The organism is Pseudomonas macauensis, assembly GCF_047902425.1.
Taxonomy (GTDB): domain Bacteria; phylum Pseudomonadota; class Gammaproteobacteria; order Pseudomonadales; family Pseudomonadaceae; genus Pseudomonas.
The window spans coordinates 2,527,523-2,583,716 of the sequence record NZ_CP138377.1; the positions used below are offsets into that span (position 1 = coordinate 2,527,523).

Consider the following 56,194-nt stretch of genomic DNA (forward strand, 5'->3'; position numbering starts at 1 on the left):
GCAGGGCCGGAGGCAGCTCGTTGCACAGCTCGCCATCCTCCATCAGCAGTCGCTGGGCTTCGCCGAGCGAACCCGGCAGGGCCTTGATGCCCAGTTTTTCGCGGTCCGTAGCGCTGAGGCCGTGCGGGTCCACATCGGTCACCGCCGACAGCGGCAACTCCTGCTCGATGCCCAGGCGCCCGGCGATCAGTACGGCGGCCATGGCCAGGTGCGGGCTCGCGGTGGCATCCATCGGGCGGAATTCGAGGTTGAACTGGCGCGCTTTCGGCTTGCCGCCGATGTCCACGACCGGGCAGATGCGCAGCGCCGCTTCGCGGTTGCGCAGGCCCAGGCAGGCGTAGGCGGCGCTCCAGTGGTGCGGTTTCAGCCGCAGATAGGAGACGGCCGTCGGCGCGGTGAGGGCGCAGAGTGCGGGCAGGTGGCGCAGCACACCGGCCGCCCAGTGCTCGGCGAGCCTGGACAGGTTGGTGGCGCTGGCCTCGTCATAGAACACCGGGGTGCCATCCAGGCGTTGCAGGCTCAGGTGCAGGTGCACGCCATTGGTCACCGCGCCGGGGGCGAGCAGGGGCGTGAAAGTGCTGCGCCAGCCGAACTGCCGGGCGATCTCGCGGGTCACTTCGCGCACGTTCACGGCGCGGTCCGCCGCCGCGACACCCTGGGTGGGGCGGCAGGTGACTTCATACTGGTTGCGGCCGTACTCGGGCAGGAACATTTCCGGCTCCGCGCCGATCTGCTCCAGCGCCCTCATCAGCCAGCCGCCGAAGTTGCCGGTCTGGCGCTGGGCCTGCAGGGAGAAGGCAGCGGCGTGCTCGTCCGGCAGGCCGAGCAGGTTGAACTCATGCTCGAAGGCCGCAGTGACCTGCAGATCGAGTTGGCGATAGCGCGCGATCTCATTGCGCAGCAGAGTGCGCGGGCACACCGACCAGGGCGAACCGTCGGTCAGCACCAGGTCGCCATGCAGGTAGTCCAGCGTCGCCGCCTGTTGATCGGGGCCGCTTTCCAGGCGCACCCGGCTATCCGGGTCGGGAAGCAGGCGCAGGTCGCCGTGGCTGCCCCAGGGGTTGTCCTCGGCGATGATGTCCTGGGGCGTCAGCGCGCTGTTGGCGGGCACCCAGCCGCAGCCGGTGGCCAGCTGATCGGCGACGTCGGATTCGGGAAGCGAGCGGCCGCGGGTGATGCCGCAGAGGTCGGTGGTAACGAAACTGGTCAGACGCATCGGCGTGCCGGGATTCTTATTGTTGTGGCTCATGGCGTTCTCCTGGCTTCAGGCCAGCGCGGCGATTCGTGCGAGCACGGTGTCGGTGTCGGCGATCCAGCAATAGCCCTTGATCGCATCCAGGCAGGCCTGGTGGCGCTCGGGGGTATGGGTGGCGCAAGCGTCTTCCACCAGGGTGACCAGATAGCCGCGGTCGGCGGCATCGCGCACGGCCATGTCGACGCACTGGTCGGTGACTACGCCGCAGACGATCAGGTGGCGGGTGTTCAGGTTGCGCAGCACGTAGTCGATCGCGGTGGAATTGAAGACGCCCGAGGACGTCTTGGGCAGGACGATTTCGTTTTCTGCAGGCGCCAGGGCGTCGATGACCTGGGCGTCGGGGCTGCCCTTGGGCAGGTGCATGTCGGACAGCTTGTGGTCCAGCGAGCGGTCACGCCCATCGGCGGTGAGGCTTTCGATGATGGTGTGCAGGACTTCGCCGCCCACCTCGCGCATCGCGGCCAGCAGGCGCTGCTGGTTCGGCACCACGGTCGCCTCGACGCGATCGTAGAAGTAGCGGTGTGTCTGCGGATCGACATGAGCGTCGCGGCCGGGGATTACCCAGGCGTTCTGCATATCGACGAACAGAATGGCGGTCTGGCCCGGTGTGTACGGCAGGTCGCGGGGCGATTGGTGGGGCAGGCTGAACACGGTTATTCCTCCAGGATGTGGCTGCCGAAGGCAGCACGCAGGTGATCGATGCCTTCGAGGCGTTCATCGAGGTGGCCGTCCATGCGCGCCACCAGGCTGGCAATCAGTGCTTCGACCTGGGCCATGGCGGGCACCAGGGTGTCGAAGGGCGAGGGCGATTCCACCGGTGCGCTGACGATCAGGTCGGCGAACTCGCGCAGCGGCGAGTCGTACACGTCGGTGAACAGCACCACACGTGCGCCGCGCGCCTTCGCGGCCTTGGCCACGCCCAGTGCCTGGGCCTGGTAGCGGCGGTAGTCGAACACCACCACCAGTACCTGGCGGTCGATGTCGTTGAGTTGATCGGGCAGCGCGGCGCCATCGTCCAGCAGCAGGCAGCCGCTGCGCAGCATGCGCAGGTGCGCCACCAGGTAACCGGCGAGGAAGCGGCTGAAGCGGCCGCCATGGCAGAACACGCGGGTGCGCGTATCGAGCAGCCAGTCGCCGAGCAGGCGGATGTCATCGGCCTGGGTCAGCGCCAGGGTGCGCTGGATGCCTTCGCTGGCGTCGCTGAGGAAGTTCGACCAGGCGTCGTTGTTGCTCATCCCCTCGCGGCGTCCGGCGAGCAGGGTGCGTGGCGAGCGCAGGCGGTCATCCACTTCCGCCATCAGCGCATTCTGGAAATCGCTGTAGCCGGCGAAGCCCAGTTTCTTCACCAGCCGCAGGATCGTCGGGTCGCTCACGCCGGCCTGGCGGGCCAGGCGCGACATCGGCCCCAGGCCCAGGCGCGGGTAGTCGTCGAGCAGGGCGCGCAGCACCTTGCGCTCGGCTTTGGTGAGGTCGACTTCGGGGGAGTTCAGGCGGTCTTTGAGTGTGAGCATGGCGACGTCCCTTGGTGTGCTCTATTTGTATAATGCACTTCATAAATTGGCAATACGTTATTTTTGTAGTGTTCACTACATTATGGTGGAAGCGTTATGCGTCCCGGTGAGGCGGGCTGGCTCGGGGGAGAGTTGAACGTAGGGCGTATAACGCTCCGCGTTATACGCCGATTGGCCTTCGACTCCGATTGGCTCGGAGTCGAGCCTGGCACCGGGATTGCCCCAGGTCCGACGGCGAAGTTGGCGATGGGAGGGGGGATCGGCGTACAACCGCGAACGGTTGTACGCCCTACGTTTCCGCCGACGGCGTCAGGCGTGCGCCAGGGCGTAATCCAGCGCCGCGCAGACGGCGGCGATCTGCGCCTCATTGCACTGTTGGGGGCTGGTGCGCGGGCTGTCCGGGTAGACCTCGGTGGTGGTGGTGTAACGCGCACCGGTGACGCCGGCGCACAGTCCGTACTCCGCCAGCGGGTATTCGATCACGCCACGCGCGACCACCGGCGAGCCGATGATCTCGCCCTTGTCGTCCGGCGGCGCGATGTGGGTCACCCGCTCGACCGCGGCGATGATCGCCTGCTGAAACGCCGGTTGCGGGTTCTCGCGGTCATCGACCAGGTAGAAACCATCCGGAACCAACTCCGGTTCGTACACCTTGCCATCGCGTGCGGCCAGTGCCGGGCTGAACTCGCTGGCATCGCTGTCGGTGGTCTCATGCAGGTCGATGTGCAGCAGGAACTGGCCGCGCAGCGGGGCCACCAGTTCGATCAATGCGGTCGACTCATGCGCAGGACCATCGGCGCGGAAGTTTCTGTTCGGGTCGATGGCGTCGTGGTTCCAGCGGTTGATGCGCTCGTAGCCCCAGGGGCTCACGCAGGGCGCCACCAGCAGGTTGACCTTGCCGGCGTACTCGGCGGCGCGTTCTTCCAGGAACCCCAGCGCGCCCATCACGCCGCTGGTTTCGTAGCCGTGCACTCCACCGGTCACCAGGGCCGCGGGCAGCGCGGCGTTCCAGTCACGGTTGCGCAGGGCGTACAGGGTGTAGCGCTCGCCGGCATAGTCGAGCCGGCCATAGGCCACCTTCTCGAAGCGCTCGGAGAGTGCCTCGATGCGCGGCAGCACGTCTTCGTCATAACGGCGCTGGCGCGACTGGCGTGCGCGCCACTGGGTGCGCTCGGTTTCGCCCCAGGGTTGGCCAGGGGTTCCCACGGGATAGAAGGCGGCGGTCGTCATCGGACTCTCACAGGCTGGGAAAACAGGAGCGTCACTCTAGCATCGGCGTCGCCGGAACGATTCCATGGCATTTGTCGGAGTCGCATGGTCGCCGGAAACGTAGGGCGTATAACGCTCCGCGTTATACGCCGATTGACCCTGGTTGCCGGTCTGCTCGGAGTTGGGCCTGGCTGGTGATTGCCCCAGGTTCGATCACGAAGTTGACGATGGGATGGGGGTGGCGGCGTACAACCGCGAACGGTTGTACGCCCTACGTGCAGGGGTGGCTCCTGCAGGGATACAAGCGCACTCCGGTGATCCCCCGGATGACCTTTATTTAATCGACGCCGTGTACTAGCTTTCATGGGCTTTGTCGTTTCATTAGTGAGACAGCCGGACCGAGTCGACCCACTGGAAGGCGGTTGATTTCGAGTTTTGCGCAATGCACAAAACGGACCGGCTGACTGCATTGATCGGCTTTTCCCAATGCCGCCGATGAACGACAGATGACGGTGCGGCGACAGTACCGTAGCAGTGCCGCGTTGCAGCCTGAGGACAACACCCTGGCGCGTTGCCACCTCAGACACCGCAGAGTGAGGTGCAAGATGCGCGTCGTTCTGTACGGAGAGGATTCGCAGCGCCTTGGCCAGTCGTTACGCGAGCACGGCTTGCCGGAGCATGTCGATTTGTCTGGCAGCGGCGAAGGCCTGCAGGTGGTGGTGGTGTTCTCGCACGCCGATCGTGTGCGCACGGCGGCGAACCAGTGGCTGCGAGGCGTTTCGTTGCCGGATGCATTCATCGTTGGCTGCACCCGGGCTACCCGCAACTTCTGCTGCCCGGAGCCCTGGTGGCCCGCAGCGGTGTGCGACCTGGTCACGGCGTCCGACCACGAGGTGCTGCTGGGTGAGGTCGCGATGCGCCTGGCCCGCCTCGCGGAAATGGAGGAGGTGCTGACCTCCAGCTGGCTCAGGAGACGAGCGGTCGGTGACTCACCCGTCTGGCGCAGCACCCTGCGCGCACTGACGGAAGTGGGGCGCTTCGGACACGGCACCTGCCTGCTGCTCGGCGAAAGCGGATGCGGCAAGGAGCTACTGGCGCGGCTCATCCACGATCTGGATCGGGAGCGCCGACGCGGGCCCTTCATCGTGGTGGACTGCACCATCCTCAGCCCCGAGTTGGCGGGCAGCGAATTGTTCGGCCATGCCAAGGGCGCGTTCACCAACGCCGTCGCGGCGCGCGAAGGCGCGGTCGGTCTGGCTGACCACGGTACGCTGTTTCTCGATGAGGTCGGCGAACTCGAACTGCCGTTGCAGGCGCGACTTCTTCGCGTGATCCAGGAGCACGCCTACAAGCGGGTCGGGGAGGACAACTGGCGGCAGTCGGATTTCCGCCTCGTCTGTGCGACCAACCGCGATCTCGAGGCGGAAGTGGGCGCGGGGCGCTTTCGCAGCGACCTGTACTTCCGCATCACCCAATGGACGATACGTGCGCCCAGCCTTGCCGAGCGACGCGAAGACATTCCGTTGCTCGTCACGCACTTTCTCGCCGAGCAGGGCGATGCCGTGCCCGAGGTCATGCCGGAAGTGATGCGCAAACTGGTGAATGCCGAGTATCGCGGCAACGTGCGCGAGCTGCGCAACGTCGTGCGGCGCATGGCGGAGCGCCAGCGCGGCTTCTGCGTGCTGAGCACCGGCTGCCTCGATGGCCTCATGGTCGAAGCTGAGCGAGCGAATCAGGACCCCTGCTGGGAGAAGACCTTCGAGCGTGCCGTGGAGCGTGCGCTCGATGCCGGCCTGGGCCTGAAGCAGATCGGGCAGATCGCCGAGGCGCTGGCGGTCCAGGTCGCCGAGCGGCGTGCCGGGTCGACCGGTCGGGCCGCCGAACTGTTGCAGATCACGCCGCGCGCCTTGCAGCTGCGCCGGCAGATGCGCGGTCCGGAGACGACGGGTCAGTAAGGGCTTCGGCGCAAGGCCGCCGGGGCGACCGGTACGCGTGCCCGATTGATCAAGCGGATGGCGTTACCGCCGGCGATGTCCGCGAACCCGGCGGGCGTAGGCCGTAGCGCGCGGATTTTCGCCAGCTCGAGCCCGGGATGCAGCCACGGCCCATCGGAGCCGAACAGCAGCTTGCCGGGGCCGGCCCGGGCGAATGCCTCTTCGAGCAGATCGAAGCGCCGCACACCGGCGGTGTCCGCGAAAAGATTGGGGTGGCGGGCGATCAGGTCGATCACCTGTCGTTGCGCAGCCCAGTCGTCGGCGAAACTGCCCAGATGGGCGAACACGAAGGCGACATCCGGATGTGTCTGGGCCAGCAGGCTCAGCGCGCCCGTTTCACCGCCGGGGTCGTAGAGCACGGGCAGGCGCCAGTGCCTGGCGGCGTCGCAGACCTGGCGATGTAGGCGCGCATCGTGGCGATGGACTTTGATGCCGCGCAGGCCGAGCCGTACCACGGCCTCTTCGATCATGCGCTGCACGCGATCACGGTCGCGGTCCGCGTGCACCATGGCGAAACCGATCCAGCGACGTGGATTGGCACGCACGATGGCGGCGATCTCACGGTTGCCTCGCGCATAGTCGGACTGGAACACCGGCAGCAGCACCGAACGGGTGATGCCCGCCGCCTGCGCGCGTCGCACATAGGCATCGAGCGGCGCGCAGGTGTCCCAGGGCCCGGTCATGCCGTCGCCCTCGCCAGCATGGACATGGAAGTCGAGGATCATGATTCCCACTCGAATTGATCGCCGCTGGGCAGGATCAATTGGTTGTCGCTGATGTGACGAGAGGTCAGGCCGGCGGGCAGGAGATGGGTGATCGCCAGCTTGCCGGGGCCGACAACCAGCGGATTGTTCTGCAGCAGTTCGTTGGTCACGCGCCCCCTGAGCGCCCGCGCGAGCGTATGTTCGACGGCCGAGAGGTCCTTCGTGGGAACGTTGGTCACCCAGGCGGCGAGCCCTGAATCGCGATGCCGCTGCGAGCACCACAGGTGCTGTGCCAGGCGCCGTTTCAGGTTCACCGCCTGCCCGACGTAGACCGGCGTATCGCCGCGCCGCAGGATGTAGATGCCGGACCCGCTTGCTTCCTTCACCGCCGCGGCGAGGGTCCTATAGCGCACCCAGCTGAGGTCGATGGTTGCGGACCGGGTGGCCGTCTCGAACTCCAGCTCCGGCATGCCCCCTGTCCGTGGGTAAGCGGCCTGGGGCAGGGACTCGACGGAAAGGCCCAACAACGTCAGCACACCCTCCCTCTGCTGCGCGAGCAGACAGGCCTTGCAGCACGCACCGGTACTCTGGAAGCGCGCCGTGCCGATGTGCGGTTGGGTATTCACGCGCCGCGCGCGGGCGATGATCTGGCGCAGGTCCTGGAGCAGCACGTGGGGCGGCGTACCGGCAGGGTAGCGGCGCGCGTCGGCGAGCAGCCGCATGAAGCGCCGCATGCGCCAGGGCGCGAGCTCCAGTGTTTCACCCTCCAAGGTTCTGAACATGGCTGGTTTCCTCCTTCGGTACGGGGCGGGCCGGATGTCCCCGGCGTTGCGGCAGTCCGGGGGCCAACGCATCCATGGCCGCGGTCAGCGCGTCGATGTCCGCCGTGCGATGGTTGGCCCGCACCACCAACGCCAGCGCATAGTGAGGCCCGTACTGGCGCAGCAGGGCGGTGCGAAAGCCGCGTGCGCGCAAGGCCGCGTGCAGGCCCAGGGTTCGTTCGGCGCAGTCGAGGCGGATCTGCTGCAACGGATGAAAGCGCCGCAGTATCTGCAGGTCGGGCAAGCGGTGATGCATGAGCCAGCGCAGGCCGTCGTCGAGTCTTGCAATCCGGCGCGACAACGCTGCGCGCAGACGCTCGCCGTCACGCTGGTTGATCGCCAGTGCACTCATCGCGGCGAGCAGTGCGCTCTGGCTTGCGGTGCTGCAGTGCGATTGCGTCGGTCCAGCGCGGGCGATTTCACTCACCAGGGCGGCGGGGCCACAGAGCGTGGCGAGTGGCGCGCCAAATGCCTTCGCCCACGAGGCGAGCAACAACACCGGTGCCGCCGGCACGATGTCCGCGTAGCACAGCAGGCCGCCGCCACCGCGTCCCCACGGATGCGATGCGCTAGGGCGCGCGCCCAGCAGGCCGAGCGTCTGGCTTTGATCGATGGCCAGCAATCCACGATGACGCTGGACGATTGCCAGGTAACGACCGATCGGCGTCGGCGAGCCTTCGATGCCGGTGGCGTCGACTATGACCGCCGGCGGCCGTGCGCGTGGTAATTGCCGCATCTGCCGCGCGAGATCGGCGGGGTCGCCGTGGCGGAACCAGGCGACCGGAACGCCGAGCCCCCTGATGCGCTCCAGCCCCCAACGCATCACCGGATAGAGCGCTTCGTCGGCGATGATCGCGTGGCTGCGCCCCAGCCGGTCGAACAGGTCGATCGACAGGTGCAGCGTCGACGGCGCCACCATGCCCGCCTCGCAGCCCTGGAGCGCCGCCGCCTGTGCCGCCACCTCGCCCGAGAGCGGCGACACCGCGAGCGAGGCTGGCGTGCCCGTCGTGAGTGCGTCGTAGCCGCCGGTCTCCGAGGACGGATGCTGCATCCCCAGGTAGAGCGTGGAGGCGAAGTCGATCATGGCGCCATGCCCTGGCGCTCGACCTTCATCCCCTGCCGCGCGTGGAGGCGGCGCAACAGGTGAATGCCGGGCACCTGCACGTCGACCGGTTCGGCGCTCACGTCTATGCCGGTGACGGCGCGATAGGAGTGGATATACGTCTGGATCTCGGGGCGGAAGAACATGGCCCAGTTCGCCGCGTTGTTCGGGTCGTTGATCGCGTTCCAGTTGCCCCAGCGTATGGACGAGACGATCTGCTCGCCGGTCGTTGCCAGTTGCCAGAACTGGTAGGTGTTCGAGTCGCCCCAGCCTTGCAGCTTGCGCATGCTTTCCACCGAATGCATCCACGGCTCGGGGTAGGCGATCATCGCGCGGCGCGGCAGGAACTCGCGCATTTCCGGCCGGGCGAGAATCCACTGCTGCATCATCATCTCGATGCGCGAGGTGCTCGGCAGGTCGCGGAACTGGTTGTGGGCGCCTTCCGAAAGGATCAGGTGGACTTCGCGCAGTGCGTTGAGGAGCGGGAAACCGTCCGGCACCACGGTGGTGTCGTCGGTCTGGCGGAAGAACGGCACGCACTGGTTCAGCAGGGTATGGAAGGCCGCGAGGAACTTGCTGCGCACGTCCGCTGCCTGGGTGCTCGGTACGGCGCGGCCGAACAGGCGGAAGCCATATTCATGCTGGTACTCGGCGGCGCGGCGCTCGATCGGCAGGCGGTGTTGTTCGTCCTGGACCCAGCCCCAGATGACGTTGTTGAGCGGGCGCACGGCATCGAGCTCGAACTGGGCCAACGGATCGCGGGGACCGCTGGACACATTCTGGAAACGGCGGGAAATCGCATTCATCGTCTGCACGAGCTGCATTTCCTCCATCCAATAGCTCCAGATCAGCTCGATGAGCGGAGGCCTGGTCAGTTTCGCCGAGTAGTCCTGGTTCAGGTGGGCCAGCCACAGGCAGGTTTCCCCGCAAAACAGGTTTTCCCTCCTGTCCGGGGAGTTCCAGGCTTCGTCCAGGGCGGCCTGGACGGGCGGCTCCGCGTCCGTACCCCGCAGGCCCTCGACCACGCGGGTGAGATAGGGAATGGTCGGTGGCGATGACGTGCCGAAGTACTGGCTGGCCATGGTCTCGACGAGCGCGTCCTGGCTGATGTCGATGCCGAGCCGCTCCGATGCGAGCCTGATGGCGGTCGCATCCTTGCGGATCAGTTCGGCGACCGAATGGATGTTGCGCTTGTCCGGGACCACGCCGCCCCAGGTAACCACGAATGCCTCGGTGGCGACCTTGAGCGCGCGGTAGGCATCGGTGTCGGTGAAGGGCAGGAAGCGGCGGCGGCTCAGATGCTGAGCGCTTTCGAGCATTTCACGGCCTGCTCCGCTGTCGGAGCCGAACAGCAGCTCCAGTTGGGCCGTGTAGTTTTCCCAACTGAGGTTGTCGGCGTTCATCTTGATCATCAGCCACAGCGCCACGTCACCGGTCAGCGGGCGAGTCGTCCTTTGCAGCGTGATCGGGTTCCTGACCTTGTAGCTGCCTGACGGCAGCGGGGCTGAGTTCGGTTCGTAGAGGGTGTTGTCGGATGGGGGAGGGTTGTCGTCACCGTCCCCGTCGCCCGTGCCAGGGCTCGCGGTCTCGGCAGACGAGGGTTCGGGGATCCTGCCGACGAGGGTGACGCTGCTCGCGCCGGCCAATTGCAGGAGGATGGTGGTTTTGACTTCGCGCGTGGACTGACTGAAGTCGACGAGATCCTCCAGGATCTGGTCGAGATTCTTTGCCAGTGTGGGCCACCGGATCTCCTTCTTGTTCCTGCCGAGGCTCAGGGTGATCTCGAGCTCCGAGCCCGCGTCTTCCGGGCTGAATTCGCCGCCGAAGACGTTCGGGTTCGCCGTCACCGTGATTCCGGGAGCTTCATACGCCTCTATGTTGGGAAAAATCGCGAAGGACTTCCCGTGGTCGGTCATCGGGATGCTGGTCAGCTTGAAGCTGACGTTGAATTTGTTGCTCATCGTTCGTCTCCTTACGGGTCAGACATTGGATGCAAACGGAATCGACCCCGCCTTGCGCTGGTTCAGCACCACGCTCAACTGGGCACTGCCGGCGCTCCATGGCAGGTAGCCGGCCAGCGCCCAGCGTTGCAGCAGTTCGGCGATGACCTTCAGTTCCTGGCTGGCCGGCAACAGTCCGCTGAAGCGCGCCTGGCCCAGTACCGCGAAGGCGAGCGTCGGGGTGTCGGCGAGAAGCTGCTGCGGCCGTGCCTTCACTCGCTCCCACAGGGCAAGCAGTTGTCGTGGATGCCGTCCCGGCAGGCTGAGCGCCCGGCCTACGCTGCGCCCGCCCAGGCTCGCTGGGCGCAGTGCGAGCAATGCGGCAACGAACTGCGGAATGGCCTGGTCGAGCATCTCGAACGCGCCGCGCTGGCTGGCGCTCATCTGCGTGCGCGGGTAGAGCCGTTCCCACATCTGCTCCAGGTCCGCCCACTGCGGGTCCGGGTAGAGCGCCCGGCCCATGGCGACGGACAACTTGACGCGAATCCAGGGTGCCGGATGCGGGTCGTCCAGGTTGATGCGCAGGACGAAGGCGCGCGGCAGGCTCACCACGCTGATCAGCCCGCAGGTCGCGCTGATGCCCACCCTCGAAACGGCCCAGAGATCCGCGACGATCTCGCTGATCCAGCGATCCCATGCGCGCCACCAGGGTGGCCCCTGGGAGACGTTGGCTGCCGTCGCCCGGCGATAGCTGTTGGCAAGATCGAGCAGCGCCGACGCCTGGTGCCCGACTTCATGGAACAGCGACGCGGCGATGCCGGTGCCGACCATGCGTTCGCGCGGAATGCGGATCACGGCCACCGGGTTGGCCCCGCCTCCCGGCAAACGCGTGCGTGCGCGCCTGATTGCGCCGCCGTGTCCGCGTTCCACGTAGCAGATCACCGGCGGCGCCTGCAGGTTCACGCCCGGCTGCTTGAGGCCATCCTGGGCGGCGACGTCCAGTCCCGACAGCCAGATTCCCGTGCCGTGCTGACTGCGCTGCGTGAGCACTTCGGCGAAGATCTCGAAGTGCGTGAGCGACGCGTGGAAGTACAGCTTCAGGAGCGCGTAGTGGCGCTGCGCGAGTGCGATGTTCTGCGGCGTCGAGCGCAGACTGCGCAACCGCTGCAGGAAGCTCGCGATACGCACGCGCAACTGCTGGCGCGCCGCCTGCATGTGGCGCTCGATCGCCGACATGGCTTCGTCACTCACATTGGCCGCCGGAACCATCGGCATCTGCAGGGCATAGGGCAACTGCGCATCGAGACGTGCGCGTATGCCGAGCACTTCCTGTTCGATCAGCCGCAAGGCCATGGTGCACGCGTTCATCGCGCTCACCTCCCGAGGGGTCTCAATAACCAGGTCGAGGCGCGACGAGATACAGGATGATCGTGCGGCCGCTGCGTGAACGGCGCCAGACGCCGCTGCTCGGTACGTTCGCAGCCTGGCTCTGCGCACTCCCGCAATTTGGGCAGCTCGCCGAGGCGTCCGTCATCCCCTGGGCATTGGGTCTGGGCACTCCATAGGCGGGCACCGGCGTACCCACGGACGCGCCGGCCGGGCCGAAGATCGGCGTGGCGCTCTGGCGTGCCGCGGCAATGCCGGTGCGTGCGATCTGTCGCATGACGGGCAGGAGGCCCGGTGCGACCTGGTTGGCCCCGCGCAGGAAGGCGATGCGTGCGGCCCGCGATGGCGGGACGTTCGGCGGCATGCTCACCAGGTGATTGGCCGCGTGCTGGCCGATACGTACGAGACGGCGCGCCACCTCGAATTCGCGGTCCTCGTTGCTGAGCCCTTCCAGTTCGAGCCCGACCGCGCTGCCGGCCATGCTGGCCAGCTTGCCGCCGATCACGCCGCCCGCGCCGGGCACGATGAGGTTGCCCAGGGCACCGCCGACCACCGGCAGCGCCGACTTCACCGCCGAGCGCAGGATGCCGCCGAGCGCCTTGCCCGCCGAGGATTTTGCGAAGTTGGTCGCGACCCGGCCCACGGACTTGATGAGGCCGCCGAGGAACTGTTCCATCTGCTGCTCGTTGTTGACCGAGAGCAGCTCGGCGGCGAGTTCGAGCTCCTGCATCTCGCCCGAGACCTCGGTCTCGAATTCGTTTTCAAACTCGTTCTCGAACTCGGTTTCGGCGTATCCGAGTTGCGACTCGAACTCGAATTCGCCTGCCAATTCCTGGCCGAACTCGCCAGCCAGCTCCTGTTCGAACTCGTTGTAGCCAGGCCCCCAACCGCCCGGTCTGGATGTGCCGATGTCGTGCATGTCCTTCTCCTTGAATCAGGTTGGCGAGATTGGTCCCGCGAAGGAGAAAGTGCAGAGAGCGTGCCAGGCGTGCGCCACGGCGCGCAGGCCGGCGGGGCAGGGGGTTCGCGCATTGGCGATGGGGCGGAGGGCGAAGCGCGCTTCGCATTGGGCGGCAACGGGACGGGAGACGCGAAGCACCCTTCGCGTTCGCCGGCCGATGTCCGCCACTGGCCGGTTTCTGCCCCTGATGAGAGGCCGATACCGACCCATAGCGGACGGAGGGGGGAAGGTGACGAGAAGCCGACTCTTGGATTGGGCTGCTAAAGACCTATTGTGAGGATCGAACGTATTTGCGGATCGGGACGATTCAATGGTTTCCGACTATTGTCAGGGGCACAGGGCGCGCCAGCACGATAGACGAACACCGGGCGCTCAAGGACGATTGTTTTACATTCAAGGAAATCCCATGTCGCGCCTGATCGCCGCAGTGCTGCTAATCCTGCTCCCCTCATTAGGCTGGCCTACCGAGTATTGCTCTGGGCAATACAAGAGTGCTGGTGAAATGGTTCAGGCTACCCTGCGCAAGTACGACTCTCTCTACTCCGGCGGTGACCACTGGCATGCGATTGATGGCATTGGGGCAACCCTGGATCTGTACCGCCTCTGGCGCAATCTGCCGGACTGGCGCATGCGTGAGATTTATAGCGCTGGGCTGACGTATGACAACTACTCGCAGGACACCCCTAAAGCCGTGGAGCAGCTGCAATGGGTTGCCGAACAAGTCGATGATGTGTATCCGCTCCAGGAGAAGCTTGATGCAACTATAGGTCTGGACCTTGCCGGCAGAATCACCACTCCTGCTGATGCTTGGCTGGATGACGCCGCCAATTATTCACCTCAGTGGTTCTGGTTGCAGCTGGTGATGACCGCTTCGGACGCACCATGGGCAGTAGCTCCTCACCTGGCTCAGGCAAATGACGTACGGCTGCCAGAATATGCGCGCCTGAGAGGCTCGGCCTGGAAGCGTTACGAAGAAAATGGGGGCATCGAGTGGGCAGTGGCGGCTCAAACACTGACACCGACTGGAGAAGCTGACGTACGAGCGGATCAGCTATTCCAGCGTTGGCAGGCGAAAGTAGAAAGCTGCAGCGCTTCTCAGGCTGAATACGCCGCCTGGGCCATTACGGCACCACTTCGCTGGGCATCAAGAGACATGAGTGCAGAGCAGATTACCGGCGTTGGCCAGATGTTCAGACAATTGCCGATAGCCTCGCAGCGAATGGTTATTCGCAACATGTCCTGGGCAGCCTTGCTCGAGAGCTTGCAGCCCTATCCTGCAAGCGATGCCTCCTCCCGATTGCGAGCCATTGCGAAGCTCGCTGACGCATCACCCACTGATATTGCGCCTTGGGTCAATGTCGCCCGCACCTACCTGGCATCGACAATCGAAGAGCTGATGGATATCCATCAGAATCACAGGGTGGAGGCCAAGTCGTCACGCGCCTTCAACCTGTTGTCAGCTGCAGACATGGTGCGTTTGTCCGAGACCCCAGGTCTCAGTCCGGACATGCGTAAGGCTCTAGTGACGACGGCTTTCGCCCGAAATGTGGCCCTGGGCAAGATCGAGCAAGCACAAAGCCTGATCCCCTTATTACGCCAACTCGCCCCAGAACATGCGTCAGACATCGACAAACGACTTCGGCAAAACCTGCCACAGCAGATCCGCCTGGACTTGATAGTGCTGGATAATCCGCAGCTGTCCACTTGGCTAGTGATGGCTGATGATAATTACGGTGATGAAGGTATTTGGTTGCGCAACTCTCGGCCACGACGGGATCTTCCCCGCGAGCTCGCACGCACCGTGGCCATTGAGCAGGATCTGGAGGCTTGGTTGTTGCTTCCACAAAAATGGGACAGGTTCTCCGGCATGCACGGATACACGCTGAACGCCCTGGATCGAATCCATGCCTCTGCGGCTCGAACTACCCCTGCTGTAGGCCCAGCACCAACCTTGTTCAAGGCCTCGCCAGACTCAGCGGATCGTTACATCGAACAATGGACCGCCTGGAGTGAGTTGCCTCGGCTCGTCGAAGGCAATGGTCTGAGCCATGCGATTAGCCGCGATATCGTCGAATGGGTCGAGAGCGAGTCGAATAATTGGTTCAAACGACTTTTTATCGATCATGATCTGATGGCGCAGGCTCTAAGCCAAGTAGTCTGGCTCAACCGCAGAGCAGATGGTGGCCTGCTGGGGCAGGTACCCAGTGGGCAAGCTGCTTTTACTCTTCTGCATCGGCGATTCCCTAAGTCAGAAGCAGCAAGGCAGACGCCCTACTGGTTTCGCTGGACAAGAGGCGCGCTTCAGGAACCATGAACCGTCGCGCACAGCGGCTAGCATGCGGGCCGCCCGAACCGCACTAGGGCTTAGGTTGGTCATAACGGTCGCCAAGAAGCCCCATGATCACAGCCAGCCATCGTGTGCAAGGCATAGAACCGATCCCCGCCAACTGTGATGCTACAGGCCGCCATTTATTAGGAACTCGGACTAAACGTGTTTTAGCGCTTGGTAGCAACGGTGCTGCCTCGTCGGGACCAATAAAAGCAAGTCCCAATAAGGTCCGCTTCTGGCCGGTAGCCGCCCCAGAGCCCGCTATCGATCCGAAACTGTCGATTTGGACAGGCACTCCTCGCTTACCGTGGAGTGCCTGTCCCGGTGCATGCAAGGCACACCGGTAGGTTCCGCTAGATCCCCGGCATTGGCACGAATCCGGGCAACTGCTGGATCCTGTCGATCCAGCGCACGATGTGGGGGTAGGGCGCCAGGTCGATACCACCCTCGGGCGCCAGCGCAACATAGGGGAACACCGCGCAATCGGCGATGGTCGGGCGGGACAGCGCCAGCCAGTCGTGCTTCGCTAGGTGTGCGTCCAGCAGCGGCAGGATGCGGCCGGCTCGGACGAGGGTGTCGGCCTTGTCGATGCTGTAGCCGAACTTGTCCACGAGCCGTGCGGCGCAGGGGCCGTTCTGGATCTCATTGGCGGCTGTCGAAAGCCATTGCATGATTTCCGCTTGCAGGTGGGGCTCCACCGGCCACCAGGCTGCACCACCATAGGTGCCGGCCAGGTACACCAGGATTGCCTGTGAGTCGCGTAGCACCCGCTGCCCATCCACCAGTATGGGCAGCTCGCCCCAGGGGTTGAGGTCGATCAGCGGCGCTCGCTTGTGCTCGCCGCCGAGAAAGTCCACGGGGACGATCTCCAGTTCCAGGTTTGCCAAGTGGGCGAACAGGCGGACCTTGTAGCAGTTGCCGGACAGTTCCAGGTCATAGAGTTTCATGGCGTTTCCTTGTTATTGGCCAATAGCTGGTTGAATTCCAGGACATTGCCGTCGGGGTCGCGGATGAACAGCGCAATGCGACGAGGCCCGATCCGGTGCGGCCCTTCGGTGATGGTGATGCCTTGTTGCAACAGCCAGCCCTGCAGTGCCTCCAGGTCTTCCACGATGAAGGCCGGGTGAGTGATGCCGGGCAGCTTGATGGGCGCATCCAGCAGCACGTTGTGGGCATTGAGCTGGCGGGCACCATTGAAGATCAGGTTGATGCGTACGCCGCTTGGGGCAAGCATCTCGTTCGCTTCGAAGTCGCTGAACCGCATGCTTTCGACGAATCCCAGCGCCTCGTAGAACGCAAGGGCTCGGCTGCGGTCGCTGACGCGGATGCCGATGTGATCATAGGCTAGGATGGGCGACGGGTTGGGCATGCTGGTTGACGCATCGGCATTCATGGCGGGAAACCACACAGTCTCTGGATGCGCCCAGTGTGTCCATTGGCCGCTGTTTTACCAATGCCTGTAAGCTGACAACACTATTGCAGTTGCTGCACAGACGAGGCCTGAAGTTGGACCGATTGAAAGCGATGGCAACCCTGGTGCGGATTGTCGACAGCGGTAGCCTCAGTGCTGCGGCGAATGCCTCCGGACAGTCCACGGCGTCGGTGGTCCGGACCCTCGCGGCGCTGGAAAAACACCTTGGCACGCGGTTGCTCAATCGCAATACCCGTCGCCTGGCCTTGACCGACGAAGGCGCTGAGTTCCTCGCCTGGAGCCGACGGATATTGGCTGAGTTCGATGAGGTCGAACATGGCTTCGATGCCCGGCGTAAAAGCCCGGGTGGCCTGCTGCGCATCACTGCACCGGTGGAGTTTGGGCGCCGGTACGTCGCGCCACTGGTCAACGAGTTCCTGGCTTTGCATCCGACTATCCAGGTGGAGTTGATCCTGCTCGATCGCCTGGTCGACTTGCTGGAGGAGGGCATAGAGCTGGCGATTCGCATCGGGCAGTTGCCGGACTCTTCCCTGGTGATGACGCTGTTGGGGTATACCCGCCTGGTACATTGCGCAAGCCCGGCATACCTGCACGCCAACGGCACCCCACGGCAGCCGTCGGACCTGCTGGATCATGCCTGCGTTGCCTTTGCACCCCAGGGCAAGCAGTGGCAATTCCTGGAGCAGGGCAATGTCGTGCCCCGGGCTGTTACGGCGCGCATGACCACCAACCAGATTCAGGTCGCCAGCTTGGCCTGCCAGCAAGGTGTCGGCATCAGCCGGTTGCTGCATTACCAGGTCGCCGACGAATTGGCCGATGGCCGTCTGGTGCGGTTGCTGCCGGCGTTCGAACTACCTGATATTCCTGTCCAGATGGTTTATCCGCATGCTCGGTTGTTGTCGGCGAGGGTGCGGCAGTTTATTGATTGGGCCTCTCCACGGTTGGGGGCGGTGATTCCTAATCCGGCATGACTGGGGGGGATATCGCATCGGCGCCGACTGCCAGCAAACTGCCGGAAACATGGTACAGCAGCCGTTCGGTGGTACTTCCCAGGATGCGGTCGAGCCCCAGACGGCGTTGCATTCCCAGCACCATCACATCAATCTGATGGTCGTTCATGAAACTCGTGATTTCCTGAGCAGCTGGGCCCAGGACAAAATGGCGGCGCTCCGCAGGAATACCCCATTTGTCGGCCACATGGTTGAACGTTTGATAGAGCGAGATTCGTACTTGCTCGGCATAACTGGTATCCCAACTACTGCTCAGCATCGCCGAGTCGTAATCGATGGCCGTTGGCAGGTCGCAGGAATGCAGAAGATGCAATTCGGCGCCGCAAAGGTTGGCCATATTCCGTGCGGCCTGGAGGATCCCCTCGTTGAGCCCGCTCGTGAGCAGTTCCGGCCTGGCTACATCCAGTGCGGCTGCAATCTTGAGCGGCAATGGGTGTGGCGCCTCGGCAACCAGGTGCAAGGGGACCTGGCAGGCGCGCAACAGGCGGTAGTCCAGCGGTGTGACGAATACCCGTCGCAGAGCTGGCTCGTGGTGCACATTCTTGATCACCAGGTCTGCTTTGAGCATCGCCACGCGTTCCAGAATTTCCTTGCAAGGCTCCGCGCTCCAGACGGCCTCACAGGTCACGGCCAATCCGCTGCTGCGCAGCTCTTCGGTTTCGCGTTCCAGTTCTGCACGGCACTGCGTCAGCAGTTCATCGCGCTGGTGATCGATCAGGAACGGCAGGCCCAGCCGCGGCTCGAAGAACATCCCGATATGCAGTGATGCGTTGCCTCTTCGCACAATCGCCAAGGCACGCCGATAAGCAGGTGAATGCTGCCAGTGAGGGGCGGCGACCAGGAACACTTTCTGGTACTGGCTCATTGTCTTGCTCCGCTGCCGGTTACTCTTCAGTTGCAGCCTGAAGCGAGGGAGGCGGCTCGACCTTGATGCTCATCAACTTCAGCCCGTCCGGTATACCTGCGCCTGCAATTCCACCAACCGGCAAAGCACCCTGGGGCCGCACGACGCTCAAGCGTCAGCTTTCGGAGCCCACGGCAAGCACACCGCTGGGTATCTGATCGAGAATGTGCTCCGTCGTGCTGCCGATCAGATGATCGATGCCCGTGCGATGTACGCGCCCCATGACCACGATGTCCATCGTGTTCTCCTGGGCAAAATGGGATATGCCACGAAGCGGGGTTCCCATCAGGAAGTGGCGTCGCTCCTGGGGGACCCCGTACTGGTCGGCCAGGCTGGCGAAGGACTGATGCAGGGAGCTTCGCAATTCCTCGATCAGGTCCACCCAGGCGACGGTGCCTTCGCCGCGATTGGCCATGTAGGCCGGCATGCAGTCATAGATGTACAGAAGATGGAGTTCGGCGCTGCATTGCAGGGCCAGTCCGTTTGCCGCCGAAATGATCTGCTCGTTGATGCCGCTGATCAGGGTTCGCGGATCCGCCGGATCCACTGCCGCGACGATCCGGCGAGGCAGCGGGTGGCATGCGTCATGTACCAGGTGCAGCGGCCTGGGACACTCCCGCAACAGATGCCAGTCCAGCGGAGTGACGAATGAGCGCTTGAGTGCCGGCTCATGCTGGATGTCCTTGATCACCAGGTCCGGTTGCAGCTCTCCGATGGCCTGGAGCAGGTCCGCGCGTCGATCGGTCGTCCAGGCGACGGAGGATGTCATATCGATTCCGGCTCCCCGCCCGCGCTGCAAACGGCACTCTTTGTCCCAGCGCTCACGCTGCGCCGACAGCAGGCTCTCACGCGTATCATTCTGCACGTGTCGCGCCAACAGGCTGAACGTGGCGAAGGGCTCCACGTAAGCGAGTACGTGCAGGGATGAGCCGCAGGCCGCGGCCAAGGCTGTCGCGCGATCCAGCGCCGGAGTGTCGTGCAGGTCCGGGTGAGCGATCAGCAGGAGTTTCTGAATCTGGCTCATGGCGTACCTCGATCATGTCAATGGGCGCGGCGGATCGGGAGAGCGTCGCCGCCAGCGCATTGTCAGCACCGGCGCGGCGCAGAATCGACGCGCATCCGGCCGCCCTGATGCACCTGCATCCATCGACTGACGGCCGGCAGGAGAGTGCGTGCGCGTGGGGCATGTACCGCGCCCTCCAGCACCGTGACCGTAGCAATTGAAGAATGGCGCCCCCCGCTCGTGGAGGGCGCCTGCACCTCACTTGGCTGCCTTGACGGGAATGATCTTCTCCGGATGAACCGCCTCGGCGCGCTTGGGCAGTTGCACCTGCAGGACGCCCTTGCTGAACTGGGCCTGGATCTTTTCCGGGTCCACCTCCCGAGGTAGCCGGAACACTCTCTCGAAGCTGCCATAACGACGCTCGGAAATGTGGTACTCCTTGCGTGCTTCGTCTTTTTCTTCCTTCTTCTCGCCTTTGATGATCAGGCAGCCATTGGCCAGCTTGATCTCGATGTCCTTTTCATCCATGCCGGGCAGCTCGGCGTTGATCCTGAACTCTTCTGCCTGCTCGCTGACATCCACGGCAGGTGCGCCGTGGGTGAACGGGTCGCGGCGCCAGAATGGGTCGGCATCGAAGGCGCTATGGCCGAAGGGAAGGCGTAAAGGGGTACGGCCGAAATCATCGAAGAGGTTGTCTATCTGCCGGCGCAGGTTCTCGAAGGGGTGCCATGGATTGTAATGGCTGGCGGTATGCGCAGAGGCCTTGGTCGGTTGGCTGGGGATGGTGCTGACGGGTACTTTTTTTGCGGGCTCGGACATGATGCATTCCTCCGCAGGATGAAGGTCGCCTCACGAGGAGGCCATTCGATTCTGCGGCCACCCTGGGGGCGCACTTTGATGTCGATCAAATACGGTCTCGGGCATCGCATCCATTTTCCCGGAGGCAAGTTGATGGCGATCAAGGCGGACCGACCGTCGCTACTTAGCCTGAAGCCGTAGCGGGCGTATCTCGCCAGCACTCACCGTGGAGGCACGGGATGGAACGGGAGACTGTTTGCCGGGTGCGAGTTCTGGATGTACTGCCCCTTGCAGGCTCGATCCAGTGTCTGCGTCTGCTGTTGGAAAGCAGTGAGTCGGAGGCCGTCATTCCCGGACAGTACTGCATGCTGAATGACGACGGACGGGAGCCTCGTCCATTCGATTATGTAAGCCTGCCCGGGCGAGATCGGCGCTTCATCGTCGCCACCCACCAGCCAGGCCTGCCACTGACATCGGATCAGCTCGGTTATCGCGGCCCGTTCGGCACGGGGTGGCCCTTGCCGCTGGGCGCTTCCCGGCTGCTGGTCTTCGCCTGCGAGGGTGGAATACTGGCCGTGGCCGCGGTAATCGACGAGTTCGCCTGCTGGATGCCGTGGGTGCGCTTGTCGCTCATCCATGATGCGACCAGCCCGGCCGACCTTCCCGACGATTGCCGGAGCTGGTTGCGGACACTGGGCCTGCTCGCCAAGGCAGGGCTGGACTCCTGTCCACTGGAGCGACTTCGGGAATACCTGAGCGAGCAACTGCCTGACCTTGTGTATTGCGCCGCTCCGGCTCCTCTCGCGCAACGAGCGGCTCGCTTGTGCCAGTGGTACGGCGTGCCGGCGTCTCGCATCTGGCTGCGGGACGAACGGCGTTTTCCACTCGGCGGAGCCTGGCCTGCATCGATCCGTGACGGCCCTGTGCAGCGCTTTGACCGATTCGACGGACATATCCGGGACCGCCCTTGATCGGTATCAAGGTACGATGCACTGGAGCGGCACAGGCTCATGGCATAACACCCATGTGCCCGCACCGGAGGCATCATGAACGCATTTGCCCGTCTGCTCCTGATCTGCGATCCCGACCTTTACTACTCCCCGGCCATGGTGCGCGCGCAGGCCCTGGCCGGCTCCTTCGGCGCAAGCTTGCACGTTGTGGCATTGGGGAGCATGCCAGCTGGCCTGGCGCTTCTCGATTACAGTACTCAGCAACGTGCCCGTGAAGCTATCCAGGAGCGCCGACAGGCATGGCTCGATGATCAGCTTCAACTGCTACGTGGGCAGGGTATCGATGCCAGTGCGGAGGCGATCTGGAGCGCCGAGCCACTGGAGGACATTCTTCAACTGGTAACGACGCGCCAGGTCGATCTTCTGGTCAAGGACATGCAATACGAGCCAACGCTGGGCCGAACCTTGATGCACCCACTGGATTGGCAACTGCTCCGCCAGTGCCCGGTCCCACTGCACCTGGTCAGCCTTGCGCCACATCCGTTGCCGCGCAGGGTGCTGGCGACAATCGACCTTTCGCAGGACGAGCCCGAGGTCAATGCTCTGAACGACCGGATTGTCGATTCAGCCCGGCAGTTCGCTCAGCAATGCGACGCGGAGCTGCATCTGTTGCAGGCCTACGATGTGAGCTCCAGCTTTCTGGCCTATGCCGCAAGCCCGGTAGCCTGGACTCCGGAAGTGGCTGAACAGTTGAGCGGTCGCTCGCGCCAGCGCATGGACGATATCGGCGCGCGATTCGGCGTGGGACGTCCCTACCAGCATCTGGCCAAGGGGCCGGCCATGCGAGTCATTGCTGATTTCGCTGCCCAGCAGCAAATGGACGTCGTCGTCATGGGGACCCTCTATCACGCTGGGCTGACGAAGATCATAGGCAGCACCACGGAGCAGACGTTGTATCGCGTCAACTCCAGCATTCTGGCGGTTCGTCCCTGAGGCAATACCATGAAGGTGTTCGCGCTGCTCGTCGTATTACTCTCCATCTGGGCGATTGCCTGTGTCGCCTGGATGGAGCTTCGTTACACGCCTGCCGGCGGGGACAGCCAATATGTGTTTCTCTGGGATCGCTGGGAGAACCGCGTATGCCTGGTGTCCATCAACGAGCCATCGAGAATCATCTGTGACCTTCGCTCGTTGTGGGTAGGGACAGGAGACGGAAAAGGGCCCATGGTCCGGAAACCATGACAGCGGCCCGGGATATCTCTCAGCTGGCGTGCCGCCGTTCACTTTCACGGCGGTTGCCCGTGGGCAACTCATGGGGTGCTGCGAGGCGTTGATGGAGTCGCTCCAGATATTCGCGAGCCTGAAGCTCATCGGCGAAAGGAACCCGGTATTGATCCAACTGCACGTAACAGCGGCCGTCGCCGGTGCAGAGTAATTGCGTACGCATGAGTACCTCCGCCTTACGGCGCTGGCTGCAATTGCAGGGTATGAATGGTTTGCGCGGGATCGCTGGGGTCCTGGCGGCTGCTGAATCCAAGGAATCGCGCCAGTTCGTGCATCGCGCTGTTGGCCGCCGTATCGATCGAATACATCTGCTTGAAGCCTTGCAGTCTGGCCGCTTCGATCAAGTGGCGCATCAATGCCACGGCCAATCCTCGATGACGCCAGGCATCGGCCACGGTCACCGCACATTCGCACTGCTGGGGATCCGCCCCACGCGCGTACCGACTGATGCCGATCTCGACCAGCTCTCCCTCCTGGTGCGCGAGGGCGACGTAGGCGACACTGTCCTTGAAGTCGACCGCCATCAGTTGATCCAGCAGGGAAGGGCTGACCTCCTTCATGGTGCACAGGAATCGGAAATGGCGTGCTTCCGGAGACAGCCTGGCAATGAAATCCGCCTCGCGCGTTCGGTCTTCGGGACGAAGCGGACGGATCAGTACATGGCTTCCGTCATTCAGAGCCTCGACCCAGTGTTCATCCGGACATTCGCAAGATGCTTCGCAGTGAGTTGACATGGAGACCTCCTGGCACGGCGCCTCTGAGCGGGTGAGCCGCTGACTTACTTGTACGCCGGGAGGAACACATGAATTTGATCATGATCAAGCGGCCGCCATCTCATCGCCTTCAGCCGCCGACCGGCAGGCGCCCAGGGGAAAAGCTCAGGCCCCCCTTGGCAAAATGCTCCGCTCCTCCATGCCGCTCAATCGACACAGCTCCGAGCGGTTGACCAGGCGCAGCTCCCGGCCTTGGCATTCAATCAGTCCATCCTGAACGAAACGCGTGAACAAGCGGCTGATGGTTTCCAGTGTGAGATCCAGATAATTGCCGATATCGCCGCGAGTCATGGGGAGCGTGAACTGATCCTGTCGTAGTCCTCGTTGCTGATAGCGTGCCGAAAGGCTGAGCAGGAATTGCGCAAGGCGCTGTTCCGCCCGCTCACGATTGCAACGAATATGCTCGTGTTCTCCGTGGATACCCTGGCTGAGAATATGCAGCAATTGGTGACGTAAACCAGGGATACGTCCGGACAGGTCCTCCAGCTGCTGCAGGTCGATAGCGCAGACCATGGACGTCTCCAATGCCACCGCGAAACCACGAAACTCAGCGGCACCGATAGCATCCAGTCCAATCAGCTCGCCTGGCAGAACAAAGCCCGTCACCTGCTGGTCACCACTGGCCTGGAGCAGATAGGTCTTCAACGTGCCCGAACGCAATGCAAATACCTGCCGCATGGGTTCGCCGGCCCGAAACAGATATTCGCCCCTGTGCAGAGGTCGATTGCGCCGGACTATCCGGTCCAGCTCCGCGACTTCGCTGTCCGTCAGGCTTGCGGGAAGGCAAAGCCGGCTCAGCGAACAGGCGTGGCAGTTAACCTGTGGAAGAGGTGATGGGCGGCGGGTGTCTGGCATGGCTGAAGCCCCGACCAGAGGGCGATCAATAAAGTCTAGTCGCTGCACAACGTCGCTACAGGGACATCGACAAAAGGGAGGCCAGGCGTGGTGCGCATACCGCTCGCACCGGCACCCGGCCATCGACGGGTCTCACCTTGCCGGCATGCCTGAGTGCTTCGGCAAAGGCAAGGCACGCCCCTCTCTCTTCACACTGTCTTAAGGTCTTGCGCGCAGCATCTGGCCCAAAGCGCGAAAGAGAATGGCAGGCGCACCGGTCTGGAAGACTCAAGATCCCCTCCGAACTTTGATCGAAATGGCTCAGGCGGAACCAGGTTAAGGTGCGAAAGGAAGGACTTCATTGTTCTGCCGTGTTTATTGGCGTACCGCTGGCAGAGTATTCAATTGAACATTCAGTCTCGTTCAGGTCTTTCGTCGACCTATCTGGTAACCGCCATAGGATCCTTCTGTGCGGAGGCGGTCATCCACGCCCTTCGCCACGCTCCGCAGGCGCGCGTGGTGGGCATCAGCACACTGCCTCGAGAGTGGAGCGCTGTGTCCGTCATGCTGGATGCGTTCCATCGCGTTCCCCCCGCCAGGGACATGCCTGCCTTTGTCGCCCGCGTACTGGACATCTGCCAGGCGGAGCAGGTAAGCCATGTACTGCCTCTCATTGATCTTGAGGTCGATGCTTTCACGCAGTGTCGAGATGCGTTTTCAGCGCGGGGCATCATCTTGTGCATGGCTCCTCCCGAAGCCGTTCGCATCAGCCGGGACAAATGGTTGGTCTTCGAGACGTTTAGAGATCATCCGGACGTTCACCCCATCCCGACCTGGACGATGGAGAATCCCGCGGTAGATGACCTGCCTTTCCCTTTGCACGCCAAGCCGCGTGATGGCCGGTGCAGCGAGGGGCTGGCGCGAATCCTCGACAAGGAGGATTTGATTTACCTGCGAAAGAAGCTGATGGGGCGCCCTTACGTCGTCCAGCCGTTACTGGACGGCGACGTGTGCGTCGTGGACATCGTGCGGCGGCGCGACAACGGACAGTGGGCAGCAATGGCGCGACAGGAGTTGGTGCGAACCTCCAACGGTGCGGGGGTTACGGTCAGAATGCTGAACGAGCCGGCGTTGATCGACGCAGCTCGTCAGATCGCCACGACGCTGGATCTCGATGGCTGCATCAACATCGAGTTTCTGGTGGGGGGTGAACGGCCCCTGGTGATGGACATCAATCCGCGTTTTTCCGGTGGGGTCGCGTTCAGTCGCCTTTCCGGGTACGACATGGTGACCAATCATTTGCGCTGCTTCCGGGGCGAGCCGCTCGATCCTCAAGTTATCCCTGCCCCGGTCATCCATGCGCGTCGTTATGTGGAGACCACCTTTGCATTTCCCAAGGGGCAATCAGGGCAGTACTGCAAGGCGGCCGACCTGATGTAGGTCTCAGCCCACTGCGCCGTCGCCATCTACCCACAACTGGCGCAGTCCGCCCTTGTCGCGTAGCAGGAAGAGTGCGCTCAGACCGTACTCGCGCGCCATCGCCGAGCCGCGCTCGGGACCCAGCACCATCAGCGCGGTGGCCCAGGCGTCGGCAAGCATGCAGGTTGGCGCCAACACCGAAACCGAGGCCACGTCATTGGCTACTGGTACGGCCAGACGTGGGTCCATGGTGTGGGCGTAGCGTGTGCCTTCCTGTTCGAGGAAGTGCCGGTAATCACCCGAAGTAGCCAGCCCGCCGTCGCCCATCTGCAGCACGCCAAGGGCCGTGCGAACACCTTCCTGAGGCGCCTCGATGGCCACCGTCCAGGGCTGGCCGCCGGGTTTGCCTCCGCGCGCACGGAATTCGCCATCGATGCTCACCAGATAGTCGCGGATGCCACGATCCTCCAGGCAACGCGCCAACCGGTCGACGCCGAAGCCCTTGGCGATGCCGGAGAGGTCCAGGTGTACCCGGTGACGCTTGCGTACCCGGCCGCTGCCGAAGTCGAACTCCAGTGCCGCCGCGGCGCTGGGGCCGGGCTGGCGCCTGAGCGCTTCGCGTTCCCCACCCTTGGCCAATCCAGCCGGTGGTCCGAAGCCCCAGGCGCCGACCAGATCGCCTACCGCGATGTCGAATGCGCTGTCGGACGCCAAGCCAACCTGAATCGCGGTGTGCAGCACCCAGAGCAAATCACTCGGAAGAGTCATCCAGATGCCCGGCTCCAGGTCGTTGAAACGCATCAGTTCCGAGTCGGGCCGCCAATTCGACATCTGCAGATCCACCTGCGTGACAGCCTGGTCCAGTTGCCGCGCCAACTCTCCCTCGTTCTGTACCTCGGCGCTGTAGAGCACCGCGCGGTAGCGGGTTCCCATGGTCGCACCATTGAAGTCGTAACGATCCACTGTGCAGGGGTCAGAAAAGGTCTTCACGGTAGCGTCCTCCGGCCCTGAGATGCTCAACACTCAACGCCAATGGGCCCAGCAGTTCATCGATCGCGTTGCGGACACTTTCGGCCATGCCACGCCCACCACAGACCAATATCTGGGCTCCGGCAGCCAGCAGTTGGCGAAGTTCCGTTGCGTCCCGGTGCAGGCAGTCCTGCACGTAGGTGCGTTGTGGCCCCGCCGAATAGGCAGTGCGCAGGTCATTCAGACGGCCATCGGCCAGCGCCTTGTCGAGTTCGCCCTGGAAGGGCACTCCAGCTTCGGGGACGCGACCGCCCCAATACAGATAGAGCGGACGGTCGCGCAGGTTCCCTCGTACGAAACCGACCAGAGGGGCAATGCCGCTACCCGCGCCGATCAGGATCAGTGGCGCATTCCCCGAATGCGGTCGGAACGCGCGGTGTGGCTGCACCGTGGCACTGATTGCGTCACCTGGCCTGAGATCATGCAGGTAGCTTGAGCACAGCCCGTCTCGACGCAGGCGCACACAAATGTCCAGCACGCCGTCCCGGCTGTCGCTGGCGAGCGAGTATTGGCGCGGTGCATCGGCCCCCGGCGCGTATACCGCCAGCAGATCGCCCGCCTGGTAGCTGGCGGGGCCGTCGGTCGGGGCGAAGCGCAGCACCGCCAGCGGGGTATCACCGGGCGCATCGTGCAAGTGTCGCTCCACCAGCCTGAACCGGGATTCAGGGCGAGGTGCGCAGACCTTTCCGATCTTCAGGGACACACCCAGGGCGTCGCCCAGTTCACTTACCCAATCCGTGAAAGCATGAAGCTGCGCGGCCTCCATGTCCCGGCGCGGCAATAGGCGTTGCAGGCCTTGTCCGGCAAGGGCGGTGTCTACCTCGGCGGCGTATTGGCAGAAACGTGGGAATCGTCGGTCGCCGAAGCCCAGCACGGCGAAGCGTACGTCGGGTGGAAGGCGAAGGCATTCGAGGTTTTCCAGGAAGCCCGCTGCCGACTGCGGGGCTCCGCCATCACCATAGGTGGCGGTCAGCACCAGCAGTTCGCGCGCCGCCGGAAACTCGCGCGCGCCGTGACTCAACGCAGCGCCATGCACCCGCCTTCCGCTTGCCGCCAGTACTTCCTGGAGAGCATTGGCAAAGGCCCAGGTGCCATTGCTCTCGCTGCCTACCAGCAACACGCAATCGGCATCGTGGGCAGCCGCCTGCGCGGTACTGCGCACCCGAGTCCCCCGGCGGCGCAGGAACAGCAGCAGGCCGGTAATTCCTAACAAGGGCACTCCCAGGGCCGCCATACCCAGCACGGGGCTCGCCGCCCCCAGCAGCTCGCCGCTGTGCAGGCGATAGAGGAACTCATTGAAGCGTTGAGTCGACGTGTGCGGCCGATAGCCCAGCAACTGGCCGCTGACCGGGTCGACGAAGCTGTCGCCCTGCGCGGTGCCGAGGGTGTACGCCGCCTGGCTGTCTCCGGGAGCCGGGAACTCCAGTTCTCGCAGTTGCCGCAGCGGTGTCTGGCGCAATGCTTGAAGGTTGCCGGGGGACTGCGCAGCTCCCTGGGCCAGACGAGCAGGGAGGGCGGGCTCCTGGTCCGGACCCGTGGGGATCAATTCGAAGTGTTCTGCCGACAAGTAGATGCCGCTCAGACCGAACAGCAGCGCCACGGGCAGCAGGCCCCTGCCGACCTGATTGTGCCAGCGCGAAGCGCCGCTGCCGTGAACGGGGCGCGCCAGCTTGCGCCAGCCGCCCTGGCGGCGGGCCAGCAGCGCCAGTCCGGAAAGGCTCAGCAGGAGCATGCCCGCCGCGCCGCTCGCCACCAGCGCGTGTCCCGGCTCGCCCAGCAACAATTCGCGGTGCACCGAGCGGGCGACACGGTACATGGCGGAAGGCTCATAGGCGCCCAGGATATGACCGTCGATTGGAGAGACTTGTACCGCGCCTTGTTCGCCGTAGGCGATCAGCACGCCTGAGGGGCGTCGCTCCAGCCGTTCCAGGCCGGGCACTTCCTGGCTTACGCGTTCGGCGATCTGGGCTACGCTGCGACGCGGTTCCCCTCCCGCCTGCAGGCGCTCAGCCAGAGGCTGGGTCGCGAGGAGTGCTCCACTGCCTGCCAAGACGAGGAGCAGGGCAGTCAGCAGGATGCCTGGCCAGGCGTGCAGTCGACGAAGCATGGTGGCCGCCGTCCTCAAAGATCGTAACGGAAGGCGGAGATGTAGCCGCTACCGGCATTGTCCTTGCCGGCTCCGTCGAGGGTCAGGGGTACCTTCAGTTCGGCGCGGTTGGAGCGCTTGTCCTCCACTGCGCTGTCGATTCGAATCTGGTACCCGGCGTCGATCAGGCTGTCGGCCACCTCCACCGAAACCTTCAGGGTGTCGCCGCTACCGACACTGGCACCGCTCAGGCCATCGAACTCGGCCGCACGCAGGCCGCTACCGCGGGCCCAGTCACCCAGATGCTTGTAATACTTGGCCTTGCGGCCAGCCACCCAAAGCGTGCGCTGGTACTGGCCCTGTGCATCGGTCAGGTAAATGGCCAGATAGGCCTTGTTACCGCTGTAGTCGGCAAGGGTGGTGCTCAGGTTCAGTTCTCGGGCCTGGGCCAGTGCGGGGCCAGCAAGAGCGCCAGCCACGGCCAGGGAAGCGGCAGTGATCTTCATGATGGAGTCTCCTTGGAGGGAGATTCCACATTGAGCCGCTGCGCTTAAATCAAGCTGAACTGATCGAGGACACTACTTCAGACAGGCTTCAGGTAAATCTGCTTGGCATCGGTGTGTGAGTCAGGGATACGTAGATTACCGGGTCCATGGGGTCGCTGGTTCGAAGACACAGGTGAGTATCGACCTTCACCCGATTCGCCTGCGGTTCGCGCGATTCAGAGGCGGCGACTCAGAGCTGCAATTTTCCCTGCACCAAAGCGCGCAGGCGCTGCCGAGCACTGGCCGGGCTGCTGCCGAGATCGGCGAGGGGGACATCGCACAGCGCGCTCGATATCTGCTGTGCAGCCTCGCCGGTCACCGCCAGCGGGCAGTCAATCGCCAGTTGCAGGCGCTCGAGGCGTTTGAGCCCTTCACCGGCTAGCGCGACATGGGCCAGGAGCACCAGGGCAGCCGGCTGGATCGCCTGGCAGAGCAGTGGCAATTCCTCCAGCGGCGCGCCCGGTGAAAGGGTTTGAACCTGGATTCCATCGTCGCTGAGCAGAAGTCCCGTCGCCAGCAACTCGAACTCCCGGAGGTTTCCCGTGGCGTCCGACAGTAGGACGCAGGCTTCGCTGGGACGGTTCATCTGCAAGCGCATGAGGACGCGGGCGCGCAGGAAGGCATCGAGAAACAGCCATTGGCTGCGCGCGCCAAAGGCATTGAGCGTCAGGAGGGAGCGCCACAGTGGCAGGAGGATGTCCTCCAGCAGGGTCAGGAGCGGATAGAGGCTGTAGGCTTGGCCGTAGAGACGATCGAGCGCGTCCAGGTCGAACGCCGCACTGGCCCGCTCGAAGGCTTCGCGCCATTGCAGGAGTTCGTCGCCGGCCTGCTCCGGTTCCTGGCGCTTGGATTTGGCGAGGAGCTCGCCGATCTTGCCGACCGCCATACCCCGGCCAGACCAGAGCAGGATGTCCTGGATGGTCTGCAGGTCGCTGCGGGTATAAAGGCGGTGGCCTCCCTCGGTGCGTATCGGGTTAACCAGACCATAGCGTCGCTCCCAGGCGCGCAGGGTCACCGGATTGACGCCGGTGAGGCGCACGATCTCACGCATGGGCAGCAGGTCGGTTTCGAGAATGTCGTTCATGGCGCGGCCAGCGGAGGCGAAGGTGCGGAGATTGTAAACCAGCGCCGGCGCTCATGGCCGCGCTGGGCATCGCGAAGCTCGCCGACTACCCTAGGCGGATGATTCCAATCCGGACGGGAACGCCGCCATGATCAACGCCAAGCTGCTGCAATTGATGGTCGAAGCCTCCAACGACGGTGTCGTGGTGGCGGAGCAGGAGGGTGATGACAGCATCCTGATCTATGCCAATCGCGCCTTCGAGCGCCTGACCGGCTATGCCGTGGACGACATTCTCTACCGCGATTGCCGCTTCCTCCAGGGAGCCGAGCGTCAGCAACCAGGGCTGGCGGCCATCCGCGAAGCAATAAGCAGTGGCCAGCCCTGCCGCGAAGTGCTGCGCAACTTCCGCAAGGATGGCACGCCGTTCTGGAACGAACTCTCCATCACGCCGGTGCGCAACGAGGCGGATCACCTCACCTATTTCATCGGCATCCAGCGCGATGTCAGTACTGAGGTCGCGGCGCTGGAACGAGTCAGGCAACTGGAGGCTGAGGTGGCCGAGCTCAAGCGTCAATTGGCTACCGCCGACCTGGGAAGGAACAATTCCGCACCAAAATAACTGTACAAGATCCCTTGATTTGTACAATTTTTGCCGTAGGCTTCGATTATACCTGTACAGAATTTTTAATCTGTACAGAAATTATCGGAGCTTCCCATGTCTTCGTTCCTGCGGCCCTTCGCCGAACGTTTCGCCACGCTGGATGCCACGAGCCTGCACCGGCTGGATGAGCTTTATAGCCAGGATGTGTGCTTCCAGGATCCTCTGCACCAGGTGGAAGGGCTCGCCGAGCTTCGCCGCTATTTCGAATCGATTTACGTCAATGTTCGCGAACTGCGCTACGACTTCCATGGTTTTGACGAAGTCGCGCAGGGCAGCGGGTACCTGCGCTGGACCTTGCACTTTCGCCACGCGAGGCTGGCCGGCGGCGGGCTGATCGCCCTGGATGGCTGCAGCTTTCTGCGATGGAGCGAGCGGGTCGATTACCACCGGGATTATTTCGACGCTGGAGCACTGCTTTACGAGCATCTGCCGGTATTGGGCGGTGTCATCGGCTGGCTCAAGCGGAGGCTGGCATGAGCCGCATCTGGCTGACCGGAGCCAGCAGCGGCTTGGGCGCGGCCATGGCTGATCGGTTGCTCGCGGACGGTCACCATCTGGCGCTGACGGCGCGCCGGGCGGAATCGCTCGAGACCTTGGCGCAACGCTATCCGGGGCAGGTGCTGATAGTCACCGCGGATGTCTCGGACGCGGATCAGGTCGCCGTGGCAAGCCGCTCCATCGAGCAGGCATGGGGCGTTCTGGACCGCGTCATCTTCAATGCCGGAACCTGCGAATACCTGGAACCTGGGCTCTTCAGCGCCGCCTTGGTGCAGCGCGTGGTCACGACCAATCTCATCGGCACGGCGAATTGCATCGAGGCTGCGTTGCCTTTGCTACGCCACTGCCAGCGCCCGCATCTGGTGATCATCGGCAGTGCAGTGACCTGGTTGGCCCTGCCGCGTGCCGGTGCCTACGGTGCCTCCAAGGCGGCCTTGCGGTACCTGGTGGAGTCGTTGCGGATCGATCTGGCAGAGGAGGGTATCGACCTCACCCTGGTCAGCCCTGGTTTCGTCGACACACCGCTGACACGACGTAATGATTTTCCCATGCCGATGCTGTGGCCAGCCCGGCGTGCCGCCAAACATATCGTGTCGAGGCTGGATTCCCGTCCCCTGGAGATTGTCTTCCCGTTTGCCTTCGTTCTGGCGCTGAAGCTGCTGGGCCGGCTGCCGGCACGCTGGCGCCTAGCCCTGGGGCGTCGGTTGGCGCGTCCGCCGGCGGAGGCCTGAACCATGCGCATTGCGATCATTGGCAGCGGCATCTCCGGGCTGACCTGCGCCTACCTGCTGGCTCGTCAGCACGAGCTGACCGTCTTCGAAGCTGCCGACTGGATCGGCGGGCATACCCACACGGTCGATGTCGACTGGCAGGGGCGGCGTTACGCCGTGGATACCGGGTTCATTGTCTACAACGATTGGACCTATCCGCGTTTCATCCAGCTGATGGAGCACCTGGGCGTTGCCTCTCGGCCTACGCAGATGAGCTTCTCGGTGCACGATCCGGCCAGCGGGCTGGAGTACAACGGCCATGACCTGAACACGCTGTTCGCCCAGCGGCGCAATCTGCTGTCCCCGGGCTTCTGGGGAATGCTGCGGGATATTCTGCGATTCAATCGCACGGCCCTCGAGGATCTGGCCGAGCAACGCATTCCCGCGTCGTTGACGCTGGGCGACTATCTGCGAGCCGATGGCTACGGCGCCCGCTTCGTCGATCACTACATCGTGCCCATGGGCGCCGCCATCTGGTCGATGTCGCCGGAGCGCATGCTGGATTTCCCGCTGCAGTTCTTCGTGCGCTTCTTCGCCAATCACGGTTTGCTTTCCGTCAGCGAGCGGCCTCAGTGGCGGGTGGTGGAAGGCGGGTCACGGAGCTACGTAGCACCCTTGAGCGCGAGCTTTCGCCAGAGCATTCGGCTGTCGTGCCCGGTGCAACGGGTCAAGCGGGACGGGCAGGGGGTGGAGATTCTCAGTGCCGCCGGCTGCGAACGTTTCGACAAGGTGGTGTTCGCCTGTCACAGCGACCAGGCCCTGGGCCTGCTGGATTCCCCTACGCCGCAAGAGTGCGATGTGCTCGGCGCACTGACTTACGCCAGCAACGAGGTCGTCCTGCATACCGACACGCGCCTGCTGCCCAGGCGACGTCTTGCCTGGGCGAGCTGGAACTACCGGCTCGGCGGGCCGACGCAGGCGCCGGCCGCGCTGACCTACGACATGAACATTCTGCAGGGCATCGACGCGCCGGTGACCTTCTGTGTGAGTCTGAACCAGAGTGAGCAGATCGATCCCTCCAAGGTGCTGGCGCGCTTCGACTATGCCCATCCCCAGTTCAGCCTGGCGGGCGTGGCGGCACAGGCGCGCCGCGCCGAGTTGCAAGGGCGTCACCACAGCTACTTCTGCGGTGCCTACTGGGGCAACGGCTTCCACGAGGACGGCGTGGTCAGCGCACTGGAAGTGGCCGATCACTTTGGAGAGCGGCTATGAACAGCAGCCTGTGCCGTGGTTGGGTCAGCCACCGGCGGGTGCTGCCGCGGCTGCACGCCTTTCGCTATCCGGTCGGCATGATCCTGCTGGACCTGGCAGAACAGTCGCAGTTGCTGCAGCTCTCGCCTTTGCTGCGGGCTAACCGGTTCGCGCCGCTGAGCTGGGGTGAACGCGATTATCTGCCGGCATGGACGAGCCAGGGGCTGCCGCTGGTGGAGGCGGTACGTTGTCTGTTGCGCGACGCTCTGGGCGAAGCGCCCACGGGGCGAATCGAGTTGCTGACCCAACTGCGCAGTTGGGGGCTGTGGTTCAACCCGGTCAGCTTCTATTTCTGTCATGACGCCGATGGCCGTCTGGCCGCCATTCTTTGCGAGGTGCGCAACACGCCCTGGCGGGAGCGCTTCCACTACGTGTTTGCCGTGGCGTCCGGCGCACCGCAGGAGTTCACGGTGGCGAAGGCGTTTCACGTGTCCCCCTTCCTGCCCCGGCACATGCAATACCGCATGCGCTTCCTGATCAAGGAGTCGCGTGTGCACGTGCACATGGAGAACTGGCATGAGGAGCGATTGATGTTCCAGGCCAGCCTCGACCTGCAACGCCAGACACTCGACGCCGCCGCGCTACGTCGTCATCTGCTGGCTTTCCCCTGGATGAGCCTGCGCACCGTCACCGCCATCTACTGGCAGGCCTTGCGCCTGCTGCTCAAACGCATCCCCGTGCATGACCACCAGGCAAGCGACGTCTGCCTGAGTGTCGGGCACATCGTACAGAAGGAGTCCGACCATGACCGACCCCACACTGAGCGCCGGTAAGGCCGGAATCACGGCCCCGCTGGCGGGAAGCCTGCTGCGCCAGGTAGTCATGGGGCGGCTGCGGCTGTTGCGCCAGGGATGGTTGCAGGTGCGTCATGGGGAAACCGTGCTGGATTTCGGTGACCGGCTCAGTCCGTTGCGAGCGGTGATCGATGTGCGGCACGAGGCGGTATGGGGCATGGTCGCCTGCAACGGTTCGATCGGTGCTGGCGAGGCCTACATCCAGGGCTACTGGAGCAGTCCGGACCTGGCGGCGGTGACCCGCCTGTTCGTCGCCAATCTCGACGCACTCGATGCGCTGGAGGGCGGGCTGGCCAGGCTGGGGCGCCCGGCGCTCAGGCTGCTGCACTGGCTGAACCGTAACAGCCGGCGCGGTTCGCAGCGCAACATCATGGCCCATTACGACCTGGGCAATGACCTGTTCGAGCGCCTGCTCGACCCCACCCTGATGTACTCCTCGGCGATGTTCTCCAGTCCCGAGCAGAGTCTCGAACAGGCGCAACTGCAAAAGCTCGATGTCATCTGCCGCAAGCTGGACCTGCGGCCAGAAGACCACCTGCTGGAAATCGGTACCGGCTGGGGCAGCCTGGCGCTCTACGCCGCGACGCATTACGGCTGCCGCGTGACGACGACGACGCTTTCCCGGGAACAGTTCGCCTGCGCCGAGCGACGAATCCGTCATTGCGGCCTGGAGGATCGCGTCACACTCCTACTTCAGGACTATCGCGACCTGCGCGGGCGCTTCGACAAGCTGGTCTCCATCGAAATGATCGAGGCCGTGGGCCATCGCTACCTGCCCGAGTACTTCCGTTGCTGCGCGGCGCTGCTCAAGGACGACGGGCTGATGCTGCTGCAGGCCATCACCATCCGCGACCAGCGCTACGAGCAGGCTCGTCGCTCGGTAGACTTCATCCAGCGCTACATCTTCCCCGGCGGTGCGCTGCCATCGATCACCGTACTGTTGCAGACTGCCACGAACCACACGCGGCTCAGCCTCGTGCAGCTCGAAGACTTCGCCGCCGACTACGCCCGCACGCTGCGGCATTGGCGCGAGAACCTGCGTCAGTCGCGTGCCGAGCTGCTGGAGCTGGGGTACGACGAGCATTTTCAGCGCCTGTGGGAGTTCTACCTGTGCTACTGCCAGGGCGGCTTCGAAGAGCGTGCCATTGGCGTGGCGCACCTGCTCTGGGCGGGGCCGGCAGCGCGCAAGGCGGCCCTGGTGGATCACCTGGAAGCCTGATGTCCCGCCGCGGCTGGCTGATTGGCAATGCCCTGTGGCTACAGCTGGGGTGGTGGGGGTGCGTGCTGGGTACGCAACATGTCGCCTTGCTTGCGGCGGTGGCGGCCGGGCTGATTGCGCATCTCTGGCTGTGCCGGCAAAGGGCAGGGGAGTGCCTGGCAATCCTCACGGTTGGCGTGGCCGGTTGTGTGCTGGATGTGCTGTTGGGTGTGCTCGGCCTGTTCGATTTTCACGGCGAAATCCTGCCGGCATGGCTGGCGTTGCTCTGGCTGGTGTTCGCCAGCGGTCTACGGCACTGCCTTGCATGGGCCGCGAGCCCCGTGTGGCGGGGAGTCCTGTTGGGCGCGGCCGGTGGGCCGCTGGCCTACTGGGGTGGCGCCTCGCTGACCGGCGTCGGCCTGCCCTGGGGCAGCGGCGCCACGGCGATGGTATTGGCGCTGGTCTGGGCCGTCTGGCTACCCCTGATGCTGAAGCTGGCGCTTCGCTGGTGAGCGCCGGCAGCGCTCGGAGCAATAGCGAACGTCATTCCAGCATCGTGCCCAGCGTCGCCGCCATGTGAAGGGGCGGCCGCAGACCGCGCAGGTCTTTTCCGGCAGATGGCCTTTCTTCATAGCGGCAACTCCGCATCCAGGCGTCCCAGCAGCGCCTCACCGCGTTGCCAGAGGGCGAGGCAGCGTTCATCGCCCATGCGCTGCAGGTTACGGTATGGCATGGCCAGGCGAGGGTTTCGGCCGAGCTGGTCGCGATGCCGCATGAGGAAATGCCAGTAGAGCGCATTGAACGGGCATGCGTCGTCTTCCGTGGCTTTGTCCACCCGGTAGCGGCAGGCGCCACAGTGATCGGACATCCGCTGGATGTAGCGGCCGCTCGCGCAGTAGGGTTTCGATCCGAGGTAGCCCCCGTCGGCGTGCATCACCATGCCAAGGGTGTTCGGCAATTCGACCCAGTCGAAGGCGTCCAGGTAGACCGCCAGGTACCAGTCGCAGATGGCCGCCGGCGCGATGCCAGCCAGCAGGGCGAAGTTGCCGGTGACCATCAGCCGCTGGATGTGGTGCGCGTAGCCCAGCTCCAGGGTCTGGCTGATCGCCTGGGCCATGCAGCGCATGTCCGTTTTGCCGGTCCAGTAGAACTCGGGCAACGGCCGGTGATTGCCGAAGCCGTTGAGCGCCGCGTAATCCGGCATGCGCAACCAGTAGATGCCGCGGACGTATTCGCGCCAACCAATCAGCTGGCGGATGAATCCCTCCGCCGCGTTGAGCGGGGCTTGGCCTTGGCGATAGGCGTCTTCGACGTCCGTCGCGAGTTGGCGAACGTCGAGCAAACCGATGTTCAGCGCGGCGCTGATGCGCGCGTGGAAGAGATAGGGCTCGCCCTCGGCCATGGCGTCCTGATAGTCGCCGAACGCCGGCAAGGCGAACGCCAGAAAGTGCTGCCAGAGTTCCTGGGCTTGCCCGTGAGTCACCGGGTAGTCGAAGCGGTCGAGGCGACCGTAATGGTTGCTGAAATGTTCGGCTACCAGCGTCATCACTTCGCGGGTGATGGCGTCCTGGCCGAAGCGGGCTGCGAACGGCCCTGCCATGCCTCGGGGCAGGGGTTTGCGGTTGTCGGCGTCAAGGTTCCAGTGCCCGCCCACGGGTTGGCCGTCGGGCTCCATCAGCAGTCCGGTGCGCCGGCGCATCTCACGGTAGAAGTGTTCCATGCGCAGCGTCTGGCGATCACCCGCCCAGTGGACGAACTCGGCTCGGGAGCAGAGAAAACGGCGATCTTCATGCCAGGTCAGCGGTATTCCGCACTGACGCAGCGCCTGCTCCAGCCGCCACTCGCCGCATTCGGTGAAGTGCACGGCCGGTTCACCCAGGATGGCATGCCAACGGAGCACTTCGCCGGCGATGCTGCCGCTGTTGTCGGCATCGTCCAGCCTGGTGTAGATCACTCGCCAGCCGCACTCCCGCAATGCCTGGGCGAAGTGGCGCATGGCGCTGAAGATCAGCACGATCTTCTGCGGGTGATGGGGCACGTAGCGTGCCTCCTCATTCACCTCCGCCATGAGGATCGCGTCCAAGGCTGGGTCCAGGGCATCGAACAGCGACAGATCGAAGCTGAGCTGGTCGCCCAGCAGCAGCCCCAGCCGCCGTGTCTTGTGCGTCACGACCATGGCTCCAGGGAGAGCGGGATGCGCAGGGGCTGTACGCTCGTTTCTCGGGCGGCACCCATCTCGTCGTGGACACAGTGCTGGATCAGTTCGCAGGGGAGCGGTCCAAGCCCGGCCAGCAAGGTGCGGACCTGGGTAGTGGAGCGCAGGTGCAGTACCTGTCCGCTTTCGTCGCAGAGTCGTTTCAGGCCGTTGGCCTGACGCACCTGGACGATGTAAAAGCCGCCTTCCAGGGATACGACGTCGAGGCCTTCGACCCGACCGGCCGCCGCGGCCTCATGGAGTTCCTGCAACGTCATTCGATGCTCCCCGGTGCGTCAGCCTGGCGGCGGAAGAACAGCGTCACCTGGCCGAGCTCGAAGCCCAACTTGCTCATGCTCGAGCGATTGATCAGGGTGTCTTCGTCCATGAGGTACATCCAGTCGTCGAAGCTCACCTCCCAGGTCCGGCCATCCACCTCCAGGTTCAGGCGATAGCGCCAGCGCAGGGCATTGCCGGCGATTTCCCCGGACGCGTCGCCGACGACATCGGCGGCGCGCCCCCGCCAGCGTCCGTGTCCTTCTGGCGTCAAGGTCCAGACCCGCTGCTGGCGGGTGCCATCGCTATACAGGAAGCGCTCGTCGAGGATCAGCCGCTCGCCCTCACGGCGGCTGGTGATATCCACCTTGAAACGCTTGACTACTTCGCCGGAAGGCTTCTGGAAAATGCCCCAGGCCTGCACCGGGCCGGAGAAGAATACTGGCAGGTCCAGCACGGGACGCTGCGCGGCATATCTCTCGACCCCGACGTTGCCGCAACTGCCCAGCAGGAGGGCGCACGAAAGCAGGAGCAAGCGGAAGTTCAGATTCATGGTTCATCCACTCCGTTCAGGCCCAGCAACTCCCGGCGCAGTTCAGGATTGCGCGTACGCCGGTCCAGCCAGATCGAAAAGAAGGCCCGGGCGAATGCGCTATCAGCCACCGCGTGCCGAAACGCTCCATCGATGTAGAAGCTGCAGCCCTGGCCCGGCCGGTAGACACCGGTGATCCTTTGTCCGGCGCGCACATCGACGAAGGCCCTGCGCATCTCGCCGGCCCAGCGTGTCAGCAGGTCCTCGTCGTTGGTACCCAGACGGCGCATTTCATCGATGCTGCTTTGCACCAGCGTGTCCCGCGACAGGTCTCGCCGATAGACCAGTTCCAGCGCGAAGGGGTGTTCCCATCCGGCCGGCTTGGCCGTACTCCAGAGGCTCGCGTGATAGACCGGAACGCCGAACCAGGTGAACTGCCCTTGCCCGATCTGCACCGCGCCTGGCAGATCCTGCTGCCATTCCGCGCATCCAGGTGCGCTCCAGATGCCACACCACAGCGCCATGCTCAGGACAATTGCACGCGAGAGAAGTGACTGGCGCATGGGGGCAGCTCATCGTCTGTTTTGCTAATACTTGTACAAAAATATTGAAATGTACAGATTATTGACGAGGCATGGTTCTTCACAGGCCACTGAGACACTCTGCGTGGAGCTTGGCAGTGGGTGACATTCGGTTGCGAGACTCACCTGGATCGCTTTATTCGCGGCGAACCGGTATGCGGGTGCGAAATTGAACCTGGTTCCTTTCTTGAGAGGTGTCAGTCGTGCCCAGACAACGCCTGCCTTTCCGGTTTGATCCGAAGGAGTCGTTTCCGGCCGACTCCCGACTCTGGTGAGCGGCTGCTGCCGGACCGTTGCTGCCGTGCGCGGACGAACCAAGCCACCCCCCTAGAAAAAGCGCCGAAGGCAAGCGTAGCGATTCAGTTTCCTGAGCAGTGACGGGCAACCTATTGTTCTTGTCCACGCGGGGCTGCCGGAATTACTTGCCGGCAAGCTGCCCAGCGGCGAGCACGGCCAGTGGCTGGGGCGGTGGACGCCATTGATCGGACAGCCCAGTCCGGTCAGCGCGCCGCGCAGGCGATGACTTCGACCAGCAGGCTCGGGTCGGCCAGCTTGGCTTCGCCACAAGCGCGCGCCGGTGCGTGGCCGGCCGGTACCCAGGCATCGAGCGCACCGCACTATGGTTCGCCTGCCAGAGGTGAACCATAGACATTACCCGCGATTTGGATTCACCGCGTGCTCACGACTTCCGACATGACTATCGCTGCACTGACCCGCGATCTGCGTCTTGGGCTCACGCTGCTCGTGACGCTAAGCGTGATGCTCGCCAAGCGACGCTGCTGGCATGCGCTGCGGCGCAACAGCACACTCAGCCTTTCCACAACGAGCGAGGGCTTGTGTCACCTACGACAAGGTGAACTGCTCCTGAACTCGGAATGACGGAGTGCCCGCTCCTGGCCGTTTTCTGCCAGTCGCCTGGCCGACGTAGAACGCAGTCGGGGGCAAGGAAAAGGTCTGTTCATAGGCTGGCCTAATTGGATGCTGAAACCCCATTTTCCAACTGATCTTGAATGGGTCTGGCTGCAGTAGCAGAGCCGAAGCAGCCCGTAATGAGAGGTCGAGCTTGGCGCGGCAGACGATACTGATTATTCGCGCAACGCAACGCTGGTTTCTGCCGACAGCCAATTGATGACCACCGGCTGCGGGTCAGGGCACGTTCCGACAACGCGGATTAATCGCTGTTGCCGGGGCTGCTTGGCGGGCTCGGGCGCGCGGTCCCTGCCAGGGGACGGCGACGTTCGGAGCCCGCGATCCGTCGGATCAGTAGCGATAGGTCAACTGCACGGCCAGCCCGTTCGCGCTGCTATTGAACTTGGCGCTGTACGCCGGTTGAAGACCGGAGTCGCTCGATTGATTGACCGAGGCCTCGGAGTCCCACAGGTAACCGTAGGCAAGGTCGATCGTCATGTCGGTGTTCGGCGAATAGGCGGCGCCCAGGGTCACGGACTTGCGGTTGGCGACGGGGATGCGCACGCTCCGGTCGGCGTTGCGAACCGGTGCGGGGTCGTAGGCGAAACCCGCGCGCAGCAGCCACTGGGGATTCAATTCATAAGAGGCGCCGACTGCTGTCGACCAGGTGTCGTGCCAGTTCAGCTGTTCACCGACGCGTCCCAGGCCGGCGGCTTGGCCAATCGGGGAGACGTTGCAGTTGACGGCCTCGAATTTGCCCAGGCGGCTCCAGCGTGTCCAGGTCGTGCCCAGGTAGCCGGTCCAGCGATCGTTGAAGTGATGGGTGATGGAGGTGTCCAGCGATTCCGGCGTATCGAGGTCTACGGTTGCGCTGTATTTCCCGTTCAACGATAGAAAGTCGGGCGAGTCGGAGACTTCCGTATGGCCTTTTAATTTATAACTGACCTTGGAGTGGTAGGTGACGCCCCAACGCGTGGTTTCATTGAAATCGACCAGGAAGCCGATGTTGTAACCAATCGCCGTATCGTCTCCCTTGATCGTGACCAGGGTCTCCTTGCCGTTGTTCAGGTTGCCGGTGGCCAGATTGTTCTGAAGTTTTGCGTCGAAGCGATTGAGGGTCGGGCCGCCGCCGATCGATAGGTGCTCGTTTATGCGATAGGCAATCGTCGGTTGCAGGGTGATGATCTGGGTCTTGCTGTAAGAACCGAAGTAGCGCCCCTGGAAGCTACTTTCGTAATCATTGACGAGGCCGAAGGGCACATAGAATCCGAGTCCCACCGAAAGGCGCTCATCGATGGGTGTCGACCAGTAGCCGAAGGGAATGACCGCCGTCGGTACGGAGTCGCCCTTGTTCGTCCCCGACGCATTGCTTTTGACGTCGCTGATATCGTCACTGACCGCGAGAATAGCGGCGCCGCCGCTCACCTCGCTGCGCCGCAACTTGGTCAGCCCGGCCGGGTTTCCGTATATCGTGCTTGAATCCAGGGCGGACGATGATCTTCCCGCATAGGCCGTGCCTGCGGAGCTGGCGCTTTGTTCGTTGAGCGTAAGGCCATTGGCGAGTGCCGTTGTCGAACTACCGATCAATGCGGCGCTAACGGCCAGCTTGAACCAACCCGAACTCTGTTGATGAAGGGATTCTTCAGGGTTCACGCAATGCTTCTGATGCATCTTTCACCTCTTGTTGTTTTTGTTGGATTGCGCAGGCGTGAACAGCAGGCAAAGCTCCGCCCGCCTGCGCATATGTCAGGATCCCTTGGGGTGGTTTTCCGTTACCTGGCTTGGAATGGCACCGATAGCCGGTGCTCTTGCGATCTATCGAAGTAAGTTGGCTTCACTCACGCCATTGAATCTGCAGGCTGTATCGTCCCAGCACCGGCGCCAGTGTCTGCTGGTACGTTCCTGCGTGAATGTTCACGAGCAGCCCGCGCTTGTTGTCCTGCACGGCTTCTACCGGAATGTCCGGAAGTCCCAGGTTTGCAATTTCCCGTTTGACGACGCAGACGACTTCCCGTTGTTGCAGGCCGGGTTTGAATATCTTGCCCACTGCCGTCAGTGGCAGTTCATTCAAGACTTCGACGCGTTTGGGCACGGCGGCGCGCTCGCTGATGTTCTCGCTGGCGAATGCCAGGAGTTCGTCGCCGCTGCAGGACTGACCTGGCTTCAATTGCACGTAGGCCACCGGAATCTCGCCGGAATAGGCATCCGGGCTGCCGATCGCCGCGGCCAGCGCGACGGCCGGGTGGGCTTGCAGCACTTCCTCGATCTGCTTCGGGTCGATGTTGTGGCCGCCGCGGATGATCAACTCCTTCTTGCGGCCGGTCAGCCAGAAGTAGCCCTCGGCGTCCTGGCGTCCCAGGTCGCCGGTGTTGAGCCAGCGTCGGCCTGCGATTTCGATCCAGAGTCCCTGGTTATGGCTTTCATCCAGATAGCCCGCGAACAGATTCGGGCCGCAAATGGCGATGACGCCGACCTCGTCGGTATGGGCGTCGCGCTCGTATTCGCCGGTTGCGCCCAGGATCACCGCGCGCATGTCCTGGTAGGCCAGGCGTATGCCGATGGAGCCGATACGCCGCTCGCCATCGGGCGGGTTCACCGAGGAGACACAGGCCCCTTCGGTCAGGCCGTATCCTTCGAGTAGACGCACGCCGGTTCGCTGCTCGAATTCGCGAAACAGTTCCACGGGCATCGGCGCGGCGCCGCAGAGTGCGTATCGAAGGCTCGACAGGTCGCGGGTCGATGGGTCGAATCTGAGCAGAGCCGAGTAGACGGTTGGCACGCCGGAGAAGAAGTTGATTCCGAAGTGCTCGACTATTTCCCAGAAATGGGGAATGACCTCGGGGTCGCGGTAGCCCTGCGCCGTGCCGAGAATCACGTGATCGCCCAGGGCCCAGGGCATCAGCCCGGTGACCAGCTGGCCATTGACGTGGAAGAGCGGAAGGCCGCAGAAGATCACCTGGCTACTGCTGCGCGGTTGCAGATGGGCTGCCATGGCCCAGGCGTTGAAGACTTCAGAGCCATGCGTGCGTGCGGCGATCTTGGGCATGCCCGTGGTGCCGCCGGTGCAGAAGTAGGAGGAGCGCTCGTCGGGACGAATCTGCCGGCCACTCTTGAGATGGGTTCCGGGTTGGGCGTCCATCAACGTGCGCAGGTCATGAATGGAGACACCGCTGTGCTGCGCTCGCTCCCTTTCTGCCAGGGCCCGGAGCGCGGTGCGCTGCGGCTCGCCGACGTAGGCTTCCATGCTCACCCAGACGACATGCCGCACCGCTGGCAGGTCGCCGAGTTGCGTGGCCAGCCTGGCCCAGGAATCGCTGCCGGGCGTGGGCGCCAGCGTCACCACGACGGAGGCGTTGGCCGACTGCAGCAGGCTGGCGATCTGCCTGGCCTCGAGCAGGGGGTTGATCGCCATGACTATCCCGGCCGCCTCGCCGCCCCAGATGGTGAAGTGGGTCTCCGGCAGGTTGGGCAGGAGGAAGGCGAGCACCTCCCCGGGCACTATGCCTAGGTCGTGGAAGGCGTTCGCCGCGCGGGTGATTTCCGCGAAGAGCTGCGCGTAGTTCCAGTCGAAGGTGTGTCTGAAGTCCGAAGCCTGGGGGAAGAAGCTCAACGCCGGCGCTTCGGGAATGCTTTCGGCGGTACGACGCAGGGCTTCGTAGGTGCTCGGGGCCAGGTGGCGATCCGCCAGCGGGACGCTTTCGAGCCCCGTGATGTCGGCCAGTGTCTGCACGGTCATCAGGCTTCTCCCACGACGCGATTGCGTTGAACCCCCAGGTCGATCACGCCATCGGCACTGCGAATGCGCGCTTCGACGACGTCGCCGACCTTCAGGTATTGCGACCGGCTTTCCTGCGCCTTGAGGAACAGCTTCCACTTGGTAGCTTCGGGCATCAGGGCGGCGATGCGCTGCTTGGCGGGAGAGGGGATCGACAGGGCGCAGCCGGCCGGCGTGCCGGTGGCGATCAGGTCGCCTGTATCCAGGTCCTGGACCGTCGAGAGTTCGGTGAGGGTTTCGGCGGGGCCGTAGACCAGGTTGGCGGTGCTGTCGTCCTGGCGGACCTGGCCATTGACCGTCAGGCGCAGTTGCAGGGCCTTGAGGTAGTGCATGTCCTTTTCGCCCAGCAGGCAGAGGTACGGGCCGACGGGGCCGAAGGTGCGGAAACTCTTGCCCTTGTAGAACTGCATCTGCGGAATCTGGATGTCGCGGGCCGAGTAGTCGTTGACGACGACGACGCCGGCGATGAACTCGTGCAGGTTGTTCTCGGTGACCGATACGGCGCTGCTGATCGGGCGCTTCATCACCAGGCCCAGCTCGATTTCGTAGTCCAGGAAGCGCACGTTGCGCGGCTTGATCAGGTCGCTGTCGGCCGCCACCAGGCAACTGGTTGCCTTGGTGAAGATCATGTTGAATTTCTTCGCGTCGGGGTCCATGCCGGACTCGATCATGTGCTGGCGGTAGTTGGCGCCCTGGCACACGAACTGCTGGTTGCGGGTCACGGGGGAGAGCACCTTCACCTCGCTCTCGGCGAACTCGTTGCCCGTGAGCAGATCCAGGTCCTCGATGCTGTTCTGGCGGATGAAATCGCCGGTCGTGGCGAATTCGCCGGGAATCGGCGTGATGCGGCCCTGGCGGATCACGCCCCATTGGACGGTGTTCTGGTGTTCGAAGCGGACGACATGTACGGCTGGCATTGAAGGCACTCCTGGAGCGTCGTTTGCCCCGTATTCGCGGGTTCGGGGGCTTTGTTGTGGGGATGCGGCGAACTCGGTCGGGCCGCCGATGAGCGCACAGCCCGCCAGGGCGGCGCTGACTCGGAGGGCCGCTCGCCTGCTGAGATTCATCGGGGCGCTGACGTGGGGTTAAGCAAACAGGCGCATCAGCGCTTTCAGCTTGTGCAGCGTCAGGTCCGGACTGCGCCGCAGGTTGCGCAGCAAGGCGAGCAGGTTGCTCAGGCTGAGCTTGGGCTTGGTGAAGCTCCTGGGCATTCGCTGCCCCCACTGCGCCATGGCTTCAGCGCTGACGAGGTGAACGCCGGTGGGGTGCGCGGCGGTGAAGACATCGCCGTCACAGTAGTGCTCGTGCCTGTCGCCCCAGGGGTCCTGCCAGTAATCGAAGATCTGGCTGCCCAGGATGTGACGGCCGATTCCCCAGGCATGCGTCCAGCTGCGTTCCTGCAGGACGCGCTGCCCCATGCCAACGGCATCGGCGTCGACGAGTTCGTAGGCGCTGTGGCTGTAGGTCGCCATGAAGCCCTGGGCGATGGCGAGGGTATGGTGGTCCGCCGGCGTGTCACCCCGATCCAGGCGCATGAACGCGACGATCGGCGAGCCGTCGGGAAGCACCTGCACGTCACTGGGAATGAAGCCGAGGTGCTGCGTGTACCAACCGCAGGTAGCCTGGTAATCGGCTACCTCGATGACGACATGGCCCAGCTTCAGCACCTCGGGCGGCGCTACCGGCGGGCGTTGGGTGTCATTGATCCGCGCCTGCTTCTCGTCGAAGTTGAGCGCAAGTGCCGGCCGGTGCGGCAGCGGATCGCAGGGCGATTGTGCATGGATGGCCTCCACCACGAAGCCGGAAGGGTCGATCAGTCTGACCTGCCGGCCACCGCCCGGATGCTGGATCTTTTCGATCGAGGAGGCACCGGGCACCTGCGTCAGGCGCTCCAGATCCTCCTCGCTACCTACTTCCAGTCCGAGGCCGAGGAAGCGCGCCCGGGCGGCGCGCTGGATGCGATAGCAATAGGGCGTGGGGTCGGCTGCACGGAGATAGAGCGTGTCCGCATCCTGCTGGCTGACCGTCAGGCCGAAGTCGGTCAGGAAGCGTGCCGCCTCCTCGAGGTCGGGGCGCTCGAAGATCAGGTGGGCGAGGCGCTGGGCCTTGACCGTGGGGGCGGGATGCCGGGCCGGTTGAGGCGTCGCCAGTCGAAGTAATGCAGCACTGCTGGTCATTGTTCTTGTTCTCCGAACTTTCTTCAGGCAAAAGTCGGCCGCGCCCCCCTGTCTGACGGGGCGTCAACCACATCCATTCGACGGATCTAGCCGATCGCGGGAAGCGCCGGTAGCTCCGTGGTCGCCAGGCTTCTGGCTTCCTCGAAGGGTACGCCCAGCGCCCGGAGCAGGAGCTCCGCCGTGTCGGTGCCCGCTTCGCGCCAGGCCTTGTGTCCTTCCAGTACCAGGAACATCGCCCCCAGCACCGCGCTGGAAATCAGCGTGATGACCGAGAGCAGTTGGTCCTGCTGGAAGCGGTAGCGCTGGCTGGCGAATCCTTCCAGCAGGTCCTTCGTCGCCTGGCTGGCGAACATCTCGCGCAGGGCCGCGTCGTTCATGGCGAAGCGATGAATGAAGGAGCCCCATTGGGGCTCTTCATGGGCGCGCCGGATGAAGAAGCGGACGCCATTGGCGAGCCGTTGGGCAGGGTCTTCGAGGGTCTCGAAACTCTTCTTGACCCGTTCATGCATCTCGGCGCTGAGGTGAGCGGCAACCGATTCGAACAGTTGCTCCATGCTCGGCACGTTGTTGTAGACGGTTCCGCGGGCGACATTGGCTTCGATCGCCAGGTCGCTGATGCTCACGTCGGCCGCGCCGCGTTCGGCGAACAGGCGCAGGGCGGCTTGATGGATGCGTCGTTGCGCGGGGCTCAGGGGTTTCACGTGCACTCTCCAGAGTCGGTTCTGGATAATATTGAACATTCATGTTCAATTACCGTCAACGAGAATTTTCGATTTCTTGCCGCGTAAAGCTGTTATTCCAGCTATATGCTTGGCTGCTCTTGGGTTGGCTGCTTATTTTGGAGGGTTATTTTTGAACGATTATGTTCAATTTTGTCGCCCGCGCGACGCTGTGTGACCCGACCATGCCGGCTCGCATGCAGGACACCGCGGTGTGATGGGCAGACTGTAGGGGCTGATCAGGGCTGAGCGATGGTTCAGGCAGACGAAGCTGAGTCCACTCCGGGGAGCGGGCCAGGATTCAGGCGCAGCGTTGCTCCCCGCCGTGGCGGGCCAATCAGGTGCCTGCAGGGGCGGTGGGCAGTGGAAGGCTGGCGATCTTCCTGGCTCTGGCCGGCGTGGCCCCCAGGGCCTTGAGGATCATTTCCGCGACACGCATGTCATGGTCGGCTACCGCGCGCCCCTCGACGACCGAGCGCATCGCCCCGGTGGTGCAGGAAACCACGAGGTCCAGGGCGATGCCTTCGTCGTCGTAGCTGAAAGCGCCTTCCCGCAGGCCTTCCTGCAAGTCCTCGAGCACGTGGGCGGCCAGTCGCGAGCGAATCGCCTGGTCGAAATGGAAGATGCGCAGCAGTGCATTGGCCCATTGATGGTCATCGGCGGCCCGGCGTATGAACATGCGCACACCGATCGAAAGCCGCTGGGCGCCGCTCCGCACGTCCGCGCTCAATGCATAAATGGCATCGGAAAACTCGTCGGCCATCGCGATGCCCGCGGCTTCGAGCACTTCTTCTCGAGTGCGGAAATAGTTGTAGATGGTGCCGTTGGAGACTTCCGCCTCGGTGGCGACCTCGAGCAGGGCGATTTCCCCCACCTCCTTTCGCGCAACCAGCCGCAACGCCGCATCGATCAAGCCGCGGCGAGTTCGTTCGCGCTTCTTGTGGCCGCGCGTGAGCGGTTGAGGCGAGTCCGTTTCGGACGAAGGGGTGGGGGACGGCATTGTCAGGCTCGCAATCGGGGAGGCTCGCTGATGGTAGCGGAAACGCCACCGGCATTGGAGCCGTCGCTGGCCATCAGTTCGCGGCATGCCTCGATCAGGTCGCTCGCTTCTTCGGCCGGGGCGTGATGCATGATGTGGCGGTCGGGGCGGACCGCGACCAGCGTGCCCTTGGCCGCAAGCGGCAGGAGGCTGTGGTTCAGGTCCTCCACTGTCGTTGACTTGCCTGTCGGGCGCTGGCCGCATGGCACCACCTGGAGGAAGCTGCCCCCGATGCTCAGCCAGGACGACACCTGGGTGGGGGAGAGCTGGGCCATCGGGTCGATGCCGAATCCCACCAGGGCGAGGCTGTCTCCCAGTGCGCCGTCGCTCAGGTGAATCCGGCCCTGCGCATCGCGAACCCAGGCCTGGGGGAACAGGCCGCCCCGAACCAGCCGGTCGCCGCGGCGATGGCGCTTGAACAGGCCTTGCCTGAAGATGTTTTTCGGCTTGATCTCCAGGTCCTCGAAGTACTTTCGGGTGGTCGGCGTCAGCCCGAGCAGGCGCATCAATCCATGGGTCAGGAGGGCTGCCGGCTTGCTTCTGGGCATGACCAGGCGGCCCATGAGCTTGGCCATGTCGATCATCGCCTTGGCATGCGGCCGACGCTCCTGGTCGTAGCTGCCCAGTACCGACGCGCTGGCCTGGCCGCGCAGCACCCAGGCGAGTTTCCAGGCAAGGTTGGCGACATCGCGAAGACCGGCGACCAGGCCCTGGCCAACGAAGGGGGGCGTGATGTGGGCGGCATCACCCACGAGGAAGACGCGCCCCTTGCTGAAGCTGTTGCAGCAACGGGCATGGAATCGATAGACCGCCTTGCGTTCGATCTGCAGTTCTCGCGGGTCGACCCAGGGGCCGATCAGGCGGGCGATGTTCTCCGGGTTTTCCATCTCTTCCCGCGTCTCACCCGGCTGCAGCATGAACTCCCAGCGCTCCCTGCCGCCTGGTGCGGGCATATGCGGCACAGGGCGCCGTGGGTCGCAGATGAACTCGACATGATCGATGGCCGACGCGTGCCGATTGCCGGCGTCGACGATCAGCCAGTCCTCGGCATAGGTCTCGCCTGCGAAGTCCTGGCCGATCAGGCTTCTGACCCTGGAGCTGGCGCCATCGGCACCGACGAGATAACGGGCGCGGATGAAATGCGCCTGGCCTTGTTCGTCCCGCACGGAGGCGACGATGCCGTCCGGCTGTTCCGACAGGCGCTCCAGCTCGTAGCCGCCCAGGCTGGTAACGGAGTCGAGCTGGGCGACCTTGTCGCGCATCGCGTGCTCGAGATCGGGTTGGTAGAAGGTCACCAGCTTCGGGTGGCCATCGATGCAGCCCGCGGTGTTGGCCCGGCCGAACTGGCCGAGCAGCGGCGAGTGCATCCGCACTTCGGAAATCACGATCTTCTCGAAGGCGTCTTCCGCCAGTCCGGCGAGTTGCAGGATGCGCAGCGCCTCGTTGTCCAGGGCGATCGCCCGGGGCATCAGCATGACCTCGTGGGTCTTGTCCAGCACCAGTGTCCTGACGCCATGGCGTCCCAGCAGCGCGGCGAGCGTCGCCCCGGCAGGACCGTTGCCTATTACCAGTACATCGACCGTTTCCGGAAGCAGTTCGGAGGTTTGCTTGTTGTTCATACCGAGCCCTTGTTGTGATTGAAATCGTGGGACGCGAGGTCCCATCGTCAGGCGCGATCAGGTTAGTTAAAAATGAGACTAGTATCAATATTGGTGGTTGTGTCATTATTTTGAGGCCGCCGGTCGTCAGCCTCCAGCACTGTCCGGGGCGGGCGTCGTGCCCTGCGCGGCCATGTCGCGTGAGCGACGCAATGGCGCCCTGCGGCGGGCTGCGTCGATAGAGTCGAAGACGCACCGATGAAAGATCTTCCGAGCCAACAGGTATCGAACGTGGCGCGTCTGCAGCCCAATCCCGATCCCCTGCGGATCCGTTTCGCCGATTTCGAACTCGACGAGGCCAATGCCTGCCTGACCCGGCAGGGACAGGCCGTGGCGCTCACGCCCACGCCCTTCGCACTCCTGTGTGCGCTTGCCCGTGAACCGGGCACGCTGCTGAGAAAGGACGCTTTGCTGGATGCGGTGTGGGGACACCGGTTCGTCAGCGAGTCGGTCCTGAAGACGGCCATCAGCGAACTTCGCCTGGCGCTCGGAGACAACCCTCGGCAGCCAAGTTTCATCGAGACCGTGTCGCGTCGCGGCTACCGCTTCATCGCCTCGACTCCGCGGGAGCATTCGAGCGGAAGCGCGCCAGCACAGGCGGCTGTGCCGGACGTCGACGCACGAGCGGCGTCGTCATTCATCGGGAGAACCGCCGCTCTATCGAAACTGCACGGCGCCTGGCAGCGGGTGCAAGGCGGTCAGCGGGCGCTGGTCTGGCTGGCTGGCGAGCCGGGAATGGGCAAGACCACACTGATCGAGCAGTTTGTCGGCAGCCTGGCGGGCGTCGCCTGCGCGCGTGGCCATTGCGTCGAGCACTTCGGCACCAGCGAACCCTACCTGCCCGTGCTGGAAGCGCTGGCGGAACTGTGCCGCAGCGATCCGGCGCTGCCCGAGCTGCTCCGCACCGTTGCGCCGACCTGGTTGCTGCAACTGCCCTGGCTGTGCAGCGTCCTGGAGCGGGACGGGCTCCGACGCGAGCTGGCGGGCGTCGGCCCGGAGCGCATGCTGCGCGAGATGGGCGAGCTGCTGGAGCGCTACACCGAGCAGCGGCCGCTCCTGCTGGTGACCGAGGACCTGCACTGGGGCGACAGGGCCACCGTTCAGCTCATCGCCTACCTTGCCCGACGTCGCGGTCGTATCCGCCTGATGTGGCTGGCGAGCTTCCGGGTCGCCGAAGTGGTGGCGCTCGATCACCCGCTGGGCTCGTTGCGCCATGAGCTTCGCCTGCAACGGCTGTGCGACGAGATAATGCTCGACCCGTTCTCGGAGACAGAGGTCGCCGACTATGTCGCGCTGTCTTCGCCCTCGCTCGCCCGCGACGAATCCTTCGTGCGGGCTTTGCATCAGCGCACGGACGGCGTGCCGCTGTTCGTGTCGTCGGTCGTTGGCGAAGTGCTCGATGAGACACGCGAGGCTTCCGGGGCCGAGGCCGTGCTTGGGCAAGTAGCCGTGCCCGAGAGCCTCCTGGCCATCATCGACAATTACCTCGCCAGGCTCGACTGGGACCAGCGTGTGTTGCTCTCGGCCGCCGCGGTGTGTGGTGTCGATTTTCGCCTGGAGACGGTCTCGCGGGGGCTCGGGCGCGACTTGGTCGAGGTCGCCCACGCGTGCGAGGAACTGGTCCGCGGGCACCTCTGGCTGACGCGTTCGCGGGGCACTGACGCCGAAGAAGACTGGGAGCCGCATTATGCCTTCCGCCATGCGCTGTTCCGCCGGGTGGTGTATGAGCGCACGCCGCACCAGGTGCGTGCCCAGCTTCATGGTCAGGTCGGAGCTGCCCTCGAACGCGAGCGCTGCGCTGGTGTACCCGTGGCGGCGGCTGAACTGGCGATGCATTTCGACCGGGCACGCCAGCCCATGATCGCTCTGCGCTACTACGCCGAGGCGATGGAAGCGGCACTGTTGCACTTCAGTCCTTCGTCGACGCTTGGCCTGAGCCAACGCGCAACCACCCTGTTGAAGCAAGCGGAGGAGGGTGCCGAACGCGATGCATTGGAGATTTCCCTGGCCACGCTGGAAGGTTTGGCGGCCTTCCAGATGTCCGGGGTTGGCAGGGAGGCCAACGACGCCTTCGTCGGCGCATACACCCTGCTGGAAAAGTCACCCGGGCATTCGATGAGCGGACGTCTGTTGCACGGCTATGGCTATCTGCTGAGTCTGCGCGGGGACTATACCCAAGCGCTGGCCGTGTCGGAGCGCGCAGAGGCGCTTTCGTCCCTGTCGAATGATCCGCAGCTGATGCTGGCCGCCTGCATCGTGCACAGCGAGGTGCTGCATCTTCAGGGGCGTACACAGGCCACTCGCAGGTGGCTGGAGCGCGCGTTCTCCATCGCAGAGCCGCTGGACATCGGCGCTGGCGAGGTCGTCGCGGCCGATCCCCAGGTGATGCTGCTCGGCTTGCTGGCCATCGAGCTGTTGCGCTGTGGGTTGCTCGGGCAGGCCCGCCACAACATGCAACGGGCGCGAGCCCGGGCGGCGATGTTGCGGCAGCCGATGACCCGCCTGGTCGCCTGCTGGCATGAACTGCTGATCGAAGTCCGCATGGGCAATGCCGGGCGCGTGGGAGAACTGGCGGAAGACATGCAGGCGCTGGTCGACGAGTACTCGCTTGCCCTGGGACGGACGGCCTGCGGTTGGTGGCGTGGCTGGGCCGAAGCCCGGCGGGGCTCGCCGCGCGAAGGTCACCGGCGCATACGCGAGGCCTTCGAAGCCCATGCCGGCCTTGGCATGCGCGCCGGCTCCAGCGAGGTACTTGGCTACGCCGCCGAGGCGCTGCTGCTGGCGGGCGATATCGAAGGCGCGCAAGGCGAACTGGAAGAGGCGCTGCGCGTGGCTGCCGAACTGGGCGAGCGCGTGTATCTGCCGCAACTGCTGCTACTGAAGGCGGCAATTGCTCGGGCGCAAGGACAGGGTGACAGCGCCAGCGTCGCAGTAAGCTGTGCCGTGCAGGAGGCTCGTGCGCAGGAGGCTCCCTGGCTGGAGCTGCTCGCCCTCGTCGAGCTGTGCGCCCAATGCGAGGCGACAAGCGAGGATCGGGAGGCATTGGCCAGGCTGGTCGAACGGCTCCCCGAAGCCGAAGACAGCGAGCCGGCAAGGCGCGCCAGGTCGTTGCTGCCTGCCCGGGACCTGGCCTGCAGCTGATTTTCGCTCCCTCCCGGCCATCGCTGCGTCCGGCCCTCATCGCGTGCAGGCGGCCGTCCTGACCGAAACCCGACCTTCCGCTTACGACTCGAAACGGCGACGGGCCTAGGCTGGCACCGAACTTCCCGATCCCCTGGTGTAGCGATGGTCCTGAACCCCGAATCCAAATATCCGAGCCGCCGCGCCTACGTGGTGAAACTCCAGAGCGACGCCACGCCGGCCGCATTCATGGGGCGCGTCGAAAACCTGGTCACCGGGCATCAACTCGAATTCACCTCCGCCAGCGAGCTGCTGCACGCGATCGCGTCCGACCTTGCCTTCGTGGCGGGCGCACAGGTCGCGGACGCCGCCGAAGAGTGACCTCTGAAACCCGAGCGGGTGCTCGACGTGGTGACCGAATCGCGACCTCCGGCTGACAACTTGGCCGCGGTAAAGCCCCACTCTCGTGCCCTGTCGAATCCCTGTGAGTCCAGACTGATGTTGCGATTCCCATCCCTCTCTTCGCCGGTTCGCTGTGGCAGGCGAATAGCCGATCAGCGCGCAGAGCGCCCTGCTTCCTTCCTGCTCGCCAGCGCGCTTGCCTCGTGCATCGCGCTGGCCATGACGGGTTGTTCCACGCCGGTGGCCAAGCCGTCGGTGGAGCTTCCTTCCCGATTCGCTGCCGCCACGGCTTCCGAGATGGAACCCGAGGCTGCATGGTGGAAAGCCTTCGACGATCCGGTGCTGACCGATCTGGTGCAGCGCGCGATGCGCGAGAACCGTGATGTCAGGATCGCCGCCGAGCGTCTGGGCGCCGCGCGGGCCGGCGAGACGATCAGCCGTTCCTGGCTGTTCCCCAGCGTGGGTGTGTCCGCTGGCGGCGCCGACCGTCGCAGCGGATACGACTCGGCCACCCGGCAGCTGTATCCGGATACCAAAACCGCCAGCGTCGGACTGGACGTCTCCTGGGAGCTCGACCTGAGCGGTCGTCTGCGCGCTGGCGCGGCGGCCGCCAAGGCCGATGCGCTGGCGGCCGAATACGGCGAGCGCGGTGTACGCCTGCTGGTGATGAGCGACATCGCCAGCAATTACTTCACCCTGCGTGGCGCGCTGCGCCAGGCCGAGACGCTGCGCGCCATTGCGGCAGCGCAGGACGAAACGCTGCGCCTGGTCACCGCGCGCAAGCGCGTGGGCCTGGCGACCGACTTCGACGTCGAGCGCGCGCAGACCGAAGCGGCCTCCGCCCGCGCGCAGATTCCGCCGATGGAAACCCTGGCGGCCGTGGCGCGCCATCGTATCGCGGTGCTGATCGGCGACCAGGCCTTCAATGCCGCCACCATCGTGCCTTCGGCCAATGAGGCGCTAGTGCCCCAGCCGCAGTCTGGGCAACCGGCCGCGCTCCTGCAGCGCCGTCCCGATGTCCTGGCGCTGATGGCGCAACTGGATGCAGCCAATGCTCGCCGTCAGCAAGCCGCCGCCGAGTGGTTCCCGCGCCTATTCCTCGGCGCATCCTTCGGCAGCCAGGACCTGGCGCTGAACGGCGTCAGCCTCGGCACTGCCCGTTTCACCAACGTGGCGGGATTGCTCGCGATGCCGTTGTTCAATGCCGGTCGCACGCGCGCCATCAACGAGGTCGCCGAGAGCGGCCAGCGCGAAGCGCTGCTGCGCACCGAAGACGGCATCGCCCGGGCGCTCGAAGACGTGGAAAACGCGCTCGTCACCCTGGGACAGGAACGCCAGCGTGCGGCCTCGCTGCAGGTTGCATCGGCCACTGCCGAGGCCGCGCTCGGCCACGCCCAGTCGCTCTATACCCGCGGGCAGGTCGACCTGCTGCCGCTGCTGGACGCGCAGCGCGCACGCCTGGCCGCACGGCTGAACGCCAACGACAGCAGCACGCGCCTGCTGCTCGACAGCGTCCAGCTCTACAAGGCGCTGGGCGGCGGCTGGCAAGTCTTCGAGCCAGCGGCCCCGACTGCAAGGGCCGGCAGCGCCCAACCGCTTTCCTGAATACCGACGCCCACAACGAGGAATCGTCTTGAAGAATTCAATAGTCGCAGCCAGCGTGATGACTGCCGCCGCGCTGCTTTGTGCATGCAGTCCCAGCCAACCGGTCGTGCTGGCACCCCGGCCCGTGCGCACCGTCGAACTCCATTACGACAGCGCCCGCGAAAGCAATCGTTACGTCGGCACCGTGCAATCGCGCTATGCGGTGGACCAGGCTTTCCGTGTAGGCGGCAAGGTCGTCCAGCGCAAGGTCGATGTCGGCCAATCCGTGCAGGAAGGCGATGTGCTCGCCGTGCTGGACGACAGCGACTACCGACTTGCCGAAGAGGCCGCGCGCCAAGCGTGGGACGCCACTGTCGCGCAGGCCCGCCAGGCCGACTCCGACCGTCAGCGGCTGAGTGCGCTCAAGGCCGATGGCTCGGTCAGCGCTGCCGACGACGAGCGTGCCCTCACCAGTGCCAGGACCGCGCAGTCGAACGCCGAGGCCGAAGCGCGCAAGCTGGAGCTGGCGCGCAACCGGCTCAAGTACACGGTCTTGCGTGCTTCGCGCAGCGGCGTGGTCACCGCGGTCCGTTTCGAAGTCGGGCAGGTCGTGGCGGAAGGGGCGTCGGTGGTCTCCATCGCCGACCCGAGCCTCCCCGAAATCGTGGTGGACGTGCCGGAAGACCGCCTCGCGACCTTCCAGCAGTCGAGCTTCAGTGCGGCGCTGGCCGGCATGCCGGACAAGACCTTTGCCGTCGCCTTGCGTGAACTGTCGCCACAGGCTTCGGCGCAGACGCGGACCTACCGCGCGCGGCTGAAGCCTCTGGATAGGCAGCAACTGCCGCTCGGCGCCACCGCGACCCTGGAAGCGCAGCGGGTCATGGAGGGCACCCTGGTGGCGGCCGTGCCGGCGACGGCCCTGACGCAAAGCAGCGGGCAGCCGGCGGTATGGGTGGTCAAGCCGACCGGCGGGGACGCGGTGGGTACGGTCGAGCGGGTCCCCGTGGCGGTGTGGGGCTATCGCAACGAGGCGGTGCTCCTCTCCGGCCTGCCCGCAGGCGAACGGGTCGTGACTGCCGGCGTGCAGAAGATGTCGCCCGGGCTCGAGGTGGCGCTGCCGGACGGCGCCACTGAAGAAAAGGCAGTGGTTGCGCGATGAACAAGTTCAATCTCACCGAATGGGCGCTGAACAATCGCGCCATCGTTCTCTTCCTGCTGCTCGTCGTGGCCATTGCCGGTCTGTTCAGCTTCACGAAGCTGGGCCAGCTGGAGGACCCCAGTTTCTCGGTGCCGTCCATGACGGCGGGCGTCGCCTGGCCGGGCGCTACCGCCCAGCAGATCCAGGATGAAGTCCTGAACCGCATGGAGAAGAAATTCGAGCAGATCGACCACTTCGAGAAGGTGGTCACCTTCGCCCGCCAGGGTTATGGCGGCATGACGCTGACCGTGCGTGGCGGCACTTCCAAGGCGGACCAGCGCGAGGCCTGGTACCAGGCGCGCAAGAAGCTCAATGACCTGCGCCTGGAGCTGCCCGAAGGCGTCATCGGCCCGGTCGTCAACGACGAGTACGGCGATGTGTACGGGTTGATGTACGCGGTCAAGGGTGATGGATTCGACCAGGGCGATCTGGCCGATGCGGCCGAAGACATCAAGCGCAGCCTGCTGAAGGTGCCGATGGTCAAGAAGGTCGACGTCATCGGCAAACAGGCCAAGC

Annotated in this window: 53 protein-coding genes and 1 pseudogene (2 of these 54 cut by a window edge); 19 read left to right on the plus strand and 35 right to left on the minus strand. The window is 64.3% G+C overall.

Annotated elements, in window-relative coordinates; genetic code table 11:
• The 4 genes from SD196_RS11900 to SD196_RS11915 form a co-directional block, all read right to left on the minus strand.
• On the minus strand, nt 1-1,249 hold the 5' portion of the coding sequence (locus SD196_RS11900; RefSeq protein ID WP_370601407.1) for a glutamine synthetase. The gene continues 95 nt to the left of window position 1, outside the view; 1,249 of the gene's 1,344 nt are visible here — the first part of the coding sequence; its start codon is at nt 1,247-1,249; the stop codon falls past the left edge of the window.
• Nucleotides 1,250-1,264: 15 nt separating this feature from the next.
• A complete protein-coding gene (locus SD196_RS11905; RefSeq protein WP_275607440.1) occupies nt 1,265-1,906 on the minus strand; it encodes an isochorismatase family cysteine hydrolase in 642 nt (213 codons plus the stop codon).
• Between the two features lie 2 nt (nt 1,907-1,908).
• Nucleotides 1,909-2,766, minus strand: coding sequence for a MurR/RpiR family transcriptional regulator (locus SD196_RS11910; protein ID WP_275607439.1), 858 nt, complete (start codon nt 2,764-2,766; stop codon nt 1,909-1,911).
• A gap of 309 nt (nt 2,767-3,075) precedes the next feature.
• Nucleotides 3,076-3,996, minus strand: a complete 921-nt coding sequence (locus tag SD196_RS11915) for a M14 family metallocarboxypeptidase (RefSeq protein ID WP_416311511.1) — start codon at nt 3,994-3,996, stop codon at nt 3,076-3,078.
• A 584-nt stretch (nt 3,997-4,580) separates the two neighbouring features.
• Here SD196_RS11915 and SD196_RS11920 point away from each other — a divergent pair.
• Nucleotides 4,581-5,930, plus strand: coding sequence for a sigma 54-interacting transcriptional regulator (locus SD196_RS11920; protein ID WP_331314429.1), 1,350 nt, complete (start codon nt 4,581-4,583; stop codon nt 5,928-5,930).
• Here SD196_RS11920 and SD196_RS11925 read toward each other — a convergent pair.
• From SD196_RS11925 to SD196_RS11950, 6 genes are read right to left on the minus strand one after another with little or no spacing between them, the layout of a single operon-like run.
• Nucleotides 5,924-6,694: an amidohydrolase family protein gene (locus SD196_RS11925; RefSeq protein WP_275607436.1), complete on the minus strand. Its 771-nt coding sequence runs from the start codon at nt 6,692-6,694 to the stop codon at nt 5,924-5,926. The genes SD196_RS11920 and SD196_RS11925 overlap by 7 nt on opposite strands.
• A complete protein-coding gene (locus SD196_RS11930; RefSeq protein ID WP_331314431.1) occupies nt 6,691-7,455 on the minus strand; it encodes a GIY-YIG nuclease family protein in 765 nt (254 codons plus the stop codon). Before SD196_RS11930 ends, SD196_RS11925 begins: the two co-directional genes overlap by 4 nt.
• Entirely contained in the window at nt 7,433-8,578 is a 1,146-nt protein-coding gene (locus tag SD196_RS11935) for an aminotransferase class I/II-fold pyridoxal phosphate-dependent enzyme (RefSeq protein ID WP_416311512.1), read from the minus strand. The genes SD196_RS11930 and SD196_RS11935 overlap by 23 nt, the downstream gene beginning before the upstream one ends.
• A complete protein-coding gene (locus SD196_RS11940; RefSeq protein ID WP_331314435.1) occupies nt 8,575-10,557 on the minus strand; it encodes a hypothetical protein in 1,983 nt (660 codons plus the stop codon). Before SD196_RS11940 ends, SD196_RS11935 begins: the two co-directional genes overlap by 4 nt.
• 18 nt (nt 10,558-10,575) lie before the next feature.
• Nucleotides 10,576-11,904, minus strand: a complete 1,329-nt coding sequence (locus tag SD196_RS11945; RefSeq protein WP_275607432.1) for a hypothetical protein — start codon at nt 11,902-11,904, stop codon at nt 10,576-10,578.
• A 22-nt stretch (nt 11,905-11,926) separates the two neighbouring features.
• Nucleotides 11,927-12,841: a hypothetical protein gene (locus SD196_RS11950; protein ID WP_275607431.1), complete on the minus strand. Its 915-nt coding sequence runs from the start codon at nt 12,839-12,841 to the stop codon at nt 11,927-11,929.
• Between the two features lie 448 nt (nt 12,842-13,289).
• Between SD196_RS11950 and SD196_RS11955 the strand changes: the two genes are divergently transcribed.
• Nucleotides 13,290-15,197 (plus strand): hypothetical protein, encoded by a 1,908-nt coding sequence (locus tag SD196_RS11955; RefSeq protein WP_416311513.1) that lies wholly within the window; start codon nt 13,290-13,292, stop codon nt 15,195-15,197.
• A 368-nt stretch (nt 15,198-15,565) separates the two neighbouring features.
• On the opposite strand, the gene SD196_RS11960 is transcribed toward SD196_RS11955, so the two are convergent.
• Both SD196_RS11960 and SD196_RS11965 read right to left on the minus strand, forming a co-directional pair.
• Nucleotides 15,566-16,159 (minus strand): glutathione S-transferase family protein, encoded by a 594-nt coding sequence (locus tag SD196_RS11960; protein WP_370599468.1) that lies wholly within the window; start codon nt 16,157-16,159, stop codon nt 15,566-15,568.
• Nucleotides 16,156-16,605 carry a VOC family protein gene (locus SD196_RS11965; protein ID WP_275607236.1) on the minus strand — a complete coding sequence of 150 codons (450 nt, stop codon included), beginning with the start codon at nt 16,603-16,605 and terminating at the stop codon, nt 16,156-16,158. The genes SD196_RS11960 and SD196_RS11965 overlap by 4 nt, the downstream gene beginning before the upstream one ends.
• A 113-nt stretch (nt 16,606-16,718) precedes the next feature.
• On the opposite strand from SD196_RS11965, the gene SD196_RS11970 reads away from it, so the two are divergent.
• The gene (locus tag SD196_RS11970; protein ID WP_275611954.1) at nt 16,719-17,615 is read left to right on the plus strand and encodes a LysR family transcriptional regulator; all 897 of its coding nucleotides are present in this window, start codon (nt 16,719-16,721) and stop codon (nt 17,613-17,615) included.
• Here the strand turns inward: SD196_RS11970 and SD196_RS11975 are convergent.
• From SD196_RS11975 to SD196_RS11985, 3 genes are all read right to left on the minus strand, one after another.
• Complete coding sequence (locus SD196_RS11975; RefSeq protein ID WP_275607235.1) at nt 17,602-18,519, minus strand: universal stress protein; 918 nt, start codon at nt 18,517-18,519, stop codon at nt 17,602-17,604. The two genes, SD196_RS11970 and SD196_RS11975, sit on opposite strands and share 14 nt — an antisense overlap.
• Before the next feature lie 154 nt (nt 18,520-18,673).
• Nucleotides 18,674-19,582, minus strand: a complete 909-nt coding sequence (locus tag SD196_RS11980) for a universal stress protein (protein WP_275607234.1) — start codon at nt 19,580-19,582, stop codon at nt 18,674-18,676.
• 237 nt (nt 19,583-19,819) lie between these two features.
• On the minus strand, nt 19,820-20,380 hold the full coding sequence (locus SD196_RS11985; protein ID WP_275607233.1) for an Hsp20/alpha crystallin family protein: 561 nt from the start codon (nt 20,378-20,380) through the stop codon (nt 19,820-19,822).
• A 218-nt stretch (nt 20,381-20,598) separates the two neighbouring features.
• Here SD196_RS11985 and SD196_RS11990 point away from each other — a divergent pair, with 218 nt between their 5' ends.
• Together SD196_RS11990 and SD196_RS11995 are read left to right on the plus strand one after the other, a co-directional pair.
• Nucleotides 20,599-21,330: a hypothetical protein gene (locus SD196_RS11990; protein ID WP_275607232.1), complete on the plus strand. Its 732-nt coding sequence runs from the start codon at nt 20,599-20,601 to the stop codon at nt 21,328-21,330.
• Between the two features lie 75 nt (nt 21,331-21,405).
• Entirely contained in the window at nt 21,406-22,302 is an 897-nt protein-coding gene (locus tag SD196_RS11995) for a universal stress protein (RefSeq protein ID WP_416311514.1), read from the plus strand.
• A gap of 268 nt (nt 22,303-22,570) precedes the next feature.
• Here SD196_RS11995 and SD196_RS12000 read toward each other — a convergent pair whose 3' ends face one another.
• The 3 genes from SD196_RS12000 to fnr all read right to left on the minus strand — a co-directional run bounded on the left by SD196_RS12000 (nt 22,571) and on the right by fnr (nt 24,221).
• Nucleotides 22,571-22,756 (minus strand): hypothetical protein, encoded by a 186-nt coding sequence (locus SD196_RS12000; protein WP_275607230.1) that lies wholly within the window; start codon nt 22,754-22,756, stop codon nt 22,571-22,573.
• 13 nt (nt 22,757-22,769) lie between these two features.
• The gene (locus SD196_RS12005; RefSeq protein ID WP_275607229.1) at nt 22,770-23,327 is read right to left on the minus strand and encodes a GNAT family N-acetyltransferase; all 558 of its coding nucleotides are present in this window, start codon (nt 23,325-23,327) and stop codon (nt 22,770-22,772) included.
• A gap of 144 nt (nt 23,328-23,471) precedes the next feature.
• Nucleotides 23,472-24,221 (minus strand): fumarate/nitrate reduction transcriptional regulator Fnr, encoded by a 750-nt coding sequence (gene fnr, locus SD196_RS12010; protein WP_275607228.1) that lies wholly within the window; start codon nt 24,219-24,221, stop codon nt 23,472-23,474.
• Nucleotides 24,222-24,605: 384 nt separating this feature from the next.
• Here fnr and SD196_RS12015 point away from each other — a divergent pair, with 384 nt between their 5' ends.
• The gene (locus SD196_RS12015; protein WP_275607227.1) at nt 24,606-25,640 is read left to right on the plus strand and encodes an ATP-grasp domain-containing protein; all 1,035 of its coding nucleotides are present in this window, start codon (nt 24,606-24,608) and stop codon (nt 25,638-25,640) included.
• A 3-nt stretch (nt 25,641-25,643) separates the two neighbouring features.
• On the opposite strand, the gene SD196_RS12020 is transcribed toward SD196_RS12015, so the two are convergent.
• From SD196_RS12020 to SD196_RS12035, 4 genes are all read right to left on the minus strand, one after another.
• On the minus strand, nt 25,644-26,609 hold the full coding sequence (locus SD196_RS12020; RefSeq protein ID WP_416311515.1) for an FAD:protein FMN transferase: 966 nt from the start codon (nt 26,607-26,609) through the stop codon (nt 25,644-25,646).
• Nucleotides 26,593-28,755, minus strand: a complete 2,163-nt coding sequence (locus SD196_RS12025; protein ID WP_416311516.1) for a PepSY domain-containing protein — start codon at nt 28,753-28,755, stop codon at nt 26,593-26,595. The genes SD196_RS12020 and SD196_RS12025 overlap by 17 nt, the downstream gene beginning before the upstream one ends.
• Nucleotides 28,756-28,769: 14 nt before the next feature.
• Entirely contained in the window at nt 28,770-29,240 is a 471-nt protein-coding gene (locus tag SD196_RS12030) for a DUF2271 domain-containing protein (RefSeq protein ID WP_275607224.1), read from the minus strand.
• Nucleotides 29,241-29,469: 229 nt separating this feature from the next.
• A complete protein-coding gene (locus SD196_RS12035; protein ID WP_416311517.1) occupies nt 29,470-30,363 on the minus strand; it encodes a MerR family transcriptional regulator in 894 nt (297 codons plus the stop codon).
• Nucleotides 30,364-30,490: 127 nt separating this feature from the next.
• Here SD196_RS12035 and SD196_RS12040 point away from each other — a divergent pair, with 127 nt between their 5' ends.
• The 7 genes from SD196_RS12040 to SD196_RS12070 all read left to right on the plus strand — a co-directional run bounded on the left by SD196_RS12040 (nt 30,491) and on the right by SD196_RS12070 (nt 36,026).
• Nucleotides 30,491-30,961, plus strand: a complete 471-nt coding sequence (locus SD196_RS12040) for a PAS domain-containing protein (protein ID WP_331314789.1) — start codon at nt 30,491-30,493, stop codon at nt 30,959-30,961.
• A 96-nt stretch (nt 30,962-31,057) separates the two neighbouring features.
• Nucleotides 31,058-31,480, plus strand: a complete 423-nt coding sequence (locus SD196_RS12045) for a nuclear transport factor 2 family protein (RefSeq protein WP_275607221.1) — start codon at nt 31,058-31,060, stop codon at nt 31,478-31,480.
• Entirely contained in the window at nt 31,477-32,232 is a 756-nt protein-coding gene (locus SD196_RS12050; protein ID WP_331314792.1) for an SDR family NAD(P)-dependent oxidoreductase, read from the plus strand. Before SD196_RS12045 ends, SD196_RS12050 begins: the two co-directional genes overlap by 4 nt.
• 3 nt (nt 32,233-32,235) lie before the next feature.
• The gene (locus SD196_RS12055) at nt 32,236-33,483 is read left to right on the plus strand and encodes an NAD(P)/FAD-dependent oxidoreductase (protein ID WP_416311518.1); all 1,248 of its coding nucleotides are present in this window, start codon (nt 32,236-32,238) and stop codon (nt 33,481-33,483) included.
• Nucleotides 33,480-34,295, plus strand: coding sequence for a DUF1365 domain-containing protein (locus SD196_RS12060; protein WP_416311519.1), 816 nt, complete (start codon nt 33,480-33,482; stop codon nt 34,293-34,295). The genes SD196_RS12055 and SD196_RS12060 overlap by 4 nt, the downstream gene beginning before the upstream one ends.
• Entirely contained in the window at nt 34,267-35,535 is a 1,269-nt protein-coding gene (locus SD196_RS12065) for a class I SAM-dependent methyltransferase (RefSeq protein WP_370599459.1), read from the plus strand. Before SD196_RS12060 ends, SD196_RS12065 begins: the two co-directional genes overlap by 29 nt.
• Nucleotides 35,535-36,026 carry a DUF2878 domain-containing protein gene (locus tag SD196_RS12070; protein ID WP_416311520.1) on the plus strand — a complete coding sequence of 164 codons (492 nt, stop codon included), beginning with the start codon at nt 35,535-35,537 and terminating at the stop codon, nt 36,024-36,026. Before SD196_RS12065 ends, SD196_RS12070 begins: the two co-directional genes overlap by 1 nt.
• On the opposite strand, the gene SD196_RS12075 is transcribed toward SD196_RS12070, so the two are convergent.
• From SD196_RS12075 to SD196_RS12100, 6 genes and pseudogenes are all read right to left on the minus strand, one after another.
• Nucleotides 35,991-36,146, minus strand: a complete 156-nt coding sequence (locus tag SD196_RS12075) for a DUF2256 domain-containing protein (protein ID WP_275607215.1) — start codon at nt 36,144-36,146, stop codon at nt 35,991-35,993. The genes SD196_RS12070 and SD196_RS12075 overlap by 36 nt on opposite strands.
• A complete protein-coding gene (locus tag SD196_RS12080) occupies nt 36,143-37,690 on the minus strand; it encodes a cryptochrome/photolyase family protein (protein WP_370599458.1) in 1,548 nt (515 codons plus the stop codon). Before SD196_RS12080 ends, SD196_RS12075 begins: the two co-directional genes overlap by 4 nt.
• On the minus strand, nt 37,681-37,986 hold the full coding sequence (locus SD196_RS12085) for a DUF6482 family protein (RefSeq protein ID WP_370599457.1): 306 nt from the start codon (nt 37,984-37,986) through the stop codon (nt 37,681-37,683). Before SD196_RS12085 ends, SD196_RS12080 begins: the two co-directional genes overlap by 10 nt.
• A complete protein-coding gene (locus SD196_RS12090) occupies nt 37,983-38,537 on the minus strand; it encodes a DUF3833 domain-containing protein (RefSeq protein WP_416311521.1) in 555 nt (184 codons plus the stop codon). The genes SD196_RS12085 and SD196_RS12090 overlap by 4 nt, the downstream gene beginning before the upstream one ends.
• Nucleotides 38,534-39,079 (minus strand): chalcone isomerase family protein, encoded by a 546-nt coding sequence (locus tag SD196_RS12095; RefSeq protein ID WP_370599455.1) that lies wholly within the window; start codon nt 39,077-39,079, stop codon nt 38,534-38,536. Before SD196_RS12095 ends, SD196_RS12090 begins: the two co-directional genes overlap by 4 nt.
• Before the next feature lie 518 nt (nt 39,080-39,597).
• Nucleotides 39,598-39,702 (minus strand): annotated as a pseudogene (locus SD196_RS12100) (RidA family protein); the annotation flags it as partial.
• Between the two features lie 88 nt (nt 39,703-39,790).
• Here SD196_RS12100 and SD196_RS12105 point away from each other — a divergent pair.
• A complete protein-coding gene (locus tag SD196_RS12105) occupies nt 39,791-39,976 on the plus strand; it encodes a hypothetical protein (RefSeq protein WP_370599454.1) in 186 nt (61 codons plus the stop codon).
• Nucleotides 39,977-40,357: 381 nt separating this feature from the next.
• Here the strand turns inward: SD196_RS12105 and SD196_RS12110 are convergent, their stop codons facing one another.
• From SD196_RS12110 to SD196_RS12140, 7 genes are all read right to left on the minus strand, one after another.
• Complete coding sequence (locus tag SD196_RS12110; RefSeq protein WP_331314812.1) at nt 40,358-41,677, minus strand: OmpP1/FadL family transporter; 1,320 nt, start codon at nt 41,675-41,677, stop codon at nt 40,358-40,360.
• Between the two features lie 163 nt (nt 41,678-41,840).
• Nucleotides 41,841-43,742, minus strand: a complete 1,902-nt coding sequence (locus SD196_RS12115; protein ID WP_416311522.1) for an acyl-CoA synthetase — start codon at nt 43,740-43,742, stop codon at nt 41,841-41,843.
• Nucleotides 43,742-44,698: a fumarylacetoacetate hydrolase family protein gene (locus SD196_RS12120; RefSeq protein ID WP_331314815.1), complete on the minus strand. Its 957-nt coding sequence runs from the start codon at nt 44,696-44,698 to the stop codon at nt 43,742-43,744. The genes SD196_RS12115 and SD196_RS12120 overlap by 1 nt, the downstream gene beginning before the upstream one ends.
• Nucleotides 44,699-44,866: 168 nt before the next feature.
• Nucleotides 44,867-45,958 carry a VOC family protein gene (locus tag SD196_RS12125; RefSeq protein ID WP_416311523.1) on the minus strand — a complete coding sequence of 364 codons (1,092 nt, stop codon included), beginning with the start codon at nt 45,956-45,958 and terminating at the stop codon, nt 44,867-44,869.
• Nucleotides 45,959-46,044: 86 nt separating this feature from the next.
• A complete protein-coding gene (locus SD196_RS12130; RefSeq protein WP_331314819.1) occupies nt 46,045-46,659 on the minus strand; it encodes a TetR/AcrR family transcriptional regulator in 615 nt (204 codons plus the stop codon).
• Nucleotides 46,660-47,014: 355 nt separating this feature from the next.
• Complete coding sequence (locus tag SD196_RS12135) at nt 47,015-47,677, minus strand: TetR/AcrR family transcriptional regulator (RefSeq protein WP_370599450.1); 663 nt, start codon at nt 47,675-47,677, stop codon at nt 47,015-47,017.
• 2 nt (nt 47,678-47,679) lie between these two features.
• On the minus strand, nt 47,680-49,335 hold the full coding sequence (locus tag SD196_RS12140; protein WP_331314824.1) for a bifunctional 3-(3-hydroxy-phenyl)propionate/3-hydroxycinnamic acid hydroxylase: 1,656 nt from the start codon (nt 49,333-49,335) through the stop codon (nt 47,680-47,682).
• Nucleotides 49,336-49,605: 270 nt separating this feature from the next.
• On the opposite strand from SD196_RS12140, the gene SD196_RS12145 reads away from it, so the two are divergent.
• From SD196_RS12145 to SD196_RS12165, 5 genes are all read left to right on the plus strand, one after another.
• Nucleotides 49,606-52,515, plus strand: coding sequence for an AAA family ATPase (locus SD196_RS12145; RefSeq protein WP_416311736.1), 2,910 nt, complete (start codon nt 49,606-49,608; stop codon nt 52,513-52,515).
• A 144-nt stretch (nt 52,516-52,659) separates the two neighbouring features.
• Nucleotides 52,660-52,875, plus strand: a complete 216-nt coding sequence (locus SD196_RS12150) for a hypothetical protein (protein ID WP_331314826.1) — start codon at nt 52,660-52,662, stop codon at nt 52,873-52,875.
• 117 nt (nt 52,876-52,992) lie between these two features.
• A complete protein-coding gene (locus SD196_RS12155) occupies nt 52,993-54,501 on the plus strand; it encodes an efflux transporter outer membrane subunit (RefSeq protein ID WP_416311524.1) in 1,509 nt (502 codons plus the stop codon).
• Nucleotides 54,502-54,529: 28 nt separating this feature from the next.
• Nucleotides 54,530-55,639 (plus strand): efflux RND transporter periplasmic adaptor subunit, encoded by a 1,110-nt coding sequence (locus SD196_RS12160; protein WP_416311525.1) that lies wholly within the window; start codon nt 54,530-54,532, stop codon nt 55,637-55,639.
• Nucleotides 55,636-56,194 carry the start of an efflux RND transporter permease subunit gene (locus SD196_RS12165; protein ID WP_416311526.1) on the plus strand. Its footprint extends 2,537 nt past the window's final position, so only the first 559 of its 3,096 coding nucleotides appear in the window; the start codon lies at nt 55,636-55,638; the stop codon falls past the right edge of the window. Before SD196_RS12160 ends, SD196_RS12165 begins: the two co-directional genes overlap by 4 nt.

Coding starts and splice junctions, on each gene's coding strand:
- SD196_RS11910 (WP_275607439.1), bottom strand. CDS start 2,766: ATGCTCACACTCAAAGACCGCCTGAACTCCCCCGAAGTCGACCTCACC.
- SD196_RS11915 (WP_416311511.1), bottom strand. CDS start 3,996: ATGACGACCGCCGCCTTCTATCCCGTGGGAACCCCTGGCCAACCCTGG.
- SD196_RS11920 (WP_331314429.1), top strand. CDS start 4,581: ATGCGCGTCGTTCTGTACGGAGAGGATTCGCAGCGCCTTGGCCAGTCG.
- SD196_RS11925 (WP_275607436.1), bottom strand. CDS start 6,694: ATGATCCTCGACTTCCATGTCCATGCTGGCGAGGGCGACGGCATGACC.
- SD196_RS11930 (WP_331314431.1), bottom strand. CDS start 7,455: ATGTTCAGAACCTTGGAGGGTGAAACACTGGAGCTCGCGCCCTGGCGC.
- SD196_RS11935 (WP_416311512.1), bottom strand. CDS start 8,578: ATGATCGACTTCGCCTCCACGCTCTACCTGGGGATGCAGCATCCGTCC.
- SD196_RS11940 (WP_331314435.1), bottom strand. CDS start 10,557: ATGAGCAACAAATTCAACGTCAGCTTCAAGCTGACCAGCATCCCGATG.
- SD196_RS11945 (WP_275607432.1), bottom strand. CDS start 11,904: ATGAACGCGTGCACCATGGCCTTGCGGCTGATCGAACAGGAAGTGCTC.
- SD196_RS11950 (WP_275607431.1), bottom strand. CDS start 12,841: ATGCACGACATCGGCACATCCAGACCGGGCGGTTGGGGGCCTGGCTAC.
- SD196_RS11955 (WP_416311513.1), top strand. CDS start 13,290: ATGTCGCGCCTGATCGCCGCAGTGCTGCTAATCCTGCTCCCCTCATTA.
- SD196_RS11960 (WP_370599468.1), bottom strand. CDS start 16,159: ATGAAACTCTATGACCTGGAACTGTCCGGCAACTGCTACAAGGTCCGC.
- SD196_RS11965 (WP_275607236.1), bottom strand. CDS start 16,605: ATGAATGCCGATGCGTCAACCAGCATGCCCAACCCGTCGCCCATCCTA.
- SD196_RS11975 (WP_275607235.1), bottom strand. CDS start 18,519: ATGAGCCAGTACCAGAAAGTGTTCCTGGTCGCCGCCCCTCACTGGCAG.
- SD196_RS11980 (WP_275607234.1), bottom strand. CDS start 19,582: ATGAGCCAGATTCAGAAACTCCTGCTGATCGCTCACCCGGACCTGCAC.
- SD196_RS11985 (WP_275607233.1), bottom strand. CDS start 20,380: ATGTCCGAGCCCGCAAAAAAAGTACCCGTCAGCACCATCCCCAGCCAA.
- SD196_RS11990 (WP_275607232.1), top strand. CDS start 20,599: ATGGAACGGGAGACTGTTTGCCGGGTGCGAGTTCTGGATGTACTGCCC.
- SD196_RS11995 (WP_416311514.1), top strand. CDS start 21,406: ATGAACGCATTTGCCCGTCTGCTCCTGATCTGCGATCCCGACCTTTAC.
- SD196_RS12000 (WP_275607230.1), bottom strand. CDS start 22,756: ATGCGTACGCAATTACTCTGCACCGGCGACGGCCGCTGTTACGTGCAG.
- SD196_RS12005 (WP_275607229.1), bottom strand. CDS start 23,327: ATGTCAACTCACTGCGAAGCATCTTGCGAATGTCCGGATGAACACTGG.
- fnr (WP_275607228.1), bottom strand. CDS start 24,221: ATGCCAGACACCCGCCGCCCATCACCTCTTCCACAGGTTAACTGCCAC.
- SD196_RS12025 (WP_416311516.1), bottom strand. CDS start 28,755: ATGCTTCGTCGACTGCACGCCTGGCCAGGCATCCTGCTGACTGCCCTG.
- SD196_RS12030 (WP_275607224.1), bottom strand. CDS start 29,240: ATGAAGATCACTGCCGCTTCCCTGGCCGTGGCTGGCGCTCTTGCTGGC.
- SD196_RS12035 (WP_416311517.1), bottom strand. CDS start 30,363: ATGAACGACATTCTCGAAACCGACCTGCTGCCCATGCGTGAGATCGTG.
- SD196_RS12040 (WP_331314789.1), top strand. CDS start 30,491: ATGATCAACGCCAAGCTGCTGCAATTGATGGTCGAAGCCTCCAACGAC.
- SD196_RS12045 (WP_275607221.1), top strand. CDS start 31,058: ATGTCTTCGTTCCTGCGGCCCTTCGCCGAACGTTTCGCCACGCTGGAT.
- SD196_RS12050 (WP_331314792.1), top strand. CDS start 31,477: ATGAGCCGCATCTGGCTGACCGGAGCCAGCAGCGGCTTGGGCGCGGCC.
- SD196_RS12055 (WP_416311518.1), top strand. CDS start 32,236: ATGCGCATTGCGATCATTGGCAGCGGCATCTCCGGGCTGACCTGCGCC.
- SD196_RS12060 (WP_416311519.1), top strand. CDS start 33,480: ATGAACAGCAGCCTGTGCCGTGGTTGGGTCAGCCACCGGCGGGTGCTG.
- SD196_RS12065 (WP_370599459.1), top strand. CDS start 34,267: ATGACCGACCCCACACTGAGCGCCGGTAAGGCCGGAATCACGGCCCCG.
- SD196_RS12070 (WP_416311520.1), top strand. CDS start 35,535: ATGTCCCGCCGCGGCTGGCTGATTGGCAATGCCCTGTGGCTACAGCTG.
- SD196_RS12075 (WP_275607215.1), bottom strand. CDS start 36,146: ATGAAGAAAGGCCATCTGCCGGAAAAGACCTGCGCGGTCTGCGGCCGC.
- SD196_RS12080 (WP_370599458.1), bottom strand. CDS start 37,690: ATGGTCGTGACGCACAAGACACGGCGGCTGGGGCTGCTGCTGGGCGAC.
- SD196_RS12085 (WP_370599457.1), bottom strand. CDS start 37,986: ATGACGTTGCAGGAACTCCATGAGGCCGCGGCGGCCGGTCGGGTCGAA.
- SD196_RS12090 (WP_416311521.1), bottom strand. CDS start 38,537: ATGAATCTGAACTTCCGCTTGCTCCTGCTTTCGTGCGCCCTCCTGCTG.
- SD196_RS12095 (WP_370599455.1), bottom strand. CDS start 39,079: ATGCGCCAGTCACTTCTCTCGCGTGCAATTGTCCTGAGCATGGCGCTG.
- SD196_RS12105 (WP_370599454.1), top strand. CDS start 39,791: ATGACTATCGCTGCACTGACCCGCGATCTGCGTCTTGGGCTCACGCTG.
- SD196_RS12110 (WP_331314812.1), bottom strand. CDS start 41,677: ATGCATCAGAAGCATTGCGTGAACCCTGAAGAATCCCTTCATCAACAG.
- SD196_RS12115 (WP_416311522.1), bottom strand. CDS start 43,742: ATGACCGTGCAGACACTGGCCGACATCACGGGGCTCGAAAGCGTCCCG.
- SD196_RS12120 (WP_331314815.1), bottom strand. CDS start 44,698: ATGCCAGCCGTACATGTCGTCCGCTTCGAACACCAGAACACCGTCCAA.
- SD196_RS12125 (WP_416311523.1), bottom strand. CDS start 45,958: ATGACCAGCAGTGCTGCATTACTTCGACTGGCGACGCCTCAACCGGCC.
- SD196_RS12135 (WP_370599450.1), bottom strand. CDS start 47,677: ATGCCGTCCCCCACCCCTTCGTCCGAAACGGACTCGCCTCAACCGCTC.
- SD196_RS12140 (WP_331314824.1), bottom strand. CDS start 49,335: ATGAACAACAAGCAAACCTCCGAACTGCTTCCGGAAACGGTCGATGTA.
- SD196_RS12150 (WP_331314826.1), top strand. CDS start 52,660: ATGGTCCTGAACCCCGAATCCAAATATCCGAGCCGCCGCGCCTACGTG.
- SD196_RS12155 (WP_416311524.1), top strand. CDS start 52,993: ATGTTGCGATTCCCATCCCTCTCTTCGCCGGTTCGCTGTGGCAGGCGA.